Source organism: Pseudomonas sp. B7(2017) (assembly GCF_002112745.1).
In the GTDB taxonomy this organism is placed as follows: Bacteria; Pseudomonadota; Gammaproteobacteria; order Pseudomonadales; family Pseudomonadaceae; genus Aquipseudomonas; species Aquipseudomonas ekonensis.
In genome coordinates this window covers 57,016-101,953 of record NZ_NEIP01000019.1, presented here as the reverse complement: position 1 = coordinate 101,953, position 44,938 = coordinate 57,016, and the positions used below count along the sequence as shown (strand labels likewise).

The following is a 44,938-nucleotide window of genomic DNA, read 5'->3' as shown; positions in this document are numbered from 1 at the left end:
GGGTGGTGTTTTTTGTGTGGAGGGTGCGTTTGCCTGCGGCGCCTGCAAGGGCGCCATCGCTGGCAAGTCGAATCGTCGCACCGAAGCTCCCACAGGGTTTTGTGGTGCGCATGGATTCTGCGGGCACCGGAGATACCTGTGGGAGCTGGCTTGCCAGCGATGGCGGTGGGTCAGGCAACAGAGATGCCGGCAATGCCGACCTCATCGCTTGCAGGCAAGCTCCTACAGGTTTTGTGGTGCACATGGATTCTGCGGGCACCGGAGATACCTGTGGGAGCTGGCTTGCCAGCGATGGCGGTGGGTCAGGCAACAGAGATGTCGGCAGTGCCGGCCTCATCGCTTGCAGGCAAGCTCCTACAGGTTTTGTGGTGCACATGAATCCTGCGGGCACCGGAGATACCTGTGGGAGCCAGCCTGCTGGCGATGGCGATGGGTCAGTCAACAAAGATGCCGGCAATGCCGGCCTCATCGCTTGCAGGCAAACGCCCACAGGATTTCAGGTCACTCGGTGATCTTCTCGAAGTTGCGGTAGAACATGTCGTCATCGCGGCTGTCGGTCATCGAGTGCAGCTGGAAGCTGCGGTTGAGCCGTGCGCCGCCGTCGCGGGTCAGGGGGGCCCAGACGAGGTTGGCGCGGCGCATGGTCGACATGCTCATCATCTCGTCGAATGGGATGGACAGGTAGATGCCCTTGTCGAAGCTACCCTCGCCGTACTCCGCCCCGCTGGCGGTGGTCATCGTCGCCCAACCGCCGAAGCGTACGCCGTTGGAGAACTCCCGAGAGATGTCGAAGGTCACGCCCCAATCGCCGGCCAGGTAGCGGCCGACGCTGATGGCGGCGAGGGTTTCGTAGGGCAAGTCGGTGTAGCCGGTGATATGGCCGGTCAGCACCGAGTAGTCGCGCAGGCCGAAGCCCTGGTCAAACTCGCGCTGACGCACGTAGTTCAGGTCCGCGCCGACCGACCAGCGCTCGCCGGTCGGGCGGAACAGCACTTCGGCCCCGACCCCGGCGAACATCGATTCCAGGTAGCCGCCGTAGACCATGCCGTACAGATCCTTGTCCAACTGCTCGGCGTGGCTGAGCTGGAACAGCGGCATGGTGGTGTCGGAGGTGGTCAGGTACTGGCGCAGATCCGTGCGCACCCGCGGCAGGCCGCTGGGCGCGTCGTAGGTGAACTTGTCGAAGTTGTTCACCAGGTTTTGGCTAAGCATGCCGCTCCACCAGGTGTTGCGATTGAAGCGGAACTCGGCGTCCGCGTCCGCGCTGAATTGGTAGAGCAAGCCGTCCGGACCGCCGACGTTCTGCTTGAAGCCCAGGCCCATGCCGTAGCTGAACCGCTGCAGCGGCTGGGTGTAGAGGGTCTTCTCGTTGTGCGGCATCGCCGGGTTGACCTCGGTGGTGCGGTGCAGCGACTGCAGCGGCTCTTCATTGTTGATCACTTCGCGGAAGGTCTGCCGGGGCACGCTGGTCTCTTCCAACGCCAGGTCGTAGCGCTTGTTGACCACGGTGAACCAGTCGATCTCGTCGTTGACGCTGTTGTCCAGGATCCGGCTCGCCCGGCCCACTGCCTTGGCCGAGTGGAAGTACCGCTGCTGCTCGCCGTAGACCAGCAGTTCGGAGCCGCGCTGGCTGATGCGCTCGACCTTGTAGCCGGCGTTCTGTTGCAGGCGCTGCGACACGTCGGCCCAGTCGACCTGCTCCATCGGCTTGACCGGCGCCTTGGCCGGCAGCGGCTCGGCCGGCGGGTCGAAGGTCTTGGCCGGCGCCTTGCGGCTGACGAAGTTGGTGTGGAAGGTGATGCCGAACATTGCCGTGTTGCCCCGCTCCCACGCCGCGCTGACGTCGACCGAGTCCGTGACCTTGAACACCGCGCCGAGGTTGATCGGCGAATCCTGCTTGATCACGTTGTCCTTGGGTTCGTGCTTGTAGTCGTTGCCTTCGTATTCGAGCTTCAGGCTGAGCCGGTCCCAGGGCGTCTGGTAGCTGACGCCGCCGAAGAACGAAGGGCTGCCGCGAAAGTACGAGCCGGCGTTGACGTCACCGGTGCCTTCCATGGCCGGCCGGGTCTTGAACCGGTCGCCGAGCACGCTGAACGGGTTGTCGATGTCGCCGCGGTTGCCGATGTAGCCCCAGGCGAGGCCGGCGCTGAAATCGAAGTTGTCGAAACGCTTGTTGGCCACCACGAATTCACTGGCGAACAGGCCCGTACCGCCGACGTCCCGGAAGCCCAGGGCCACTTCGGGCGCCCAGTGGGTTTCCTCCCACAGGCGGGCCTTCACGTCGACCGCCTTGTCCTTGTAACTCTGGTCACCGCTCATCGACGACGGGCCGTAGGGCCGGTTGGTGATGGCGGTATAGCGGAACGAGCCTTCCAGCCAGTCCAGCGGCTGCAGCGACACGCTGTAGCGGCTGTAGGGGCTGGTGCGGTTGGCGTTCACGCTCAATTCGCCGGCGGGCGACATGCGAGCGGTCGGGGTCTGCAACAGGCCCGCGCCGCCGAAATCGTTCTGGGTGATGCGCGGCTCGGCCTGGGCCAACCCGCACGGCAATAGCAACACGGCTGCAAAACGTAACTTCAACGAACCACCTCAGCCAACTGCGTGGCAATGAACTCGGCCAACTGCTGATTCAGTTCAGGAATGGGCGGATCCAGGTCGTCATTCTTCAACGGCACCAGGATCCGGCTGCCCGCCACCGGCAAGTGCCCGCTCTCGCGGTTCCAGTGCGCGATGCCGATCCGCCGCACCGCGCCGTCCGGCTGGATCAGCCACAGATAATCGGCGTCCGCGTCGTCTTCGAGCAGCGCGCAGCCTTGCAGGTAGTCACTGGCCTCCTGCAACGGCTGATAGGGCAAGCGGCACGGCTCGGCGACGGCGCCCAGCACCTCGACCTCATCGACCCGCGCCGGGTAGATCAGCCGGTCGCCGTCGTCCAGCCGCAGGTTGAGGGCGAAGCCGACTTCCAGCGCCACCGGATCCAGGTTCGCGACCTGACGCCCGGTGACCGGCATCTGCCGCACTGCCTCGGCCGTGCGCAGCGCCAGGGCTTCGCGGCTCGGGCGGTCGAACAGCACGGCCATGCGCCGCAGCACGTCCAGGTCGAACAGCACCCCGGCCTTGAGCCGGGTCTGCTGCTCCAGCAAGGACTGACGCAGCAGCACCCCCGCCAGCCAGTAGCCTTCGGCGTTGGGCACCGCGACGCTGATCACGTCGGTCAAACGCCCGCCCGCCGGCAACTCCACCGGCCCCGGGTTGGCCACATCGCCGGACACCAGCACCGCCGCCTGCCCTGCCCCTGCCGCCAGCAGCAGGCCGGCGGACAACATCCTCAGCCGCTTCATGGCACATGCCTGCGGTCAGGGGTCAGGTGCACGATCTTCACCCGCAACTGAGAGGTCAGTTGCTGCTCGCTCTGCACGATGAAGCCGTCCTTGGGATCGACCCAATAGCGGTTGGTCGCGCGCAGGCCGATGGCCGGGACGTCGATCCGCTCGTCGATGCGCAGCACGGCGTATGCCTTGTCGAGGATGTCGAGGGTTTCCATGGATTGGCGCGCGAAGCGGCTGTTGACCTGCAACCCGACTTCCTGGCCCTTGTAGAGGTCGATCCAGCGTTGGCTGGTGTAGCCATCGGCGACGTGCTGGAGGCCCTGCTTGAACGGCGCGGCGTCGGACAGCCGCGTGCCGTCCAGATCGCCTTCCAAGCCCAGGCCGATGCTGCGCACCGCCAGGCCGTCGCGCATCAGCAGCACCTGCTTGCCGGAAGCGACCCAGAACTGCAGGTCGCCGCGCTCACGCACCAGCGCCAGCACACCGGAGCCGGAAGGCGTGGTCAGCTTGAGTTGCGGATAGCGCACCTCGGCCACCTGGGCCGCCGTCACGTCCAGCTCATCCGGGCCGATGGCCGCCGACTTGAGGTTGGTCAACGAAGCGACCATCAACGGGTTGCAGCCGCACAGCCACAGGACCGCGCTCAGGCCAATGCCTGCTTTCAACGTATTCACTGTCGGGCCCGGCCTTATTTGCTGTTGTTGCTGTATTCGCTCCAGTTCTTCGCAGCGGAAGCGCCCGTACCGACAATCGACGCCGACGGCACCAATTGACTGATGAGGCGGTTCCAGCGAGTCACGTTGGCAGGCCCGACATAGACGACATCCTGGGGACGCACCTCGAAATGCGTGGCCAGCACCATGGCGGTGGGCGATTCGGCCTCTAGCTGATAGATCTTCGCCGGCTCGACATCAAGGTTCTCGACCCCGCGAATGACGTACACGGCGTTGCCGTTGGCGGTGGTCTGGCTCAGCCCGCCGACCGAGCCGAGCACGTCGGAGAGGTTCATGGTGGCGGTCTTGAAGCTCAGCGCACGGGGCTGGTTGACCTCGCCCATGACGTAGATGCGCTTGTTGTCGTTGTAAGGCAGGTACAGCTGATCGCCGCCCCGCAGGTAAACGTTCTGCAGCTCGGAGTCCTGCTGGTTGAGGCTGTCGAGATTCAGCGGGTACACCCGCCCGTTGCGCGTCAGCAGCAGGCCGGACAAGTCCGCGTTGTTGGTGTCGATGCCGGCCGAGCCCAGGGCTTCGACCACGCTCAGCGGGTTGGTGGAAATGGCTTGCGGACCGGCCTTGGCGACGGCGCCGGACACCACGACCTTTTGGCTGGCGAAACGCAGCACGGCGACATCCACCTGCGGCTCGGCGATGAACGCCGACAGGCGCTGCTCGATGTCCGAGCGCAGTTGCTGGATGGTGCGGCCGGCCGCCTGCACTTCCTTGATGAACGGGTAATAGAGCGTGCCGTCGGAGCGCACCAGTCGGCCGTTGGCGTCGATCTGTTGCTGCGCGCCGGACGGGGCCGTCAGTTCGGGGTGATCCCACACGGTGATGTAGAGCACGTCGTTGCGGCCGATGCGGTACTCGGCCGGCGCCTCCAGCAACTCGGGCGGCAGCGTTTCGCGCTTCTGGGTGGCCCGGTTCATGGAGATCAGCTTGGGGGTGATCGGGATCAGTTCGACCCGGCTGCTTTCGCTGGCGCCCTGGCGGGTGATGCCGAAGGTGTTCAGGTGCTGGCCGGGGGAAAACATGCAACCTTGCAGAGCGAGACTTGCCAACATTAAAAGATAAACACTACGAGTCATAATGGCACTACGCTATTCAAGGGCGAATCCAAAAACAAAGTCACCCGACTTGCGTCGGGCGACCTTGTACTGCACCAACAGTTGTTACCGTTAGTTGTGCGTGCCGGTTGTACCCGTCGTACCTGTGGTACCGGTTGTACCGCCGTTCGCACTTCCTCCGCTGTTGGATGCCGCTACGGCACTGGCAACCATTGCGGTACTGGCGGCGGGCGCTTGGGAAGCCGCCACGTTGCCCGACACATTGGTCACCGCCGTGAGCGGCGCTTCGGCTGCAATGGCCAAGTTGCCGAACAACGACAACAAGGCGATCGCCATCACTTTTTTCATACCCACTCCTTTCCGGCATTCGACTTTAATAACATCAGGCCGTCCGCTGGATGTTAGGGATCACGTCGCAAACTGCGCGAACATGAGCCGTCGTTCATTCACAATCAATCCCGACTTATAAATGTCGAACGGCACGTTTATATCTACGGACTTGAACCGGGCAATTCCAGCGTAATTTCCCGACGTTATCTAACAGCCTGACCGAAACTAACATCGGTCCAAATTGACATCATCCGCGGTAGCCCTGCGGGTGGCTCGATTGCCAGCGCCAGGTGTCGGTCACCATGTCCTGCAGGCTGCGTGTGGCTTTCCAGCCCAGTTCCGCGGCGGCCTTGGAGGGGTCGGCCCAGCTCTCGGCCACGTCTCCGGAGCGGCGCGGCATGACCTTGTACGGCACCGGCTGGCCGCAGGCCTGCTCGAAGGCTTGGAGCACCTGCAACACGCTGTAGCCGTCGCCGGTGCCCAGGTTCCAGGTGTGGATGCCGGTGCGGCCGGCGATGGTTTCCAGGGCCTTCAGGTGCCCGTCGGCCAGATCCACGACGTGGATGTAGTCGCGCACGCCAGTGCCGTCGGCCGTGGGGTAGTCGTTGCCGAAGATAGACAATTCCTGAAGGCTGCCGACGGCCACCTGGCTGATGTACGGCACCAGGTTGTTGGGGATGCCGTTGGGGTCTTCGCCCATCCGGCCGCTGTGGTGCGCGCCGATGGGGTTGAAGTAGCGCAGCAGGGCGATGCTCCAGCGCGGCTCGGCCTGGCACAGGTCACGCAGCACGTTCTCCACGATCAGCTTGGATTGGCCGTAGGGGCTGGTGGGCTGGCCGGTGGGGAAGTCCTCGCGGATCGGCATCCGCTCCGGCGCGCCGTACACCGTGGCCGAGGAGCTGAACACCAGGCGGAACACCCCGGCCGCCGCCATCGCCTGGCACAGCGTCACGCTGCCGCCGACGTTGTTCTCGTAGTATTCCAGCGGCTTGCGCACACTCTCGCCCACGGCCTTGAGCCCGGCGAAGTGCAGCACCGCGTCGATCGCGTGTTCCCGGAAGATCCGGTCCAGCAGCGCCCTGTCGCAGACATCGCCGCGGATCATCTGCGCACTTCTGCCGCAGATGGCCTCCACCGCGTGCAGGGCCGCATCGCTGCTGTTGCAGAGATTGTCCAGGACAACAACTTCATAGCCTGCCTCAAGCAGCGCAAGTGTGGTGTGCGAGCCGATATAGCCGGCGCCACCGGTTACCAGAATCTTCATAGCGCGGTCCTTAGTCGGGAAACTTCCCAGTAGCGCGTCAAGCCTGGCCTGTTGAATATGTGTCGCAATTCACACAAACTAGGCCGACAACAACCTTAAACAAAACAAGTTCAACGACTGGCGAAAAATATTTTTCCAGCCCAAACTGTATTGCCTGCTACTTATTAACATCACCGCACTCTTGCCACTATCGGCAGATACCGACTAAAAATAACCAACAACAATAAGGCCGACATCTAATAACATTGTCGCCTTCCGCGCACATTGCCATTTGCCATCAATTACCTGACTCGGGTATTAAAGTAAGCGTTCAATCAACATTGAAACTTGCAACCTTTCGTTATTGCACGCCATTGGCTGTGCGCCATGAATGTCCAGGATATTTCTATGATTCGTAAATGCTTGTTCCCCGCGGCCGGCTATGGCACGCGTTTCTTGCCGGCCACCAAAGCCATGCCCAAGGAAATGCTGCCGATCGTCAACAAACCGTTGATCGAATACGCCGTCGAAGAAGCCCGGGACGCCGGCCTGCAACACATGGCGATCGTCACCGGACGGGGCAAGCGCGCGCTGGAAGACCACTTCGACATCAGCTACGAGCTCGAACACCAGATCCGCGGCACCGACAAGGAGAAGTTCCTGGCCGGCACCCGCGAGCTGATCGACACCTGCACCTTCTCCTACACCCGTCAGGTGGAGATGAAAGGCCTGGGCCACGCGATCCTCAGCGGCCGTCCGCTGATCGGCGACGAACCCTTCGCCGTGGTGCTGGCCGACGACCTGTGCCTGAACCTGGAAGGCGACGGCGTACTCGCCCAGATGATCCAGCTGTACAAGCGCTTCCGCTGCTCCATCGTGGCCATCCAGGAAGTGCCCCGCGACCAGACCCACAAGTACGGCGTGATCGCCGGCGAGCCGATCAGCGACGGCCTCTACCGGGTCGACAACATGGTGGAGAAACCCGCCCCGCAGGACGCCCCGTCCAACCTGGCGATCATCGGCCGCTACATCCTGACCCCGGACATCTTCGACCTGATCGCCGACACCCAACCGGGCAAGGGCGGGGAAATCCAGATCACCGACGCGCTGATGAAACAGGCGCAGAACGGCTGCGTGCTGGCCTACAAGTTCAAGGGCCTGCGCTTCGACTGCGGCGACGCCGAGGGTTACCTCCAGGCGACCAACTTCTGCTACGACAACGTCTACCTGAAGGGGCGCTGAGCCCCGCACCGGCGCACCCGTAACGTCCACCCCTCATTCAGGCAAACCCCTATGAACATTGCACAACACGCGGCGGACCTCGAACGGTCGGTGGACAACCTCGGCGTGATGAGTTGGTTGTCCCGCCATCAGCCGCTGCCCAGCGCCAACGAGTCTTGGCTGGGCACGATCTTGCTGGTGGAGCGCATCGGCATGTTTCCCTCGTCCGGCGACATCCGCCGGCCGCTGGCCGATCCCTATCCCCTGCTCGCCCACCTGAAACGGCTGTATGCCGAACAGGCGCTGGAAATCGACGACCGCGACGGCCTGAAGGTGATCTTCAGCGACTGGCGGTTCCGGGTGCGCCTGTGCTGCAACGAGCCGGCGGTCATCGTCACGGTGGAAACCCGCTGCGACACGCACGGGATGCCGCGCAGGACCGCCGAGCTGCTCGGCCATCTGGACGCCTTCGAACGCGCCCCAGGCTGAACGCCTAGCGCTGGACGTCGCCGCAGCGATCCTGGGGCGACACCGCTTCACGGCCGCCGACCATCAGGCGATGGAAAAACCCGGCGATCACCTTCCCTCCCGTGGCCGGGTCCGGATGAATCCTGTCCGGCCCGATCATCGGCATCGGCCCGCCGGCCGCATAGCGCCTGACGTCGGCGCCGAATGCGCACTGCATATCGGCGTAGCCCAGGCGGGCCTCACGGGCCCAGGGCTGCAGCACCTGCGCATAGGCCGACATCGGGTAGGCGCTGGAGCGCGAGGTGTCCTGGCGCAGGATCAGGTTGATGCTCGCCGTCGGCTGGATCTCGCGCAGCATCGCCACCAGGCCTTGGATGTTCTTCAGGTACTGCGCGGGCTTGACCCCGAAGCCCTGATCGTTTCCGCCGAGCATGATCAGGTAGATGTCCGCCGGGATCTTCGCCACCGCCGCTTTCCACTGCGCCTGCCAACCGGCATCGTCATGGTAGAAGTCCGCCGAGGCCGCGCCGGACGCCGCCAGCTTCGACACCCGCACGCCACGTTGGCCATTGCTCATCCACACGCCGAACAGCGTCGGCGTACCGCTCGCCACCTCCAGCCGCAACGCCCAGTCCGGCACCGGCGGCGGATCCGCCAACGGCGCTTCGCGGACGCCTTCGCCGTCGAGCCTCAGCGGGCGCCAGGCCTGAGAAGGCGCCCAGCGGTAACGCACGTCGCTGGGTTCGCCGGTGCCGAGGTAAAGCAGTTTCGCCTCCGTGACCGTCGTGTCGATGGCCGCCGAAGGATGGGCATCGATCTGCAGCCATGCGCCCGGGCGCCCGGTGACGGTGCGGCTGTCGGGGCTGGCCTGGCCGAGGCCGGACACCTGCCAACCGCCACCGAAGTGTTTTTCGCTGCTGCGGGTGTACTTGAAATGCGTGCCGCCGAGGGCCGCGCCGTGGTTGAAGCCAATGTAGCCGGGGCCGGCGAACCCCGCTTCCGACGCCAGCCGCTGCACCAAGCGGTTCAGATAGAAATCCTGCCCGGCGCTGTAACTGTCGCCGATCACCGAGATAGACAGCACCGGCCCCGCCTTCCCTTCGCGCCACTGGCCGAATCGCTCGCGGGCGTCGCCGACCTGAACCACCGAGGCCGCGACCGGGCTGACGTCATCGACTACGAACATGGCGCTTTTCCTTGTGCGCAGCCATCAGGTTTGCGGCACCGAGGCCGCTTGCCCGACAGGCTTCTTGACCGTGGCCCGCTCCCCCAGGAACAGCACGGAGGTGAAGTTGAAGCGGCTGAACACCGTCGACAGCAGCACCGGCCCGAACAGGCCGAGGGTCAGGCCGCAGACCACCAGCACGCTTTCGTCCTTCACGCCCAGACGCCCCAGCAACGCCCGCGACGTGGCGGCGAACAGCACATGGAACAGGAAGATCGCGTAGGAATAGCCGCCCAGCCAGGTCAGCCACTTCGAGCGCATCTCGCTCGACAGCAGCGCGAAGCACGACACGCAACCCACCGTCAGCCCGATCAGGCTGCGACGGTCGACGATCAGTTCGCGGTCCGTCGCGGCCACATACAGCAGCGCCAGCGAAATCATCACGAACACCCAAGGCCCGATGACCTTGAAGAAATGCCGGAAGGTGTCGACCTTTTCCTGGCCGATCATCCCCGCCACGAAGAACGGCAGCAGGTAGGTCGCGCCGTTGATGCCGAACGCATCGACCTTGAAGGTCGGCAGCAGGAACACCGCCGCCGCGAACGCCAGCAGCAGGTACAGGCGCGTCGCCGTGCGCAGCAGGCCGCGCCATTCCAGCAGGCCGACGAACATGAAAATGATGAACACCGCCTGCAGGAACCAGAAGTGGTTCACCGGAATGTAGAACGACAGCAGCGCATCAATCACGCCCACGTCCTTGTTCACCCCGGGCCCCACCGCCTGCAGCACGGAGAACGGCACGCCGACGCAGAACAGCGGCACGATCAGCCGCCGCACCTTGCCGCGAAAGAACGCCCCGAAGTCGTTGCCGCGGATCTTGTAGAGCGAATAGATGTAGCCCGAAATGAAGGTGAACAGCGGCATGCGCACGTACACCATGGAATCGGCGATGACCCGGAACGGCGAGCCCAGGTCGATCTTCAGGCCGCCGCCCAGCGGGCCGATGACGTGATACAGCACCAACAGCAGGCAGGCCAGACCGCGCAGGGTCTCGATCTCCAGCGACTTTCTCTTGCTCGACATTACGGCACCCGCCTCATCTCGCGATTGGTTGATTCGGCCCGCACGGGCTTCTTGCCTTGCAGCATCAGCCCCAGCCCGACGAACAGCACCGGCACCACCATGGAGAAGTGCCGGGCGAAGGAGCCGAAGTCCGGCTCGAACAGCCCCTGGACCAGCAGGAACGCGAGGGGGATCGCGATCAGTTCCTTGGCCTTGGTCTGGATGGGGATGCCTTTGTAGTCCTTGGACGTGATGACCTTGAACAGCAGCAGCGCGGTCATGATCATCAACGCCACGAAGATCACCTGCCCCGGCCCGGACAGCAGGATCAGCTCGGCGGGAAACGACAGCCGGAAGAAGATGATCATCGAGTCCAGCGCCTGGGAGACGAAGTCGCTGCCGCTGAGCCACGACACGATCAGCGACTTGGAGCCCTCCTCGCCCGCCGTGCGCAGCTCGTTGTTGCTGGCGCGGATCGACGACACCGGAAAACCGAGCGCCACCTGGATCGCCATGGCGACCGCCAGGTAGAACAGGAACAGCATCAGGAAGAACGTGACGCGCGACACATACTTCTTCATCACGCAGACGCCGACCCACGACAGCGAAAACAGAATCCAGTAGGGCCGGATCAGCACGCCGTAGATCACCGCCGACAGGAAGAAGCCGCCGCGGTACTTGCGCGTCAGCGAACTCAGGAGAATGCTCAGCACCGCCACCGACACGATGATTTCCTTGGTCAGGTTCTCCAGGAAAAACGAACGGACGATGCCCCACAGGCATAGGGTGCCGAAGATCGCCAGCGGCATGCGCCGGAAGACGACCACCGGGATCGCCGTCAGGAAGAAATTGCAGAACATGCCGTAGGCCCAGGCATTGGTCAGGTTGATGCCGGTGGGCCGCAGCAGGAATGCCGAGCACTCGTAGGAAGAGCGGTCCGGCGAGAACGGGTTCCAGAAGTTGCAGTTGTCGGCCCGGGCGTAGGACATCCACAGGGTCATGGCGTCCGGCCCCGGCGCCCGGGGCACCAGCAGCGGCATGGCCACCGACAGGAACAGGCCGCTGAACAGGATCAGGAACGACATCGACGAATCGAGCTTCACCCCGCGAAACTCGATGCATGGCAACTTCAGCCCCATGCCAGCGCCCTTTTCGCCTGACCCGCGCGGGTCAGCAGCGCAATCGCGCCCAACTGCACGACAATGGCGAAGACGTTGCCCCAGGCGGCGCCCTCGATCGAATAGTGCTTGATCAGGCCGTAGCTGACCGGCACCGACACCAGCAGGCAGATGGCCGCTCCGGCGAGCGACGCCCGACTGTTTTTCGAGGCGATCAACCCGCCCCAGACGATGTCGCCGACTCCGCGCAAGGCAAAGGACACGATCAGCACGCCGAGGATCCCGTTGTCCGGACGCGGCACCGGCGCGCCGACATAGTCGAGCACGACGTTGAAGAACAGGTAGATCAGCACCGCCACCACGGCCGACACCGCCAGCGAACGCATCACCCATTTGTTCACGAACAGTTGCCCGACCGTGAACGGCTGCCCGTCGGCCTGAAACCGCTTGGCCAGCACCGGAATGCCCACCACCGCCACCACCGCGTAGGACAGCGCCTGCAAGGTGTTGGCCGCCGACCAGGCGTACACGTAAACGCCCAGGTTGGCGTAGGGCTCAAGGTCGGCGATCAGAAAGCGCTCGGCGTACTGACTCAACGCGATCAGCCCGGTGCCCAGATAGAACGGCAAACCGGCCTTCCACACGGTCGCGGCCGCCAGCGTCCCTTCCGTCCGCCCCCGGTGCACCTTGGCCACGATGGCGTACCCGGCGACGATCACCACGACGTTGGCCACCACCCACAGCCACAGGACGCTCGTGATGTCCGCGACCTGGCCGAGCATCAGCCCGGCCACCGCCAGCAGCGCCCAGAGGCCGGTCTTGATGAAGAACAGCAGCGCCCCCCACGTGGCCTTCTGGGCGGAAAACACAAAGGAGTTGATCTCGAAGGACAGGTGCTCGGTGAGCAGCACCAGGGTCACGCAGGCGATCAGCGCGGGCGTCGCCGGCACCGACTGGAACAGCGAGTAGACCGCCACCGTCGCCAGCGACAGCACCAGGCCCACGGCCAGGTACAGCCACAGCACCTTGTCGATGACCCGGCGCGAACTGCCGCCGACGCTGATCAGCCGGTTGATCTCGGAGCTGAAGCCCGCGCTGTAGAACTTCGACGCAATCAGCGACGCCGCGACCACCACCCCGTAGAAGCCCAAGGCTTCATAGCCCAGGTAATGGGTGACGGCCAGCACCAGCAGGAACTTGGCGCCCAGCGATCCGCCCCGCAGCAGGAGCCTGAAGATCATCGAACGACGCCTTTGATGATCTCGTCCATCATCACCGTCTTGGCTTCGATCTCGCGGCAGGTGTCGGTCAGGCGCTTGCCGAAGCGGCTCAGGGCGTCCGGCGCGTAGACCGTGTCGATGATGGTGTCGACGTCGATGTCGCCGCCGTTGATCACCCAGTCCTCCACGCCCATGTCCTGGTAGGCGCCGAAGCCCTTGCGCTCGTAGCTGATGTGGTAGGCCGGAACGCCCGACAGCAGCGACTCGATGGCGCCGTGCAAACGCACGGAGATCACCAGGTCCGGCTGGTGCTTGGCCAGGGTCGCCTTCAGCGGCAGCAGGTCTTCGGTGATGCCCAGCTCGCGGTAGAACGCACCGTCGTCGTTGCCGCGCACGGCGCTCTGCACCGCGCACACCACCTTGCTCTTGTCCTTCAGGCGTTGCAGCAGCACCTTGAGGTTGGCGACGTAGGCGGCCTTCTTTTCCGGGCTCCACGCCGGCGGCTTGCGCAGCACCACGCACACCGTGGCCGGCGTCGACGCGCAGCGGGTGAACTTGGGCTGCATGAGGATCTTGCCGGCCAGGGCCTGCACCGCCAGGTCCGGTGCCCGGTAGACGTTCTCGCAGGCTTCGAACATCGCCGAAGAGCGGTTGTCGCGCACGAACACCGCATCGGCGCTGGCGTAGTGCTCGACGATCTTGCTGCTTTCGCCGTGGAACGGCCCGATGCTCTGCGGCAGGTACACCGACGGCACCTTGCTGAGGATCGCCGTTTCCAGTTGCTTGGCGTGCCCCAGCTTCAGCTTGATGTGTTCGAAGGCGCTCTTGGAGCGCATGTAGCCGCCGCCGACGCCGACGATCAGGTCCGTGTTCTTCAAAAGGTCCGCCAGCGCGGCGTAGGAGCGGTTGAGGAACACCGCCTCCTTGACCCGCCCCAGGCCCTTGGCCGCCATCACCGGCGCATCGAAGCGTTTGTGCGGCAGGTAGCTGAAGGACTGCGGGTCGGACGCCACAACGTTGATCGACGTGTCGGCGCCGAAGTTTCGCTGCACCAGGGCGATGGCCAGGTCCACCAAGAGGCCGTCACCGGAGTTGGACGCACTGTAGCCATGCAAGATCGTTACGTTCATAAGCTGATTTCTACTTAACAAGTGGGGGCGCAATACACGTCATAGGTCTGGCGGATCATCAGCTCGGCGCTGAAGCGCTCGCGCACGATCCGGCGGCTTTCAAGGCCCAGGGCGGTCAGCCCCGGCTTGTGGATCCGCATCAGGCGGTCGGCCAGCGCCTGGTGGTCGCCGGCGGGGAAGATGTAGCCGGACACCCCGTGGGTGACCAGTTCCGGCAGGGACGTGCAGTCGCTGGCGATCACCGGCACGCCCATGGACATGCCCTCCAGCGGCACCATCGCGAACCCTTCCCAGCGGCTGGGCACGATCAGCGCATCGGCCTGGCGGTACAAGGCGTGGACTTCGGCCGGGGTCACCCACGGCAGGTACTCGACCCCGTCCATCGGCGGGGGCGCGACCGCGTCTTCGTTGACCGCGCTGCCCACCACCGTGAGCTTGAGGTCGGTGCGGCGCACTTCGGCAAAGGCCTTGAGCAGCACATCGAAGCCCTTCTGGTAGTCGAGACGGCCCACGAACAACAGGCGGATCGGCTCCGCGCCGGCGGCCTTGGGCACCTCGTCCTTGGGCGGTATGCCGTTGTAGATCAGGGTCATGCGCTTGCGGTCGATGCCGAACGCGGCGGCTTTGTCCAGCTCGTAGCGGCTGACGCAGATGATTGTGTCGGTGACGTTCTGCAGCAGCCGCTCGATCAGCGAATAGAGCTTGCGCTTGGCCGGCGAGCCTTCCATCAGGAACGAAAAGGCATGGGGGCAATAGACGATCTTCGGCGACCGCCAGGGCCGCAGAAGCAGGCACACGCAACGGCCGATCACCCCGGAAAAAGTACTGTGCAGGTGCACCACATCGGGCTTTTCCTTGAGCATCACCTGCATCAGCCGCCAGGCGAAGCGCAGCATCGACAGCGCATTGCGCCCGCTCCTTTCGAAGGTGCGGATCTGCCCTCCGTCGATGCCATGCAGCTCCTGTTTCTGATCCTTGGGCACCAGATAGATCAGTTCGTAGTTCGAGGTTTCGTCGTCGGGCGACGCCGATATCGTGCGGATCACCGTCGCGACGCCGCCTTTTATCGTTTCAGCCACGTGCAGAATTTTTTTCACAACCCACCCACTTCCTTGCCAAATGGAACCGTCGCCCGACTCAGGACTTGTCGGACGCGTATTCGTAGCTGTAGTAACCGTAGCCGCCGTTGCCGTAGTAACTGGCCGCGCGCTTCTCGACGCCGTTGAACACCGCGCCTTTGAGTTCGATGCCGTTCTGGGCGAACCGGCGGATCGTCAGTTCGATTTCCTTGGCGGGGTTCACCGCGAACCGGGTGACGATCAGGCTGATCCCCGCTTCGCGGCCGACGATGGCCGCGTCCGTCACGGCCAGCAGCGGCGGCGTATCGATGATCACCACGTCGTAGCGCTCGCTGAGCTCGGCCAGAAGATCGCGGAAGTTGGCGTGCATCAGCAGTTCCGACGGATTGGGCGGCACCTGCCCGCGGCTGATGAAGTGCAGGTTGTCGACCTCGACCTTGTGGATCGCCTGCTCAAGGCTGCAGCGCTTGACCAAAAGGTCCGACAGGCCATTGGCGATGGGCGTGTTCAGCGTCTTGTGCAGATGCCCCTTGCGCATGTCCGCGTCGATCAGCACCACCCGCTGGCCGCTTTGCGCCATGACCGCCGCCAGGTTCGAAGACACGAACGTCTTGCCGACCTGCGGGCTGGGGCCGGAGATCATGATCCGGTTGTTGGTCGAGTCCAGCCCGGCGAAATGCAGGCAGGTGCGCAGGCTGCGGATCGATTCGATAGACAGGTCCGTCGGGTTGCGCAGGGCCAGCAGGTAAGCGGGTTGGGTCTCGGCCTGCTTGGCCCGGACCTTCTTGCTGTCCTCTTCCTTCTGCAGGGCACTGTAGGGAATCGACGCGTACACCGGCAGGCCGAGCTGCTCGATGGCCTCCGGGCCTTCCAGCCCGCGGCTCATCGACTTGCGCACCAGCACCAGCGCCACGCCGACAAAGGCACCGAAGAACGTCGCGATCAGCACGATCAAGGCCTTGCGCGGCTTGATCGGGTTGGTCATGTCCACATCCGCCGGATCCACCAGCCGCACGTTGCCCACCGCCCCGGCGCGGACGATGTCCAGCTCCTGGGCCTTGTTCAGCAATTGGGTGTAGATCTGCGAGGCCACTTCCACGTCGCGGGTCAGGTTCAGCAGTTCCTGCTGGGTGGCCGGCAGGTCCTGCACCTTGCTCTCCAGCGAGCGCTGTTGCTGGGTCAACTCACCGATCTGGGTCATCAGGGCGCGGTAGGCCGGGTGCTGCTTGGTGAATTTGCGGTCCATCTCCGCCTGCTGCATCTTCAGCTCGGAGAGCTTGGTGTCCAGGCCGACGGCCTGGCCCAGCACCGACTGGGTCTCCAGGGAGATGTTCACGGTCTTGCCGCGGGTCTGGTAGGCGTTGAGCGCTTCGCTGGCCTTGGCCAGGTCGCGCTTGACCTGGGGCAGTTGGCCCTGGAGGAAGTTCAGGCTCTGCGCCGCTTCGGCCGAGGTGCGCTGCACGTTCTGCTGCACGTACAGCGCCGAGATCTTGTTGAGGATCCGCACCGCCTCGGGCGCATCGCTGCTGGCCAGGGCCAGGCGGATGATCCCCGATTCCTTGCCTTGCTCGGCGATGTCCAGGGCGTCCTGGTAGCTCTGGATCGTGACGATGCGTGGGTTGCGCACCACCTCGAAACGGGTGCCGGGGTTGGCTTGCAGCCGTCCGATCAGCCCGGCGACGCCGTCCTGGTCGAAGGCGCTGCCGGCCACGCCTTCGGCCAGCAGGTTGTCGTTGTCGTCCAACAGCTGGAAGCGGTGCTGCTCGCCCGCGATCAGGGTGAGTTTCTTGCCCAGCAGTTCCTTGGGCAGGTCAAGGCGCTCGATGTCCAGGCGCTCGCCGCCCCAGGCGTAGCTGTTGAGGCCGAAGCGCGGGCGCGAGACGCTGTCTTCGCTGTCGCCCCGATAGCGCCGGGCCAGGAAGCCGCCGATCACCGGGAAGGTGTTGGGCGTGACGTCGATGTCCAGGCGCAGGTCGTCGACGGTGCGGCCGATCACTGCCCGGGACTTGATGATGCCGATCTCGGTCACCGACGGCGACTGCCCGCCCAGCATGCTGCTCAGGTCGGAGAACCCGAGCATGTCGTTCTTTTTCGGTTCGACCTGGACCAGCGCGTTCGCCAGGTACACCGGCGTCGACAGCACGGCGTAGGCCACGCCGGTCATCATGAAGGCGCCCGTGAAGGCGCCGATCAACCATTTGCGGTCGATCAACGAACCAAAGATGCCGAGGATATCAATGCTGTCTTGATCATTGTCCCGGGTGCCGACTACTGACGGTAACTGCATAAGTCTGTTCTTACCATTCACTGAACTGAAGAATATTCATCAACGCCCGAGGCGTTGCGCCCAAGAGCAAACAGCATCTTCAATCAATGCATGCGCATGAATAAAAGCGGCCTTTCCCTGACGGTACGGATCCGGTATTTCCCGCTCGCTTTGCCACTTGCCGAGCAGAAACACTTTGCCCCTGGCGTGGGACGCGATCTTCAATACTTGTTTTACATGTTCTTTTTCCATGACCAGGACCAAGTCGGCATCATTGACGATGTCCGACGTGATCTGCCGCGCCCGGAAACCTTCGGCGCTGTGGCCGTGTTCTTCCACCACCTGGCGCGCGGACGCTTCCATGGCTTCGCCGACCCGGGCGGACAGCCCGGCGGACGCGACCGTGACGCCGGCCGGCGCCAGTGCATCACGCAACAACAGTTCGGCTGTCGGACTTCGGCAGATGTTGCCCACGCAGACGACAAGGATCTTTTTGAACAAGGTTTACTTTCCTGTGTAATATCATTCTGCCAATACCGCTCGCGGTCTTAATGAACCCACGAGACATTTCTGCGTTCAGAAATAGATTCGCCCTGTTAATTGAGTGCATTAAGTACCATGCCGCCGGAAAGTCCCCCAACCAGAATTGCCGGACCAAAAATAACTGTGATTTTCACAAGTTGATTCCTGACAAAAAATAACATTCGTGCACTTCGCGCACTTGCGCCTATCGAATCAGATAACGCAAACAACGATTGCTAGTGTCATTTCTCATCAGGAGAGCAGACATGTATTCAGCACATCTCAAACGGCTCGGCGCCCTCGCCTTCTTGCTGCTCGGCGCCAGCGCCCAGGCCCACGCCAGCGAACTGTTTCCGGCCCTGACCGGCACCCGCACCATCGGCGTCCAGGTCAAGATCCAGAACTTCTCTTCCGCCGACGCCGCCCAGATCAAGGCGGCGGGCTTCAGCTTCGTGCGCTTGGGCGTCTGGAGCGACAGCCTGGGTGATCCGGCCTATCAGCGGCAGATCGGCGACGCCTTCGCCGTCGCCCGGGCAGCCGGGTTGCCAGTGCTGATGACCGTGCGCGCCACCCGCCCCCTGAGCGCAGAGCCCGCAGCGGCGGGCGGCGCGTTCGCCGGCGCGGTGACGAGCCTGGAAGCGTCCTACCGCACGCAATTGGTGGCGATCGAAATCTGGAACGAACCGGATCTGGCCCCGTACTGGCCGACCGGCAACTTCGACACGACGTTCGCGCCGTTCATGAAAGCCATGTGCCAGTCGCTGCAAGGCAAAATCACATCCACACCCGTGATCGGCTTCGGCTTCGCCCGACCGCCGAGCGCAGGGTCGGCCTCGACCGTTGCGCTGAACAGCATCGTCAGCGCCTACCCCGACTGCCTGGACGCGGTGTCCTATCACCCCTACGGCATGACCGCCGCGCAGATCGGCAATGCCCAGGCGTTCATCCAGCAGAACTTCCACCTGCCGGGGGTCATCAGCGAATGGGGCATCTCGGCGCTCGGCTCCAACGGCGGCCCCGAAGGCCAGGCCAGCAAGATCGGGGCGTTCATCGGCGACGTTAAACGGCTCAACATCCCGTTGACCTCGATCTATGAATGGAAAAACAGCGATTCGGGCAGCAACGACCGGGAACGCAACTTCGGCCTGCTGACCTCCGACGGCCAGCCGAAACCGGCGCAACTGACGGCCCGCACGCAACTGAACGCGCAATAGCCGCCCTCCACCCATCTGTCGCTTTGAACCTGCGGGCGGTTTCGCCATCGAATCCATCGACACCGCGCCCCCGCCTTTCAAACAGCCGTTTTCAGGTTGTTGCCCCGGGGGCCGCCGATCCGCGTTCATGCCCTTGAGCGGCTGTCAGCGCTCGGGTAATGTCATCAGACCCCTAGGACAGAGCACGCTCATGACTTCCAAGCTGGAACAACTGAAACAATTCACCACCGTCGTTGCCGACACCGGCGACTTCGAAGCCATCGCCCGGGTCAAGCCGGTCGATGCGACCACCAACCCTTCCCTGCTGCTCAAGGCGGCCGCCATTCCGGCCTACGCCGAGCTGCTGAACGCCAGCGTCAGCGACTGCAAGGGCGACGTGGGCCTGGCCAGCGACCGCTTCGGCGTCGCGGTGGGCCAGGAAATCCTGAAAGTGATCCCCGGGCGCATCTCCACCGAAGTGGATGCGCGCCTGTCGTTCGACCAGGACGCCATGCTCAAGCGTGCGCACCGCCTGATCGAGCTGTACGACAAGGCCGGTATCGGCCGCGACCGCGTGCTGATCAAGATCGCCTCTACCTGGGAAGGCATCCGCGCCGCCGAGATCCTGGAGAAAGAAGGCATCCAGACCAACCTGACCCTGCTGTTCTCCTTCGCCCAGGCAGCCGCCTGCGCCGATGCCGGCGTGTTCCTGATCTCGCCGTTCGTGGGCCGCATCTACGACTGGTACAAGAAGGCCAACGGCAACGAGTACACCGGTGCCGACGATCCGGGCGTGCAGTCGGTGACCCGCATCTACAACTACTACAAGGCCAACGGCTACAAGACCGTGGTCATGGGCGCCAGCTTCCGCAACCTGAGCCAGATCGAACAGCTGGCCGGCTGCGACCGCCTGACCATCAGCCCCGACCTGATCGACAAGCTGGCCGCAGACACCGGCAAGCTGGAGCGCAAACTGGCGCCGGGCCACACCGGCGAAGCCCGTCTGCCGCTGAACGAAGCGCAGTTCCGCTGGCTGTCCAACGAAGACGCGATGGCCACCGAGAAACTGGCCGAAGGCATCCGCCAGTTCGCCCGCGACCAGGAAAAGCTCGAAGCGCTGCTCAAAGCCAAGCTGTGACCGGCTGACGGCCAACGCAAAAAGGGCGAACCCTCACGGGTTCGCCCTTTTTCATTCGTGTGGCGAGGAAGCTTGCTCCCGCCGCCGGGACGGTCAATGCCGCTCGAGCGCGTTCACCAGGTCATGGAACGCCTCACGGTTGGACTCGTTCAGCCCCATGAGGATCTTGTGCGCCTCTAGCACCTTGATCCGCACCACCTCCTCCGACTGGTCCTGATCCGGCAGGTCGTCGAGACACTCCGGACACGGCACAGGGTGGTTGACGATGTTGAACACCTGCTCGAAGCCCATCGACTGCAGCAGACGGGTGATGTCATCGTGGGTGGTGACGACGGTCGGCAACAGGCCGACCTTCTGCCGCGACAGGATGGACAGCTTGGCCAACAGGCCCAGGGTGGTGCTGTCGATGCTGCGGGTTTCGGTCAAATCGATCACGATCGCGTTGAAGTTCAGCGCGGTGAAGATTTTCTCAATAGTCGCATCCAACGCCGAACACAGGGTCAGGCGTACTTCACCGACGAACTTCAGGACAAAGGTGCCGTCCTGCTCGGCGAACTGGATTCTACCGGTACTCATTGAAGGTTCCTGCTCAACACCAACAGGGCGATATCATCCGGCATCTCCCCGAGCGTGGCCAATCCAAACACCTGGCGCAGACCATCCAGGCTGCCGCCCGCCGTCTTGACCCGTTGGGGCAAGGCGGCTTCTTTTTCTTTGAGTGTGGGCTCTGGCAAAAGATCCAGAATGCCATCAGACATCAGCGTCAGGCTGAACGTCGGCGGCAGCTCCAGCACGTGATCCTCGTAGGTGGCCTCGTTGAAGAGCCCCACGGGCAGCCCGCGGCCCTCGAGGTAGCGCACGCCGTCAGGCGTGTACAGCACAGGCAACGGCAGATGGCCGCCGATGCTATAGGTCAACAAACCGGTCTCCTCGTCGATGACGCCACCGACCATCGTGACATGCTTGCCCAGCTTACAGCTGATCAGTCCCCGGTTGATATGGCCCAGGACTTCCGACGGCTTGAACTCCGGCAGCGTGCCGTTGCGCTTGGACTCGAACAGCAGGCGCGTGGTCATGAACTTCAGCAGCACGGTCACGAACGCGGAGGACGCGCCGTGGCCCGAGACGTCCGCCAGGTAGAACGCCACCCGATGGTCATCGACCCGGAAATAGTCGACGAAATCGCCGGACAGGTACAGGGACGGGATGATCTGGTGTTCGAAGCGCAGTTCGTCGACGCTCCAGGGACTGACCGGGAGCATGTTCATCTGCACCTGGCGCCCGGCGTTCTGGTCTTCCTGCAGCAGGTTCAGGCTGGCTTCGAGCTCGCGGTTGGCCTTTTCGAGCTTCTCGCGGTAGCGCTGGTTCTCCAGCAGCAGCCGCGCACGATCCAAGGCCCGGCGCACGGAGTGCTCGAGCACGGCCAGGTCTTCGAGGGGCTTGATCAGGTAATCGGCGGCGCCCAGGCGCAGGGCCTCCACCGCATCGTTCATCACGCCGGCACCCGATACCACGATCACCGGCGTCTGCGGCGAGCGTTCGGTGACTTGACGGATGAGTTCGAGACCGCCCATCTGCGGCATGCGCAGATCGCAGATGACCAGATCGGGCTTGTCTTGCTCGAATACCTGAAGTCCCTGCTGACCGTTGCCGGCCTGCAGGACGCTGAAACCACTGTCTTCCAAATAGGCCGCGAGGCTCGCGCGCACTACTTCGTCATCATCGATTATCAGCAGCGTGGCACTGGTTTTTGGCATGTGGGCAAACGGCGCCAGAATGGGGTTGGCGTAGCAGGCGGGGCGACAGGCCCGGCGCAGACTACTGGATTCGCTTTCTAGCCTCTCTGTTGCAGCGCTTTCGGACAACGGTCCCGAACGCGATCACACCAGAGGTGCCCTTCTAAGGCGCAGACGGTACTCCCATCCGCGGGGCGTTTCAAGCATGCGCCGATCGCCACCTGACGACTTTGTTTGTCAAATCACAGAGAGTTATAAGAACCCATCCATCCGTAACCCGTTGGAAGGTCGTCGCCATGAAAAAAGGCGGCCTGACGGCCGCCTTCGATGTCCGGCGATCGACGCAGACGATCAGAAATCGTCTTCGACCTGGCCGTCCTTGACCTTGAACTCGCGGTTCTGCAGGTAGGCGTTGCGGATGAAGGTGTACTTGTCGCCGCTGATCAGCTTCTCGCTGGAGAGCAGGCTGGCGCGGGTGTCGACGATGTTCAGGCCGAAGATCGAGTTACGCACCGGCACGTCGTTGATGTAGCGGTAAGGGCCGGTGTAGCTGTCGACGTACTTCGACGGCGCATCGCGCAGGGTGCTCGGGCCCAGCAGCGGCAGCATCACGTAGGGGCCGCTGCCCACGCCCCAGTAGCCGAGGGTCTGGCCGAAGTCTTCGTCGCTGCGCTGCAGGCCCATCTTGGTGCCGACGTCGAAGAAGCCGAGCAGGCCGAAGGTGGTGTTGAAGATCAGGCGCGCCGCATCGACGCCGGCGGCGGCCGGCTTGGCCTGCAGGACGTTGTTGGCGAAGTTGGTGACGTCGCCGACGTTGCGGAACATGTTGTGGATGCCGTCTTCGAGGAATTGCGGCGTCACATATTCATAGCCCTGCGCCAGCGGCTTCAGCGCGTAGGTGTCGACGAAATCGTTGAACTGGAAGATCGGACGGTTGACGCTTTCCCAAGGGTCTTCTTCCGTCGCGGCCTGGGCGGCGAACGGGGCCAGCAACACACCGGCACATACACAGATCTGAGCGAGAGGATTGCTCCAGCGCATAAAAGGAAACTCCTTGGATGGGGATGGCGCAGGACGAATCCGCCCCGGCGATATGGGCGCTAGTATAAGCGCAAAAGCCGCTTTGGGCAGGCCGTCGCGCTGACAACGTGCGACATCTCCTACGGCCGCTTTCACCAATGTGTCATCCAACTGTCACCGGCCTCCCCTAGCCTTTGGCTATTTCAGGGACGTTTTCATGCCGCACGCCGAAACCTTGCCCCACTGCGCCTGCAACCTGACCGCCGTGCTGTTCGGGCTCAGCGGCTGCCTGGTGGATTTCGGCGCCCGCGCCCGCCACGGCGAAGTCCTGCAGGAACACACCCAGGCCACCCCCGGCGCCCTGGACAGCCTCGACAGCCTGCAGCGCCAGCGGATCCCCTGCGCCTGGCTCGACGAACTGCCGCCCGCCCTCGCCCACCCCCTGACCGCCGCGTTGCCGTCGTGGATCCAGCCCTCGCAATATTCGGCAACAATCAATCCATGGCCGGCCCCGGGCGCCTGCTGGCAAGCGCTGATGTCCCTGAACGTCGAACGGCTCGACGGCTGCGTGCTGGTCAGCGGCGAACCGCGCCTGCTGCAATCGGGCCTGAACGCCGGGCTGTGGACCATCGGGCTGGCTTCCTGCGGCCCGCTCTGCGGCCTGTCGCCGGAGCAATGGCACGCCCTGGAGCAGAAGGAACGCGAACAGTTGCGCGGCAAGGCGACCCTGCAGCTGTACGGCTTGGGCGTGCACTCGGTGATCGACCATCTGGGCGAGCTCGACACGTGCCTGGCCGACATCAGCCTGCGCAGGCTCAAAGGCGAGAAGCCCTGACCGGGATCATGCACGCGCCTCGAGAGTGGATTAGTCTTAAGGGGAGCCATAGACCTTTGGCGCCCGGCTGCTGTCTATGCCAGTGCCTCTCGACAAAAGGAAACCGCCATGCCCGCCCGCGAACTGCAAGAACAGCTCAACACCCTGCGCGAGCAACTGGAACAGAATCCGCCGCTGTCCGATGCCGAGCGCGAACATCTGCACCAGCTCATGGAGCAGATCAAATCCAAGCTCGATCTGGAGAAATCCACTCAGGACACCAACATTGCCGATGGCGTGAACCTGGCGGTCGAACGCTTCGAGGTCGAACACCCTGCCATCGCCGGCACCTTGCGCAACATCATGAACTCACTGGTCAGCATGGGCATCTGAGCCCCAGCACAAAAAAAGCCCTGCCGTCGCCGGCAGGGCTTTTTCATGTGCGGTGCCTTCACGGGCGCCTTCGTCAGCAGGCTGGCTCCCACCCTGTTTGGCGGTGAACACAGATTCTGGATTCACCGCAGAACCCTGTGGGAGCCAGCCTGCTGGCGATGAGGCCGGCGCGAACACCGCCTGTGGCGAAAGTCTTTACTGGCGAACCAGACGCAGGTTCGGCCACTGCGCGCTTTCGGTGCTGCGGTACGGGTTGATGTCCAGGCCGCCGCGGCGCACGTAGCGGGCATAGACGGTCAGTTTCTCTGGCTTGAGCAACCGTTGCAGGTCGAGGAAGATCCGCTCCACGCACTGCTCGTGGAAGTCCGAATGCTGGCGGAAGCTGACGATGTACTCCAGCAGGCTGGCATGGTCCAGCGCCGCGCCGCGGTACTCCACCACCACGCTGCCCCAGTCCGGCTGGCTGGTCACCGGGCAGTTGGACTTGAGCAGGTGGCTGTGCACGCTCTCCTCCACCACTCGCGAATCGTCGCAACGCAGCAGTTCGGGGCGCGGATGCTCATAGTTGCTGACACGGATGTCCAGGTCGTCGATGCACACGCCCGGCAGCGCGGTGACGCCTTCGGCCTCGACGTCCTTCAGGCTGCGGATCCGCACGCCCACCGGCTTGCCGGCGGCGGAGGACAGATCCTTGACCAGCGTCGCCTCCAGGCTGGCGGTGTCGGCGAACGGCGTCTGGTTCAGCGAGTTCAGGTACAGCTTGAACGACTTGGACTCGATGATGTTCGGCGAATCCGCCGGGATGCTGAACTCGCCGATCGCCACCACCGGCTTGCCCGACGGCAGCAGCCACGACAGCTCAAAGCAGTTCCAGAAATCCACGCCCTTGTACGGCAGGGTGTCTGCGGTCAGCCCCAGCTCCGCCCATTTGGCGGTACGCGGGATCGGAAACAGCAGGGACGGCGTGTAGGTGGCGATGTATTCGCTGGATTTGCCCAGCGGCGAATGTTCGGCTGCGGGATGCATGGCGGAAACCTGACTGAATAATCAGCGGATTCTACCAGCCTTTGCCCCCGCCTTTGAGTGCTTACTGACTGACCGTCAGTTTGCCGACCATGCCGGCCTGATAATGGCCGGGGATGTTGCAGGCAAACTCAAGATTGACGGCCTTGCTGAACGTCCAGGTCAACTCGGCGGTTTTGCCGGGCTCCACCAGCACGCTGTTGGGGTCGTCGTGCTTCATGCCCTGCTTCATCGCGCCCATCGCCATGGCGTCGTGGCCCATCGCGCTGTGGTCCATGCCGGCCATGTCGTGGGACATTTCTTTCATGCCCGTAGGCGTGAGCATGCCGCTTTGCTGCATCTTGAGCATTTCCTGCTGATGGCTGGCATGCATCGCCGCATCGCCCAGGTTGAATTCGTGCAGCAGTTGCCCCTTGTTCACCAGCACGAAACGAACGGTCTCACCGGCCTTGACCTCGATGGCCTTGGGATCGAACGACATGTCGCCCATCACCACTTCGATGCTGCGGCTGGCCTTGGCCGCCGGGGCCGGCTGGCCGAAATCGTAGGTGTGCGCCCCGGCCGCCCACACAGGCGAACTCAGCGCCAGCAGGCAGGCGGCGACGGTCAGACGGTTGCGCAAAAACATGGTCGTACTCCAACAAAGAAAGGTTCAGCCTGTGGGAAACTCTAGCCCGTCTGCGCTGGCGCGAACCTGACAGGCAGATTACAACTTTGTCAGGTTGGCCTGCGTGGCGACCGTCCACGGTATAACGCCCCGAAACCTCACCCGAGCCGCCCATGAAACTGCTGATCGTCGAAGACCAACCGAAAACCGGTCATTACCTGCGCCAGGGCCTGACCGAAGCGGGGTTCAACACCGAACTTGTGGCCGACGGCAACAGCGGCCAGCAACTGGCGCTGAGCGGCGACTATGCCTTGCTGATCCTCGACGTGATGCTGCCCGGCCGGGACGGCTGGCAGATCCTGCAGGCCGTGCGCGGCGCCGGCCTGGATACGCCGGTGCTGTTCCTGACCGCCAAGGATGCGGTGGAAGACCGGGTGCACGGCCTGGAGCTGGGCGCCGACGACTACCTGGTCAAGCCGTTCGCCTTCTCCGAACTGCTGGCCCGGGTGCGCAGCCTGCTGCGGCGCGGCAGCGCCACGCCCCAGGAGACCAGCCTGCAACTGGCGGACCTGCGCCTGGATCTGATCCGCCGCCGGGTCGAGCGCAGCGGCCAGCGCATCGACCTCACGGCCAAGGAATTCGCCCTGCTGGAAATGCTCCTGCGCCGCCAGGGCGAAGTGCTGCCCAAATCCCTGATCGCCTCGCAGGTCTGGGACATGAACTTCGACAGCGACACCAACGTGATCGAAGTGGCGATCCGGCGGCTGCGCCTGAAGATCGACGACGATTTCCCCAACAAGCTGATCCACACCGTGCGCGGCATGGGTTACGTCCTCGAAGAGCGGGCCGACTGATGCGCAGGCTTTCCTTGAGCGGGCGCTTGGCCTTGCTGTTCGCCGCCTGCACCGCCGCTGTGTCGCTGGTGGCCGGGGTGCTGTTCAGCCGCGCCAGCGAGGCGCATTTCATTGAACTGGATCAGCAGTTGCTCGACAGCAAGCTCATCGGCCTGCGCCGGGCCCTGCAGGACGTGCCGGACCATCAGCGCCAGGCGCGGCTGGCCGACGAACTGAGCCGACAGGCCGACCTGTCGCTGCGCATCAGCGGCAGCGATGGCCAGCGTTGGTACGACAGTTCGGACCGGTTGCCCGAAACGCTGCCCCGGGCGAGCGGCCTGGCCACGGTCAGCGACGACGGCACCGATTACCGGGTGCTGAACGCGGCACTCTATCCGGACAAGGCCGACTCACCACAGCTGACCTTGCTGCTGGACATCACCCATCACCAACACTTCCTGCAACGCATGCAGCACCTGATCTGGCTGACCGTCGGTCTGTCGGCGCTGGCCACCGCGCTGCTCGGCGCCTGGGCCGCGCGCAGCGGCCTGCGTCCGCTGCGGCGCATGAGCGCGGTGGCGCGCGGCGTCTCGGCGCAATCACTCAACGCACGGCTGCCCCAGGAGCAGATGCCGCCGGAACTTTCGGAACTGGCGCAAAGCTTCAACGCCATGCTCGGCCGCCTGGACGACGCCTTTCAGCGGCTCTCGGCGTTCTCCGCCGACATCGCCCATGAACTGCGCACACCGCTGTCGAACCTGCTGACCCACACCCAGGTCACCCTCACCCGCCCGCGCTCCATGGAGGACTACCGCGAAGCCCTGCACAGCAACCTCGAAGAGCTGCAATGGATGGCGCAACTGGTCAACGACATGCTGTACCTGGCCAAGGCCGACCACGGTTTGCTGATGCCCACGCGCGAGCCGCTGGAACTGGCCGACGAGACCGACACGCTACTGGAATTCTTCGCGCCGCTGGCCGAAGACGCCGGCGTGACGCTCAGCCGCGAAGGCCACGGGCGCCTGGACGGCGACCGCGGCATGCTGCGCCGGGCCTTGTCGAACCTGCTGGACAACGCGTTGCGCTTCACCCCGGCCGAGGGCCAGGTGCGCTTGCTGATCGCCGAGCAGCCGACGTCATTGAGGGTGAGCGTGGAAAACACCGGCGAGGGGATTTCGGCGCAGCTGCTGCCGCGCCTGTTCGACCGTTTCTACCGGGCCGATCCGGCCCGCCAGGAAGGCAGCCAGGAACACGCCGGGCTGGGGTTGGCGATCACCCAATCCATCGTCCGCGCCCATGGCGGGCAGATTCATTGCGAATCGGCCCAGGGGTGGACGCGGTTTGTGATCGAGTTGCCGAAGGGGGATTGAGGCCGGCCGTTGCGGCCTCATCGCCAGCAGGCTGGCTCCCACATGGGATCTGTGTCATCCATCCCTGTGGGAACCAGCCAGCCTGCTGGTGATGGCGATCCTGAGGCTCAGGAGTATCTCAAGGCCTGCGCCGGCTCGACCTTCGCCGCCCGCCACGCCGGGTACACGGTGGCCAGGAAGCTCATGATGAAGCCCGCCGAGCAGATCAGCAGCACGTCGCCGCCTTGCAGCTCCGACGGCAGGTTGCTGACGAAGTACACGTCCGAACTGAAGATGTGCTGCCCGGTGACCCGTTCGATCCAGCCCACCATCTCGCTGACGTTCAGCGCGGCGATCACGCCGAGCACGCCGCCGATCAGCGTGCCGACGATCCCGATCACCGTGCCCTGCACCATGAAGATCGCCATGATCTGCCGGGGCGTGGCGCCGATGGTGCGCAGGATCGCGATGTCCGCACCCTTGTCGTTCACCACCATGATCAGGGTCGCGATGATGTTGAACGCCGCCACCGCGACGATCATCAGCAACAGCAGGCCAATCATGGTCTTTTCCATTTTCATCGCGCTGAACAGGCTGCCTTGGGTGTGGGTCCAGTCGTCGGCCTTGTAGCCGGCGCCCAGGCCCGTCGCGATGTCGGACGAGACCTTCGGCGCGGCGTACAGGTCCTTCACCGCCAGGCGCACGCTCTGCACCTGGCTCGGTTCCCAGTGCTGCATCTGCGCGGCGTCGGCCACATGGATCAGGCCCATGGAGCCGTCGAGCTCGGCGCCGACCTTGAACACGCCCACCACGTTCAGGCGCTGCATCCTTGGGGTGATGCCGCCGGGCGCGGTGCTGACCTCCGGCACGATCAGGGTGATCTTGTCGCCCACGTTCAGGCGGAAGCGCCGCGCGGTGATCTCGCCGAGCACCACGCCGTACTCGCCCGGCTTCAAGGCATCGAGCCGGCCCTGCACGATGTGCTGCGCGACGATCGACACCTTGCCTTCCTGGGCCGGGTCGACGCCGCTGATCTGGATCGGCTGCATCATCCCCTTGTAGGAGAGCATGCCTTCCATTTCGGTGAACGGCACGGCGGCGGTGACTTCAGGGTTCTTCAGCGCGGCGGCGGCCACCGGTTGCCAGTCATCGATGGGGTTGACGCCGACGATGGTCGCATGGGGCACCATGCCGAGGATGCGCGAGCTCATTTCGCGCTGGAAGCCGTTCATCACCGACAGCACCACGATCATCGCCAGCACGCCGAGGGCGAGCCCGATCATCGAAGTCATCGAGATGAACGAAACAAAGCGGTTGCGGCGCTTGGCGCGGGTGTAGCGCGCGCCGATGAAGATCGATAACGGTCTGAACATTCGCTGGGGCACCGTTTGGGAATAAAAGGCCCGACGCCTTCACCGGCATCGGGCTGCGGGCGTCAGATGGGGGTCAGGCAACCTTCCTGCAGGTGCAGGACGCGATCCATCTGGCGGGCCAGGTTCATGTCGTGGGTCACCACCAGGAACGCCGTGCGCATCGAAGTGCTGAGTTCGAGCATCAGGTCCTGAATGCCCTGGGCGGTGTGGGAGTCGAGGTTGCCGGTCGGCTCGTCGAGCATCACCAGCCCTGGCTTGTTCACCAGCGCGCGGGCGATCGCCACACGCTGACGCTCACCGCCGGACAGCTCGGCCGGCTTGTGCTCCAGACGATGGGCCAGGCCGACCCGCTCCAGCAGCGCCGTCGCACGCTGACGGGCTTCCGGGATCGGCGTCTTGCCGATCAGCAGCGGCATGCAGACGTTCTCCAGCGCGGTGAACTCCGGCAGCAGGTGGTGGAACTGGTACACGAAACCCAGCGCGCGGTTGCGCAGCTGGCCGCGGCCCTTCTCGCTCAGTGCCGAGAGCTCTTCGCCGGCGAGCCAGACGCTGCCCTTGGTCGGCGTGTCGAGGCCGCCCAGCAGGTTGAGCAAGGTACTCTTGCCCGAACCCGACGTACCGACGATGGCCACCCGCTCGCCGGGGAACAACTCCAGCTGCAGATTGGCCAACACTTCCACCGACTCCGGGCCTTCCTCGTAGGATTTGCCCAGGCTGCGGCAGCTCAAGATCGCTTTTTGACTCATGCCCGACTCACTCATAACGTAGCGCCTCCGCCGGCTGGGTGCGTGCGGCACGCCAGGCGGGATACAGGGTGGCGAGGAAACTCAGGACCAACGCGGCGGAGCAGACCATCACCACATCCTGGCTCTGCACCTGCGACGGCAGGTAATCGATGAAGTACACGTCCGCGTTGAGGAACTTGTGACCGATCAGGCCTTCGAGGGCCGAGATCGCGGCGCTGACGTTGAGCGCGGCGAAGATCCCGACCACCGCGCCGATGGCGGTGCCGACCACGCCGATCACAGTGCCCTGCACCATGAAGATGCGCATGATCGTCCCGGGCGTGGCGCCCAGGGTGCGCAGGATCGCGATGTCGCCCTTCTTGTCGTTGACCACCATCACCAGCGTGGAAATGATGTTGAAGGCCGCCACGGCGACGATCAGCAGCAACAGCAGGCCGATCATGGCTTTCTCCATGCGGATCGCCTGGTACAGGTTGCCGTGGGTGCGGGTCCAGTCGCGGGCGTAGTAACGGTCTTCGCCCAGCTGCCGGGCGATGTTCCACGCCTCGCGCGGGGCCTGGAACAGGTCGTCGAACTTCAGGCGCAAACCCTGCACCTGATCCGGCTTCCAGCGGTGCAGCTTCGCCAGGTCCTGCAGGTTGGTGACGCCCAGGTAGCCGTCGATCTCGCCGGCGCCGACGTGGAAGATGCCGACCACCGTGAAGCGTTTCATGCGCGGGAACATGCCGGCCGGGGTCACGCTGACCTCCGGCGCCACGAACGTGATCTTGTCGCCCAGGCCCACGCCGAGCTTGGCCGCGGCCTTGTCGCCGATGACGATGCCGAAGCTGCCCGGGGTCAGGTCGTCGAGTTTGCCCTGCCGCATGAAGTTGTCGATGATCGACACGTTGCGCTCCAGCGCCGGGTCGATGGCGTTGAGCAGCACCTTGGACACCTGACCGTTGTTGGTCAGCAGCCCCTGCATCTGGGTGAACGGCGCGACGGCCGTCACCTGAGGGTTCTGCCTGACCTTGTCGGCCAGGCCCTGCCAGTCGCTGATGGCTTCGCCGGACTCGACGGTGGCGTGGGGCACCATGCCCAGCACGCGGGTGCGCATCTCATGGTCGAAGCCGTTCATCACCGACAGCACCACGATCATCACGACCACGCCAAGGGCGAGCCCGATCATCGAAGTCAGGGAAATGAAGGAGACAAAATGATTGCGACGCTTTGCACGGGTGTAACGCGTGCCGATGAATACGAAGAGAGGTCTGAACATGTCGGGGCTTGTTCGGAGGGAAAAGGAACGTCCTTGTGGCGGGGGTCGATAACCAGCTTTACACTCAGACCACCGCCGCTACCATGGGTTCGCCATGTCGACATTAGATGAAGAAGATCGCCGCGAATACTACCGTATCGAGGACATGATCGCACTGGAAATTAGGCCCCTGTCCGCTCCCGAAGCGGCGGGCGAGGAAGTGTTGCAGGATGCTTCCCCCCTCTTCAACCTGCTCAGCGAACTGCACCTGAGCGAATTCGAGTCGCAGCACCTGCTGCGCCAGATCAGCGAGCGCGACCGCGCCATCGCCGCGTTCCTGAAGACCCAGAACAAACGCATCGACCTGCTCAGCCAGGTGGTCGCCCTGACCGTGCTCGGCCACATCGGCGAGCCGCAGCCGGTGATCATCTCCGAAGGCGGCATCGACTTCCAGCACCCGACGCCCGTGACCGTCGGCGCGCGGCTGTCGGTCAAGCTGGTGCTGATGCCCCAGGCCCTCGGCCTGCTGCTGCGCGCCCGCGTGACCCATTGCGACCGCAAGGGCGACGGCTATGACGTCGGCACCGAGTTCGAGCACCTGACCGACGCCCAGCGCCAATTGCTCGCCCGCTACATCCTGCAGAAGCAGGCCCAGGAACGACGCCTGGCCCGCGAACAGAACGAATCAGGCATTTGAATTAAGGAAGAACCGTGACCCTCATCTACGGCCACCGCGGCGCCAAGGGCGAAGCACCGGAAAACACCCTGACCAGCTTTCAGGAATGCCTCAAGCACGGCGTGCGCCGCTGCGAACTGGACCTGCACCTGTCCAAGGACGGCGAACTGATGGTCATCCACGACCCGACCCTCAAGCGCACCACCGAGCGGCGCGGCAAGGTCGTCGAGCACACGGCCGCCGAACTGGTGACCTACGATGCGCGCAAGGGCGGCCCGGGCTGGATCAAGCCCTGCCCGATCCCGACGCTGGAAGAGCTGTTCGAGAAATGCGACTTCGAGCACTGGCAACTGGAGGTCAAGAGCGCCTCGCGCACCCGCGCCGCGACCACGGTGCTGGCGATCCGCGAAATGGCGGTCAGGCATGGCCTGCTCGACAAGGTGACGATCACCTCGAGCTCACGGGAAGTGTTGAAGGCAGCGCAGGACCTGGTGCCGGACGTGTCCCGCGGCCTGGTGGCCGAGTACGCCTGGCTGGACCCGCTGAAGGTCGCGCAGAACTACGGTTGCGAGATCCTGGCCCTGAACTGGACGCTGTGCACGCCGGAGCGCCTGCAGAAGGCGCAGCGCCAAGGGCTGCACGTCTCGGTGTGGACCGTCAACGAGCCCGCGCTGATGCGCAGGCTCGCCGACTTCGGCGTTGACAGCCTGATTACAGACTTTCCCGGTTTGGCCACTGCCACCCTCGAGAATTGCTGAAATCGGTCTCCCCGGCCGGCTCAGGCCACCGGCCGGAGCCGCTCAAAAAAGCCGGTTGAGGCCGTCGTACGCCGCTACCCGATAGGCTTCGGCCATGGTCGGGTAGTTGAACGTGGTGTTGACGAAGTACTTCAGGGTGTTGAGCTCGCCCGGCTGGTTCATGATCGCCTGGCCGATGTGCACGATCTCCGAGGCCTGATAGCCGAAGCAGTGAACGCCCAGCACTTCCAGCGTCTCGCGGTGGAACAGGATCTTCAGCATGCCTTGCGGCTCGCCGGCGATCTGCGCCCGCGCCATGCTCTTGAAGAACGCTTTGCCCACTTCGTACGGCACCTTGGCCTGGGTCAGCTCCTGCTCGTTCTTGCCGATCGAACTGATCTCCGGAATGGTGTAGATGCCGGTCGGCACGTCATTCACGAAACGCCAGCTGCCGTTGTCGACGATGCTGCCGGCGGCCGAACGGCCCTGGTCGTGGGCGGCACTGGCCAGGCTCGGCCAGCCGATCACGTCACCGGCGCCATAGATGTTCTGCACGCAGGTGCGGTAGTTTTCGTCGACTTCGATCTGGCCACGGCTGTTGACCTTGATCCCGATGTTCTCCAGACCCAACTGGTCGGTGTTGCCGGTGCGGCCGTTGCACCAGAGCAAGGCGTCGGCCTTGATCTTCTTGCCGGACTTCAGGTGCAGGATCACGCCGTTGTCCACGCCTTCGACCCGGTCGTAGTCTTCGTTGTGGCGCACGGTGATGTTGTTGTTGCTGAAGTGGTAGCTCAGCGCCTGGGAGATTTCCGAGTCGAGGAAGCTCAGCAGTTGGCCGCGGTTGTCCACCAGCTCCACCAGCACGCCCAGGCCGCTGAAGATCGAGGCGTATTCGCAGCCGATCACGCCGGCGCCGTAGACGATCAGTTTGCGCGGGGTGTGGCCGAGGCTGAGGATGGTGTCGCTGTCGTAGATGCGCGGGTGGTGGAAGTCGATATCCGCCGGACGGTACGGACGCGAACCGGTGGCGATGATGATGTGCTTGGCCACCAGCTTCTCGACCACGCCGTTGGCGCAGACCACTTCGATGGTCTGCTCGTCGGCGAAGCTGCCGGTGCCGAAGAACACGTCGACGCGGTTGCGGGCGTAATAGCCGGTGCGCGAGGCGACTTGCTTGGAGATGACCTTCTCGGCGCTTTTCAGCACGTCCGGGAAGGAGAACCAGCGCGGCTCGCCGATGGCCCGGAACATCGGGTTGGTGTTGAACTGCATGATCTGCCGCACGGAGTGACGCAAGGCCTTGGACGGGATGGTGCCCAGGTGGGTGCAGTTGCCGCCGACCTGACGGCGGCTGTCGACCATCGCCACCTTGCGCCCCGCCTTGGCGGCGTTCATTGCCGCGCCTTCTCCCGCCGGGCCGGAACCCAGCACCACCACGTCGTAGTTGTAGACAGCCATGCGTACTCCTCAGAACAGGCCGCGGCACCAACGGCACCGGCGGCTAAATCACGCCGGATGGCGGCGCGAAGGAACAATTGGGGGCCAGTGAAAAAACCCGGACACAGTCTATAGAAGCGTCAACGCCGCGCACATTAACCCTTGGTCGCGTCGTAGGCTACTTCTGCCTGCACTACAACGCCAGTTTTCGCATTGTCCTCAGTCAGGTTTCCCGCGACTGAGCCGCTCGAAAGCAGGGCTTGCGCGCGTGACGAAACCTGTATCGGCACGAATCACGAAGAATGCACCGACGCCGTGACGTTCGGCATAGTCCCAACCCCGCTCTGGGCCGAGGATCAGCAACAGCGTCGAGAGCCCGTCGGCCATCAGCGCCGAAGGATCAATCACCGTCACGGACGCCAGATCGTGCAGGACGGGCCTGCCGGTGCGGGCATCGAACGTGTGGGAATAACGCTGGCCGTCCTGCCGGAAATAGTTGCGGTAGTCGCCGGAGGTGGAAACGCCGTAGCCGTCGACCTCGATGACGCGTTCCGTCACCTGTCGGTCGTCACGGGGCTCCTCCAGGGCGATGCGCCACGCAGCCCCGTCAGGCTTCTTGCCGCTGGCCTTGAGTTCGCCGGTGGCCTCGGCGAGGTAATCGTGGATGCCCAGGGCTTCGAGCCTGGCGGCGATCGCATCGACCGCGTAACCGGCCGCGATGCTGTCGAAGTCGACTTCGACGGCGGCGTCCTTGCACAGCCGCTCGCCCTCGATGCGCAGATGCTGATGGCCGACACGCTGCCGAGCCTGCGCCAGCGCCGCGTCATCCGGCACCTTTTCCTCACGGCCTTGCGGACCGAAGCCCCACAGGTTCATCAGCGGTTCCACCGTCAGGTCGTAGGAACCTTCACTCTGCTGCGACAGACGCTCGCCGACCCGAACCAACTCAAGCACCGGCGCCGGCATGACCTGACAGCCACCGGCGGGCAAGCCGTTGAAGCGCGAGATGTCGGAGTCGCTGCGGTAGGTGGACATCTGCCGGTCGACGCCGGCCAGGATGCCCTCGACTTCGCCGCGCACCTGCGCAGGATCGGGCAGCCCCGGGTGCCGCACGTACTTGACCGACCAAGTGCTGCCCATGGTCGGCCCGCCCAGGGTTTCCAGGGTGTCGCCGGCGCCACAGGCGCACAGCGCACCCGCCAGGATCACAAGCCCAAGCCACCGTCCAGTTAACAATTCTTCATCTCCCCGCAAAACCGCGCCGGCCATTATGAATCAAAGCGCCCGCGCGCTCCGCACGTACGCAACGCCCTCATACAAAATCCAACAGCGAGTATCTGGATATGTCCTCCTCCCCGGGCAAAGGCAAGGCGATCTTTCGCGTTGTCAGCGGCAACTTCCTCGAAATGTTCGACTTCATGGTCTACGGCTTCTATGCCACGGCCATCGCCAAAGCCTTCTTTCCGGCCGACAGCGCCTTCGCCTCCCTGATGCTTTCGCTGGCGACCTTCGGCGCCGGCTTCCTGATGCGCCCTCTGGGGGCGATCTTCCTCGGCGCCTACATCGACCGCCACGGCCGCCGCCAGGGCCTGATCATCACACTGGCCCTGATGGCCGCCGGCACCGTGCTGATCGCCTGCGTGCCCGGCTACGCGACCCTCGGCGTCGCCGCACCGCTGCTGGTGCTGCTCGGACGCCTGCTGCAAGGCTTCTCCGCCGGTGTCGAGCTGGGCGGGGTTTCGGTGTACCTGGCGGAAATCTCCACGCCGGGGCGCAAGGGCTTTTTCGTCAGTTGGCAGTCCGCCAGCCAACAGGCGGCCGTGGTCTTCGCCGGCCTGCTCGGCGTCGGCCTCAACCACTGGCTGAGCCCCGAGCAAATGGGCGACTGGGGCTGGCGCGTGCCGTTCCTGGTCGGCTGCATGATCGTCCCGGCGATCTTCATCATCCGCCGCTCGCTGGAGGAAACCCCGGAGTTCCAGGCGCGCAAGCATCGCCCTACCCTGTCGGACATTGTCCGCTCCATCAGCCAGAACTTCGGCATCGTCATCGCCGGCATGGCGCTGGTGGTGATGACCACCGTGTCGTTCTATCTGATCACCGCCTACACGCCGACCTTCGGCAAGGCCGAGCTGCATCTGTCTGACTTCGATGCCTTGCTGGTGACGGTGTGCATCGGCCTGTCGAACTTTTTCTGGCTGCCGGTGATGGGGTCGGTGTCGGACCGGATCGGACGCAAACCGCTGCTGCTGGCGGCGACGATCCTGGCCATCGTCACGGCCTACCCGGCACTGTCGTGGCTGGTGGCGAACCCGAGCTTCAGCCATCTGCTGATCGTCGAGTTGTGGCTGTCGTTCCTGTACGGCTCGTACAACGGCGCCATGGTGGTGGCGCTGACCGAGATCATGCCGGTGGAGGTGCGCACGACCGGCTTCTCGCTGGCCTACAGCCTGGCGACCGCCACGTTCGGCGGCTTCACCCCGGCGGCGTGCACTTACCTGATCCATGTGCTGGACAACAAGGCGGCGCCGGGCATCTGGCTCAGCGGCGCGGCGGTGCTGGGGCTGATTGCCACGCTGGTGCTGTTCCGCGGCAACCGGCACGAACAGCGCGCGGCGCAGGCGGCCGTGGGCGGCGGTGCCTGACCGGCCGCCATCGCCAGCAGGGCTGGCTCCCACAGGGATTTTGCATCGCCACAGCCCCTGTGGGAGCCCGCCCCGCTAGCGATGGGGCCAGCCCAATTGCGACAGGCACACAAACAAAAACGCCCCGACCAAGGTCGGGGCGTTTTCATGTACCGCTAAGGCTTAGCGCGGGAACGCTGGCGGGTTCACGCCGGCCATGTCTTCCATCACGCGGATCACCTGGCAGCTGTAGCCGAACTCGTTGTCGTACCAGACGTACAGAACGACGCGGTTGTCCTGGGTGATGGTCGCCTCGGCGTCCACCACGCCTGCGTGGCGCGAGCCCACGAAGTCGGTGGAAACCACTTCCTGCGAATTGACGAAGTCGATCTGCTTGTGCAGGTCCGAGTGCAGCGCCATGTAGCGCAGGTACTCGTTCATCTCTTCGCGGGTGGCGGCCTTCTCAAGGTTCAGGTTGAGGATGGCCATGGACACGTTCGGCGTCGGAACGCGGATCGCGTTGCCGGTCAGCTTGCCGGCCAGCTCAGGCAGGGCCTTGGCGGCAGCGGTGGCGGCGCCGGTCTCGGTGATCACCATGTTCAGCGCAGCGCTGCGGCCACGGCGGTCGCCCTTGTGGAAGTTGTCGATCAGGTTCTGGTCGTTGGTGTACGAGTGAACGGTCTCGACGTGGCCGTTGACGATGCCGAACTTGTCGTTCACAGCCTTCAGCACCGGCACGATGGCGTTGGTGGTGCAGGAAGCGGCGGAGACGATCTTGTCGTCAGCGGTGATTTCGTTGTGGTTGATGCCGTGAACGATGTTCTTCAGCTTGCCCTTGCCAGGCGCGGTCAGAACGACACGGTCGATGCCCGGGCACTGCAGGTGCTGACCCAGGCCGTCGGCGTCGCGCCACACACCGGTGTTGTCCACCAGCAGCGCGTCTTTGATGCCGTACTGGGTGTAGTCCACCTCGGTCGGGTTCTTCGCGTAGATCACCTGGATCAGGTTGCCGTTGGCGGTGATGGTGTTGTTGGCTTCATCGATGGTGATGGTGCCGTTGAACGAACCGTGCACCGAGTCGCGGCGCAGCAGGCTGGCGCGCTTGGTCAGGTCGTTCTCGGCGCCCTTGCGCACCACGATGGCCCGCAGGCGCAGGCCGTCGCCGCCACCGGTCTTCTCGATCAGGATGCGCGCCAGCAGACGGCCGATGCGGCCGAAACCGTACAGGACGACGTCGGTGCCCTTGCGGGCCGAAGCGTTCTGCTGACCGACCACTTCGGCCATCTCTTCACGCACGAATTGCTCGGCGGTGCGGCCGTTGGCTTCGTTGCGGAACTTGAACGCCAGCTTGCCCAGGTCTACCGAAGCCGCGCCGAGCTTGAGCTCGCTCATGGCCTTGAGCAGCGGGAATGTTTCGTGGACGGAGAGTTCGCTGTCGTCGGCAGCGCGATGGCGGGCAAAGCGGTGGGCTTTGAGAATCGCGATGACAGACTGGTTGATCAGGCTGCGGCCATAGATCGAGCTCACCACGTTGTTGTTGCGGTAGAGCTGACCGATAAGCGGAATCATCGCTTCTGCGAGTGCTTCACGGTCGATCCATTCACCAAGACACTGGTCGGGCTTCTGAGTCACGGGAACCTTCCACATGTAGGGGCAGAAAAAAGGGGCTACATTATGCCGCCGAGTCCCTCGCGTAGCAATGCGCGCCTGTCGCGCAATCGGTAACAAATGACCGGCCGAAAAAATTGCGCCCCTCGCCAGCCCAGCAAAACCGGGGCTTCCAGCGCTGTCAATTTTTCGACACCCAAACAGCCATGTCTGTAACCCTCCGTAACACCCTTGGTTTTCGGCACTACATTTCCACCAAAAAACCGCCCGTTTTTGTCTTTACCACTACATTTTGCCCAAACCGCGCAGATAGACGCAGTCTGCAACTGACAGGCGGCACCCGACGCCGCTACAATTACCGACTTTGTCGCATCGCCTGGAGCCCGACCTTCCGTGCCCGTTCTGCGTCTACCGCCACTCCCTGCCGCGGCAGGTAAACAGCATTGGGGCAACCTGCCCGGTGCCGCCCTGAGCCTGGTGATCGCCGAGGCTGCCAGCGCAGCCAAGCGCTTTACGCTGCTGCTGACCGCCGACAGCCAAAGCGCCGAGCGGCTGGAGCAGGAGCTGAGCTTCTTCGCCCCGGATCTGCCCGTGCTGCATTTCCCGGACTGGGAAACCCTGCCTTACGACCTGTTCTCGCCGCACCAGGACATCATTTCCCAGCGCATCGCCAGCCTGTACCGCCTGCCGGAACTTGCGCACGGCGTGCTGGTGGTGCCGATCACCACCGCCCTGCACCGCCTGGCGCCGACCCAGTTCCTGCTCGGCAGCAGCCTGGTGCTGGACGTCGGCCAGAAGCTCGACGTCGAACTCATGCGCACCCGGCTCGAAGCCAGCGGCTACCGTTATGTGGACACGGTCTACGAGCATGGCGAATTCACCGTGCGCGGCGCGCTGATCGACCTGTTCCCGATGGGCAGCAAACTGCCCTACCGCATCGACCTGTTCGACGACGAAATCGAGACCCTGCGCACCTTCGACCCGGAGAACCAGCGCTCTATCGACAAGGTCGACTCGGTCAAGCTGCTGCCGGCCAAGGAATTCCCGCTGCAGAAGGAAGCGGTGACCCGCTTCAAGGCGCGCTTCCGTGAACGTTTCGATGTCGATTTCCGTCGCTGCCCGATCTTCCAGGACCTGAGCAGCGGCATCACCCCGGCCGGCATCGAGTACTACCTGCCTCTGTTCTTCGAAGAGACCTCGACCCTGTTCGACTACCTGCCCCAGGACACCCAGGTGTTCTCGTTGCCGGGCATCGAGCAGGCGGCGGAAAACTTCTGGAACGACGTGCGCAACCGCTATGAGGAACGCCGCGTCGATCCGTCACGTCCTCTGTTGCCGCCGGCCGAACTGTTCCTGCCGGTGGAAGACTGCTTCGCCCGCCTCAAGAGCTGGCCCCGCGTCACCGCCAGCCAGCAGGAGACGGACACCGGCGTCGGCCGCGAACGTTTCCCCGCTCAGGCATTGCCGAACCTGGCCATCGAAGCCAAGGCCAGCCAGCCGCTGGCGGCCCTCTCCGCCTTCCTCGACGCGTTCCCCGGGCGCGTGCTGTTCACCGCCGAATCCGCAGGCCGCCGCGAAGTACTGCTGGAACTGCTCGAACGCCTGAAGCTGCGCCCCAAGACCGTCGACAGCTGGCCGGACTTCGTCGCCGGCAAGGAGCGCCTGGCGATCACCATCGCCCCGCTCGACGAAGGCCTGATGCTGGACGAGCCGTCGCTGGCGCTGATCGCCGAAAGCCCGCTGTTCGGTCAACGGGTGATGCAGCGCCGGCGCCGCGAAAAACGCGCCGACGCCAACAACGACGCGGTGATCAAGAACCTCACGGAACTGCGCGAAGGCGCGCCGGTGGTGCACATCGACCACGGCGTCGGCCGTTACCTGGGCCTGTCGATCCTGGAGATCGACAACCAGGCCGCCGAGTTCCTCACCCTGGAATACGCCGAGGGCGCCAAGCTGTACGTGCCGGTGGCGAACCTGCACCTGATCGCCCGCTACACCGGCAGCGACGACGAACTCGCGCCTCTGCACCGCCTCGGCTCCGAGACCTGGCAGAAAGCCAAGCGCAAGGCCGCCGAACAGGTGCGCGACGTCGCCGCCGAACTGCTCGACATCTATGCCCGCCGCGCCGCCCGCGAAGGCTATGCCTTCGCCGACCCGAAGGCCGACTACGCCACGTTCAGCGCCGGCTTCCCGTTCGAGGAAACCCCGGACCAACAGGCCACCATCGAAGCCGTGCGCGAGGACATGCTCGCGCCCAAGCCGATGGATCGTCTGGTCTGCGGCGACGTCGGCTTCGGCAAGACCGAAGTGGCGATGCGCGCCGCGTTCATCGCGGTGCACGGCGGCCGGCAGGTGGCGATCCTGGTGCCGACCACCCTGCTCGCCCAGCAGCACTACAACAGTTTCCGCGACCGCTTCGCCGACTGGCCGGTGACCGTGGAGGTGATGAGCCGCTTCAAGTCGGCCAAGGAAGTCAACGCCGCCGTGGCCGACCTGGCCGAAGGCAAGATCGACATCGTCATCGGCACCCACAAGCTGCTGCAGGACGACGTCAAGATCAAGAACCTGGGGCTGGTGATCATCGACGAAGAGCACCGCTTCGGCGTCCGCCAAAAGGAACAGCTCAAGGCCCTGCGCAGCGAAGTCGACATCCTGACCCTGACCGCCACGCCGATCCCGCGCACGCTGAACATGGCGGTGTCGGGCATGCGCGACCTGTCGATCATCGCCACGCCGCCGGCCCGGCGCCTGTCGGTGCGCACCTTCGTCATGGAGCAGAACAAGAGCACGGTCAAAGAGGCGCTGCTGCGTGAGCTACTGCGCGGCGGCCAAGTCTATTACCTGCACAACGACGTGAAAACCATCGAGAAGTGCGCCGCCGACCTGGCCGAACTGGTGCCGGAAGCGCGGATCGGCATCGGCCACGGACAGATGCGCGAGCGCGAGCTCGAACAGGTGATGAGCGACTTCTACCACAAGCGCTTCAACGTGCTGATCGCCTCGACCATCATCGAGACCGGCATCGACGTGCCGAGCGCCAACACGATCATCATCGAGCGCGCCGACAAGTTCGGCCTGGCCCAACTGCACCAACTGCGCGGCCGAGTCGGACGCAGCCACCACCAGGCCTACGCCTACCTGCTGACGCCGCCGCGCCAGCAGATCACCGCCGACGCGGAGAAGCGCCTGGAGGCGATCGCCAACACCCAGGACCTGGGCGCCGGTTTCGTGCTGGCCACCAACGACCTGGAGATCCGCGGCGCCGGCGAATTGCTCGGCGACGGCCAGAGCGGGCAGATCCAGGCCGTGGGCTTCACCCTGTACATGGAGATGCTCGAACGCGCGGTGAAATCGATCCGCAAGGGCGAGCAACCGAACCTGGAGCAGCCGCTCGGCGGCGGCCCGGAAGTGAACCTGCGGGTGCCTGCGCTGATTCCCGAGGACTATCTGCCGGACGTCCACGCCCGCCTGATCCTGTACAAGCGCATCGCGTCGGCCACCGACGAGGAAGGCCTGAAGGACCTGCAGGTGGAGATGATCGACCGCTTCGGCCTGCTGCCGGAGCCGACCAAGAACCTGATGCGCCTCACCGCGCTGAAGCTTAAGGCCGAACAGCTGGGCATCAAGAAAGTCGACGGCGGCCCGCAGGGCGGGCGCATCGAGTTCGCCGCCCAGACGCCGGTCGACCCGCTGACCCTGATCAAACTGATCCAGGGCCAGCCCAAACGCTACAAATTCGAAGGCGCCACGATGTTCAAGTTCATGGTGCCGATGGAGCGCCCGGAAGAGCGCTTCAATACTGTGGAGGCGCTGTTCGAGCGCCTCATCCCGACAACTGCTTGAAGGACGCCGCATGCGCCTGTTCCGCTCACTGACCTTGTTGATGACCCTGGTCGCCCCCACCGCGTTTGCCGATGACCTGTATCAGGTCGAAATGATCCTGGTGCGCCAGAACGCCGTGCCGGCGATCGTCAGCCGCGCCGCACCGGAAGACTGGGCCGCCGGCGCCCAGCGCCTGGGCGACGACAGCCGGCGCACCCCGGCCCTGGGCGACGTCGCCGCCAAGCTCACCGCCAGCGGCGAGTACAGCGTGCTGATGCACAAGGCCTGGCAGCAGACCCTGGGCGAAGCGCCGGCGAAAGTGGCGGTCAGCGAAGGCCAGGAGCAGTTCGGCCAGTTCCCCATCGAAGGGACGCTGGAAATGAAACTGGGGCGCTTCACCGACGTGAATGCCGATTTCTGGGTCAACCAGATCGACGGCAACGGCATGGTCACGGCCAGCGAACGGCTGAAGCAGGACAGCCACACCAAGAACGGCCAGCTCAACTACCTCGACAACGGCCACCTGGCCCTGCTGATCAAGATCACTTCACTGACGGCGCCTGCGCCTCGCGAAGCGCCTGAAGTCGTGCCGGACTGATCGACGTCGTCATGCCATCGCCCCTGAGCAAACCGCTGGCACCCTCCTGGGTCGGCCGGTTCAAGGAACAGAGCCTGGAACGCGGCCGCCGCTACGCGCTGGAAAACCGGGTGCGGATCGTCGAGGCCGGCGACGCCACCATCACCGCCAGCTGCGAAGGCTCCGGCGGCAACGTCTACCGTCAGATCATTCGCCTGCGCGAGTCGGCAAAGGGCACGCTGCTGATGGTCGACGCCACGTGCACCTGCCCGGTCCACAGCAACTGCAAACACTGCGCGGCGGTCCTTTTGCAGGTGCAGGAAACCCTTGAGTACCCGGCGGCGGCGAAGGACGCCGAACTGCTGGAAAAACTCCAGGCCGTCCTCGAAAGCCGCAGCCCCAAGGCACCGCCCCAAGTGCTGGTGGACAATGTCCAGCCGGTGCCGCGCCTGTGGCTGGCCAGCGTCGAGTTCAGCGCGTTCGAGCCGCGCAACGGCAAGATGCAGCGCTACATTCAGCACCGCGCGGCGCTGTCGTTCAGCTATCTGGACGAGTACGTCAGCGGGCAGAAGAACAGCGACATCCTGATCCGCCAGGAAGCGCAGACGCTGCGGATCAAACGCCACCCGGACATCGAGCAGACCTACCGCGAGCAACTGCGCATCCTCGGGTTCCGCATCGCCACCCGGCAGAGCAAGGCCCTGCCCGAAAGCGCCGGCGAACTCTACGAGATGGTCAACGACAGCGCCTGGCTGACCTTCACCCTCAACGACTTGCCGAAACTGCGCACCCAAGGCTGGGAGCTGCAGATCGACGACGAATTCGGCTTCGACCTCACCGCCGTCGACGATTGGTACGCCACCGTCGAACAGACGCCCGAGCGCGACTGGTTCGACCTGGAACTGGGGATCATCGTCAACGGCGAACGCCTGAGCCTGCTGCCGATCCTGCTCAACCTGATGCGCTCGCACACGGAGATTCTCAACCCGGAACGTCTCGCCCGCCGGCGCGACGACGAATTGATCCTGGTGAACATCCCCCAGCGCAACAGCGAGCATGGCCCCCTGCAAGTGGCCCTGCCCCTGGGCCGACTGAAACCGGTGCTGGCGACGCTCGGCGAGTTCTATCTGCAGGAACCGGGCGAAACCGCCCTGCGCCTGAGCAAGGCCGACGCCACCCGGCTCAATTCGCTGGAAGGCCTGCCGCTGCTGTGGGAAGGCGGCGAGCAGATCCGCAGTTTCGCCCAGCGCCTGCGCGACATCCGCGACTACTCCGCCAAGGCGCCCAAAGGCCTGAACGCGACGCTGCGTCCCTATCAGCTCGAAGGCCTGAGCTGGATGCAGTCGCTGCGCCAGTTGGAGGTCGGCGGGATCCTCGCGGACGACATGGGCCTGGGCAAGACCCTGCAGACACTGGCGCACATCCTCTGCGAAAAGAACGCCGGACGCCTGGATCGCCCGAGCATGGTGGTGATGCCCACCAGCCTGATCCCGAACTGGCTCGACGAGGCGGCGCACTTCACTCCGCAGCTCAAGGTGCTCGCGCTGTACGGCGCCGGCCGCAAAAAGCACTTCGGGCACCTGGAGGATTACGATCTGATCCTCACCACCTACGCGCTGCTGCCCAAGGACATCGAGCACCTCGTCCGGCAACCGCTGCATGTGCTGGTGCTGGACGAGGCGCAATACATCAAGAACCCCGGCAGCAAGGCTGCCCAGGCCGCCCGTGAGCTGAACGCCCGCCAGCGCCTGTGCCTGAGCGGCACGCCGCTGGAAAACCATCTGGGCGAACTGTGGTCGCTGTTCCACTTCCTGCTGCCCGGCTGGCTCGGCGACGTCAAAAGCTTCAATGCCGATTACCGGGTGCCGATCGAAAAGCGCGCCAGCGAAGTCAGGCTTTCGCACCTCAACGGTCGGATAAAGCCGTTCCTGCTGCGCCGCACCAAAGAACAGGTGGCGACCGAGCTGCCGCCCAAGACCGAGATCATCCACTGGGTCGAACTCAACGAAGCCCAGCGCGACGTGTACGAAACCATGCGCCTGGCCATGGACAAGAAAGTCCG

General features: G+C 64.2%; 39 protein-coding genes (1 of these 39 cut by a window edge). 14 read left to right on the top strand and 25 right to left on the bottom strand.

Annotated features, from left to right (window positions below):
• Positions 1 to 501: 501 nt before the first annotated feature.
• The 6 genes from CAG29_RS25020 to galE all read right to left on the bottom strand — a co-directional run bounded on the left by CAG29_RS25020 (position 502) and on the right by galE (position 6,706).
• Positions 502 to 2,580, bottom strand: coding sequence for a YjbH domain-containing protein (locus CAG29_RS25020; RefSeq protein WP_085630772.1), 2,079 nt, complete (start codon positions 2,578 to 2,580; stop codon positions 502 to 504).
• The gene (locus CAG29_RS25015; RefSeq protein WP_085656917.1) at positions 2,577 to 3,341 is read right to left on the bottom strand and encodes a capsule biosynthesis GfcC family protein; all 765 of its coding nucleotides are present in this window, start codon (positions 3,339 to 3,341) and stop codon (positions 2,577 to 2,579) included. The genes CAG29_RS25020 and CAG29_RS25015 overlap by 4 nt, the downstream gene beginning before the upstream one ends.
• Complete coding sequence (locus CAG29_RS25010; RefSeq protein WP_085640706.1) at positions 3,338 to 4,003, bottom strand: YjbF family lipoprotein; 666 nt, start codon at positions 4,001 to 4,003, stop codon at positions 3,338 to 3,340. The genes CAG29_RS25015 and CAG29_RS25010 overlap by 4 nt, the downstream gene beginning before the upstream one ends.
• A gap of 14 nt (positions 4,004 to 4,017) precedes the next feature.
• Positions 4,018 to 5,079: a polysaccharide biosynthesis/export family protein gene (locus tag CAG29_RS25005; protein WP_085584476.1), complete on the bottom strand. Its 1,062-nt coding sequence runs from the start codon at positions 5,077 to 5,079 to the stop codon at positions 4,018 to 4,020.
• A 144-nt stretch (positions 5,080 to 5,223) separates the two neighbouring features.
• Positions 5,224 to 5,460 carry a hypothetical protein gene (locus tag CAG29_RS25000; RefSeq protein ID WP_085584478.1) on the bottom strand — a complete coding sequence of 79 codons (237 nt, stop codon included), beginning with the start codon at positions 5,458 to 5,460 and terminating at the stop codon, positions 5,224 to 5,226.
• Positions 5,461 to 5,689: 229 nt separating this feature from the next.
• Positions 5,690 to 6,706, bottom strand: a complete 1,017-nt coding sequence (gene galE, locus CAG29_RS24995; RefSeq protein WP_085584480.1) for a UDP-glucose 4-epimerase GalE — start codon at positions 6,704 to 6,706, stop codon at positions 5,690 to 5,692.
• 387 nt (positions 6,707 to 7,093) lie between these two features.
• Here galE and galU point away from each other — a divergent pair, with 387 nt between their 5' ends.
• Together galU and CAG29_RS24985 are read left to right on the top strand one after the other, a co-directional pair.
• Entirely contained in the window at positions 7,094 to 7,927 is an 834-nt protein-coding gene (gene galU, locus CAG29_RS24990; RefSeq protein ID WP_085640704.1) for a UTP--glucose-1-phosphate uridylyltransferase GalU, read from the top strand.
• Between the two features lie 51 nt (positions 7,928 to 7,978).
• Positions 7,979 to 8,395 carry a mannose-1-phosphate guanylyltransferase gene (locus CAG29_RS24985; RefSeq protein ID WP_085640702.1) on the top strand — a complete coding sequence of 139 codons (417 nt, stop codon included), beginning with the start codon at positions 7,979 to 7,981 and terminating at the stop codon, positions 8,393 to 8,395.
• A 4-nt stretch (positions 8,396 to 8,399) separates the two neighbouring features.
• Here CAG29_RS24985 and CAG29_RS24980 read toward each other — a convergent pair whose 3' ends face one another.
• From CAG29_RS24980 to CAG29_RS24945, 8 genes are read right to left on the bottom strand one after another with little or no spacing between them, the layout of a single operon-like run.
• Entirely contained in the window at positions 8,400 to 9,560 is a 1,161-nt protein-coding gene (locus CAG29_RS24980; protein WP_085695294.1) for an SGNH/GDSL hydrolase family protein, read from the bottom strand.
• Positions 9,561 to 9,584: 24 nt separating this feature from the next.
• Positions 9,585 to 10,622, bottom strand: a complete 1,038-nt coding sequence (locus tag CAG29_RS24975; RefSeq protein ID WP_085695293.1) for an acyltransferase family protein — start codon at positions 10,620 to 10,622, stop codon at positions 9,585 to 9,587.
• The gene (locus CAG29_RS24970) at positions 10,622 to 11,740 is read right to left on the bottom strand and encodes a hypothetical protein (protein WP_085584491.1); all 1,119 of its coding nucleotides are present in this window, start codon (positions 11,738 to 11,740) and stop codon (positions 10,622 to 10,624) included. The genes CAG29_RS24975 and CAG29_RS24970 overlap by 1 nt, the downstream gene beginning before the upstream one ends.
• Complete coding sequence (locus CAG29_RS24965) at positions 11,731 to 12,960, bottom strand: phosphoribosylaminoimidazole carboxylase (RefSeq protein WP_085695292.1); 1,230 nt, start codon at positions 12,958 to 12,960, stop codon at positions 11,731 to 11,733. Before CAG29_RS24965 ends, CAG29_RS24970 begins: the two co-directional genes overlap by 10 nt.
• Positions 12,957 to 14,069: a polysaccharide pyruvyl transferase family protein gene (locus CAG29_RS24960; RefSeq protein ID WP_085630783.1), complete on the bottom strand. Its 1,113-nt coding sequence runs from the start codon at positions 14,067 to 14,069 to the stop codon at positions 12,957 to 12,959. Before CAG29_RS24960 ends, CAG29_RS24965 begins: the two co-directional genes overlap by 4 nt.
• Positions 14,070 to 14,083: 14 nt before the next feature.
• On the bottom strand, positions 14,084 to 15,166 hold the full coding sequence (locus CAG29_RS24955) for a glycosyltransferase (RefSeq protein WP_085695291.1): 1,083 nt from the start codon (positions 15,164 to 15,166) through the stop codon (positions 14,084 to 14,086).
• Between the two features lie 40 nt (positions 15,167 to 15,206).
• Positions 15,207 to 17,435, bottom strand: a complete 2,229-nt coding sequence (locus CAG29_RS24950) for a polysaccharide biosynthesis tyrosine autokinase (RefSeq protein ID WP_085584499.1) — start codon at positions 17,433 to 17,435, stop codon at positions 15,207 to 15,209.
• Between the two features lie 39 nt (positions 17,436 to 17,474).
• Positions 17,475 to 17,915 (bottom strand): low molecular weight protein-tyrosine-phosphatase, encoded by a 441-nt coding sequence (locus CAG29_RS24945; protein ID WP_085584501.1) that lies wholly within the window; start codon positions 17,913 to 17,915, stop codon positions 17,475 to 17,477.
• 287 nt (positions 17,916 to 18,202) lie between these two features.
• Between CAG29_RS24945 and CAG29_RS24940 the strand changes: the two genes are divergently transcribed.
• Both CAG29_RS24940 and tal read left to right on the top strand, forming a co-directional pair.
• A complete protein-coding gene (locus tag CAG29_RS24940; protein WP_085695290.1) occupies positions 18,203 to 19,150 on the top strand; it encodes a glycosyl hydrolase family 5 in 948 nt (315 codons plus the stop codon).
• Positions 19,151 to 19,340: 190 nt separating this feature from the next.
• Positions 19,341 to 20,267: a transaldolase gene (gene tal, locus CAG29_RS24935; protein WP_085584505.1), complete on the top strand. Its 927-nt coding sequence runs from the start codon at positions 19,341 to 19,343 to the stop codon at positions 20,265 to 20,267.
• A 93-nt stretch (positions 20,268 to 20,360) separates the two neighbouring features.
• Here the strand turns inward: tal and rssC are convergent, their stop codons facing one another.
• The 3 genes from rssC to CAG29_RS24920 all read right to left on the bottom strand — a co-directional run bounded on the left by rssC (position 20,361) and on the right by CAG29_RS24920 (position 23,044).
• Positions 20,361 to 20,843 carry an anti-sigma factor antagonist RssC gene (gene rssC / locus CAG29_RS24930; protein ID WP_085584507.1) on the bottom strand — a complete coding sequence of 161 codons (483 nt, stop codon included), beginning with the start codon at positions 20,841 to 20,843 and terminating at the stop codon, positions 20,361 to 20,363.
• Positions 20,840 to 22,024, bottom strand: a complete 1,185-nt coding sequence (gene rssB / locus CAG29_RS24925) for a two-component system response regulator RssB (RefSeq protein ID WP_085584510.1) — start codon at positions 22,022 to 22,024, stop codon at positions 20,840 to 20,842. The genes rssC and rssB overlap by 4 nt, the downstream gene beginning before the upstream one ends.
• A gap of 330 nt (positions 22,025 to 22,354) precedes the next feature.
• A complete protein-coding gene (locus CAG29_RS24920) occupies positions 22,355 to 23,044 on the bottom strand; it encodes a VacJ family lipoprotein (protein ID WP_085584512.1) in 690 nt (229 codons plus the stop codon).
• Between the two features lie 196 nt (positions 23,045 to 23,240).
• On the opposite strand from CAG29_RS24920, the gene CAG29_RS24915 reads away from it, so the two are divergent.
• Complete coding sequence (locus CAG29_RS24915) at positions 23,241 to 23,858, top strand: phosphatase (RefSeq protein ID WP_085630787.1); 618 nt, start codon at positions 23,241 to 23,243, stop codon at positions 23,856 to 23,858.
• A 108-nt stretch (positions 23,859 to 23,966) separates the two neighbouring features.
• The gene (locus CAG29_RS24910) at positions 23,967 to 24,230 is read left to right on the top strand and encodes a DUF4404 family protein (RefSeq protein ID WP_085584517.1); all 264 of its coding nucleotides are present in this window, start codon (positions 23,967 to 23,969) and stop codon (positions 24,228 to 24,230) included.
• Positions 24,231 to 24,425: 195 nt separating this feature from the next.
• On the opposite strand, the gene queF is transcribed toward CAG29_RS24910, so the two are convergent.
• Positions 24,426 to 25,256, bottom strand: a complete 831-nt coding sequence (gene queF, locus CAG29_RS24905) for an NADPH-dependent 7-cyano-7-deazaguanine reductase QueF (protein ID WP_085584519.1) — start codon at positions 25,254 to 25,256, stop codon at positions 24,426 to 24,428.
• A gap of 61 nt (positions 25,257 to 25,317) precedes the next feature.
• Complete coding sequence (locus tag CAG29_RS24900) at positions 25,318 to 25,881, bottom strand: plastocyanin/azurin family copper-binding protein (RefSeq protein WP_085584521.1); 564 nt, start codon at positions 25,879 to 25,881, stop codon at positions 25,318 to 25,320.
• A gap of 152 nt (positions 25,882 to 26,033) precedes the next feature.
• Between CAG29_RS24900 and CAG29_RS24895 the strand changes: the two genes are divergently transcribed.
• A complete protein-coding gene (locus CAG29_RS24895; protein WP_085584523.1) occupies positions 26,034 to 26,714 on the top strand; it encodes a heavy metal response regulator transcription factor in 681 nt (226 codons plus the stop codon).
• A complete protein-coding gene (locus CAG29_RS24890) occupies positions 26,714 to 28,063 on the top strand; it encodes a heavy metal sensor histidine kinase (RefSeq protein WP_085584525.1) in 1,350 nt (449 codons plus the stop codon). Before CAG29_RS24895 ends, CAG29_RS24890 begins: the two co-directional genes overlap by 1 nt.
• Before the next feature lie 107 nt (positions 28,064 to 28,170).
• Here the strand turns inward: CAG29_RS24890 and CAG29_RS24885 are convergent, their stop codons facing one another.
• The 3 genes from CAG29_RS24885 to CAG29_RS24875 form a co-directional block, all read right to left on the bottom strand.
• A complete protein-coding gene (locus CAG29_RS24885; protein ID WP_085695289.1) occupies positions 28,171 to 29,415 on the bottom strand; it encodes a lipoprotein-releasing ABC transporter permease subunit in 1,245 nt (414 codons plus the stop codon).
• A gap of 62 nt (positions 29,416 to 29,477) precedes the next feature.
• Positions 29,478 to 30,161: a lipoprotein-releasing ABC transporter ATP-binding protein LolD gene (lolD, locus tag CAG29_RS24880; protein WP_170930074.1), complete on the bottom strand. Its 684-nt coding sequence runs from the start codon at positions 30,159 to 30,161 to the stop codon at positions 29,478 to 29,480.
• A gap of 7 nt (positions 30,162 to 30,168) precedes the next feature.
• The gene (locus CAG29_RS24875; protein ID WP_085584531.1) at positions 30,169 to 31,419 is read right to left on the bottom strand and encodes a lipoprotein-releasing ABC transporter permease subunit; all 1,251 of its coding nucleotides are present in this window, start codon (positions 31,417 to 31,419) and stop codon (positions 30,169 to 30,171) included.
• 94 nt (positions 31,420 to 31,513) lie between these two features.
• Here CAG29_RS24875 and CAG29_RS24870 point away from each other — a divergent pair, with 94 nt between their 5' ends.
• Positions 31,514 to 32,095 carry a PilZ domain-containing protein gene (locus tag CAG29_RS24870; protein ID WP_085584533.1) on the top strand — a complete coding sequence of 194 codons (582 nt, stop codon included), beginning with the start codon at positions 31,514 to 31,516 and terminating at the stop codon, positions 32,093 to 32,095.
• Positions 32,096 to 32,109: 14 nt separating this feature from the next.
• On the top strand, positions 32,110 to 32,832 hold the full coding sequence (locus tag CAG29_RS24865; protein ID WP_085584535.1) for a glycerophosphodiester phosphodiesterase: 723 nt from the start codon (positions 32,110 to 32,112) through the stop codon (positions 32,830 to 32,832).
• A gap of 42 nt (positions 32,833 to 32,874) precedes the next feature.
• On the opposite strand, the gene sthA is transcribed toward CAG29_RS24865, so the two are convergent.
• On the bottom strand, positions 32,875 to 34,269 hold the full coding sequence (sthA, locus tag CAG29_RS24860) for a Si-specific NAD(P)(+) transhydrogenase (protein WP_085584537.1): 1,395 nt from the start codon (positions 34,267 to 34,269) through the stop codon (positions 32,875 to 32,877).
• Between the two features lie 198 nt (positions 34,270 to 34,467).
• On the bottom strand, positions 34,468 to 35,517 hold the full coding sequence (locus CAG29_RS24855) for an FAD:protein FMN transferase (RefSeq protein ID WP_085584539.1): 1,050 nt from the start codon (positions 35,515 to 35,517) through the stop codon (positions 34,468 to 34,470).
• 74 nt (positions 35,518 to 35,591) lie between these two features.
• On the opposite strand from CAG29_RS24855, the gene CAG29_RS24850 reads away from it, so the two are divergent.
• A complete protein-coding gene (locus CAG29_RS24850; RefSeq protein WP_085584541.1) occupies positions 35,592 to 36,890 on the top strand; it encodes an MFS transporter in 1,299 nt (432 codons plus the stop codon).
• Between the two features lie 162 nt (positions 36,891 to 37,052).
• Here the strand turns inward: CAG29_RS24850 and CAG29_RS24845 are convergent, their stop codons facing one another.
• On the bottom strand, positions 37,053 to 38,516 hold the full coding sequence (locus CAG29_RS24845; RefSeq protein WP_085630799.1) for a glyceraldehyde-3-phosphate dehydrogenase: 1,464 nt from the start codon (positions 38,514 to 38,516) through the stop codon (positions 37,053 to 37,055).
• Positions 38,517 to 38,870: 354 nt separating this feature from the next.
• Between CAG29_RS24845 and mfd the strand changes: the two genes are divergently transcribed.
• The 3 genes in view from mfd to CAG29_RS24830 are tightly spaced (at most 11 nt apart) and all read left to right on the top strand, a layout consistent with a single transcriptional unit that may run on beyond the window.
• On the top strand, positions 38,871 to 42,320 hold the full coding sequence (gene mfd, locus CAG29_RS24840; RefSeq protein ID WP_085630802.1) for a transcription-repair coupling factor: 3,450 nt from the start codon (positions 38,871 to 38,873) through the stop codon (positions 42,318 to 42,320).
• A gap of 10 nt (positions 42,321 to 42,330) precedes the next feature.
• Entirely contained in the window at positions 42,331 to 42,897 is a 567-nt protein-coding gene (locus tag CAG29_RS24835) for a CsiV family protein (RefSeq protein ID WP_085584547.1), read from the top strand.
• Between the two features lie 11 nt (positions 42,898 to 42,908).
• On the top strand, positions 42,909 to 44,938 hold the 5' portion of the coding sequence (locus CAG29_RS24830; RefSeq protein WP_085584549.1) for a DEAD/DEAH box helicase. It continues 661 nt past the right edge of the window; only the first 2,030 of its 2,691 coding nucleotides appear in the window; its start codon is at positions 42,909 to 42,911; its stop codon lies beyond the right edge, outside the window.

Bases quoted from the DNA above. Each gene is read 5' to 3' on its own strand.
- sthA (WP_085584537.1), bottom strand. From the start codon at position 34,269: ATGGCTGTCTACAACTACGACGTGGTGGTGCTGGGTTCCGGCCCGGCG.
- CAG29_RS24910 (WP_085584517.1), top strand. From the start codon at position 23,967: ATGCCCGCCCGCGAACTGCAAGAACAGCTCAACACCCTGCGCGAGCAA.
- CAG29_RS24845 (WP_085630799.1), bottom strand. From the start codon at position 38,516: ATGTGGAAGGTTCCCGTGACTCAGAAGCCCGACCAGTGTCTTGGTGAA.
- CAG29_RS24960 (WP_085630783.1), bottom strand. From the start codon at position 14,069: ATGAACGTAACGATCTTGCATGGCTACAGTGCGTCCAACTCCGGTGAC.
- CAG29_RS24965 (WP_085695292.1), bottom strand. From the start codon at position 12,960: ATGATCTTCAGGCTCCTGCTGCGGGGCGGATCGCTGGGCGCCAAGTTC.
- CAG29_RS24885 (WP_085695289.1), bottom strand. From the start codon at position 29,415: ATGTTCAGACCGTTATCGATCTTCATCGGCGCGCGCTACACCCGCGCC.
- queF (WP_085584519.1), bottom strand. From the start codon at position 25,256: ATGCATCCCGCAGCCGAACATTCGCCGCTGGGCAAATCCAGCGAATAC.
- CAG29_RS24940 (WP_085695290.1), top strand. From the start codon at position 18,203: ATGTATTCAGCACATCTCAAACGGCTCGGCGCCCTCGCCTTCTTGCTG.
- CAG29_RS24875 (WP_085584531.1), bottom strand. From the start codon at position 31,419: ATGTTCAGACCTCTCTTCGTATTCATCGGCACGCGTTACACCCGTGCA.
- CAG29_RS24895 (WP_085584523.1), top strand. From the start codon at position 26,034: ATGAAACTGCTGATCGTCGAAGACCAACCGAAAACCGGTCATTACCTG.
- CAG29_RS24915 (WP_085630787.1), top strand. From the start codon at position 23,241: ATGCCGCACGCCGAAACCTTGCCCCACTGCGCCTGCAACCTGACCGCC.
- CAG29_RS24950 (WP_085584499.1), bottom strand. From the start codon at position 17,435: ATGCAGTTACCGTCAGTAGTCGGCACCCGGGACAATGATCAAGACAGC.
- CAG29_RS24855 (WP_085584539.1), bottom strand. From the start codon at position 35,517: ATGGCCGGCGCGGTTTTGCGGGGAGATGAAGAATTGTTAACTGGACGG.
- CAG29_RS24900 (WP_085584521.1), bottom strand. From the start codon at position 25,881: ATGTTTTTGCGCAACCGTCTGACCGTCGCCGCCTGCCTGCTGGCGCTG.
- CAG29_RS24975 (WP_085695293.1), bottom strand. From the start codon at position 10,622: ATGTCGAGCAAGAGAAAGTCGCTGGAGATCGAGACCCTGCGCGGTCTG.
- CAG29_RS24835 (WP_085584547.1), top strand. From the start codon at position 42,331: ATGCGCCTGTTCCGCTCACTGACCTTGTTGATGACCCTGGTCGCCCCC.
- CAG29_RS24850 (WP_085584541.1), top strand. From the start codon at position 35,592: ATGTCCTCCTCCCCGGGCAAAGGCAAGGCGATCTTTCGCGTTGTCAGC.
- galU (WP_085640704.1), top strand. From the start codon at position 7,094: ATGATTCGTAAATGCTTGTTCCCCGCGGCCGGCTATGGCACGCGTTTC.
- rssB (WP_085584510.1), bottom strand. From the start codon at position 22,024: ATGCCAAAAACCAGTGCCACGCTGCTGATAATCGATGATGACGAAGTA.
- CAG29_RS25000 (WP_085584478.1), bottom strand. From the start codon at position 5,460: ATGAAAAAAGTGATGGCGATCGCCTTGTTGTCGTTGTTCGGCAACTTG.
- CAG29_RS24980 (WP_085695294.1), bottom strand. From the start codon at position 9,560: ATGTTCGTAGTCGATGACGTCAGCCCGGTCGCGGCCTCGGTGGTTCAG.
- CAG29_RS24985 (WP_085640702.1), top strand. From the start codon at position 7,979: ATGAACATTGCACAACACGCGGCGGACCTCGAACGGTCGGTGGACAAC.
- tal (WP_085584505.1), top strand. From the start codon at position 19,341: ATGACTTCCAAGCTGGAACAACTGAAACAATTCACCACCGTCGTTGCC.
- CAG29_RS25015 (WP_085656917.1), bottom strand. From the start codon at position 3,341: ATGAAGCGGCTGAGGATGTTGTCCGCCGGCCTGCTGCTGGCGGCAGGG.
- rssC (WP_085584507.1), bottom strand. From the start codon at position 20,843: ATGAGTACCGGTAGAATCCAGTTCGCCGAGCAGGACGGCACCTTTGTC.
- CAG29_RS24870 (WP_085584533.1), top strand. From the start codon at position 31,514: ATGTCGACATTAGATGAAGAAGATCGCCGCGAATACTACCGTATCGAG.
- CAG29_RS25005 (WP_085584476.1), bottom strand. From the start codon at position 5,079: ATGTTTTCCCCCGGCCAGCACCTGAACACCTTCGGCATCACCCGCCAG.
- galE (WP_085584480.1), bottom strand. From the start codon at position 6,706: ATGAAGATTCTGGTAACCGGTGGCGCCGGCTATATCGGCTCGCACACC.
- CAG29_RS24890 (WP_085584525.1), top strand. From the start codon at position 26,714: ATGCGCAGGCTTTCCTTGAGCGGGCGCTTGGCCTTGCTGTTCGCCGCC.
- lolD (WP_170930074.1), bottom strand. From the start codon at position 30,161: ATGAGTCAAAAAGCGATCTTGAGCTGCCGCAGCCTGGGCAAATCCTAC.
- CAG29_RS24970 (WP_085584491.1), bottom strand. From the start codon at position 11,740: ATGGGGCTGAAGTTGCCATGCATCGAGTTTCGCGGGGTGAAGCTCGAT.
- CAG29_RS24920 (WP_085584512.1), bottom strand. From the start codon at position 23,044: ATGCGCTGGAGCAATCCTCTCGCTCAGATCTGTGTATGTGCCGGTGTG.